51 protein-coding genes (1 of these 51 running past the window's edge) are annotated in these 57,671 nt (G+C 63.4%); 25 read left to right on the forward strand and 26 right to left on the reverse strand.

Annotation, left to right across the window (positions count from 1 at the left end):
* The 8 genes from NKH97_RS21145 to NKH97_RS21180 form a co-directional block, all read left to right on the forward strand.
* Window positions 1–890 (forward strand): ROK family protein (locus NKH97_RS21145; protein ID WP_352798717.1); only part of this gene is annotated, 890 nt, incomplete at its 5' end.
* A gap of 135 nt (window positions 891–1,025) precedes the next feature.
* Complete coding sequence (locus tag NKH97_RS21150; RefSeq protein ID WP_352798718.1) at window positions 1,026–1,718, forward strand: helix-turn-helix domain-containing protein; 693 nt, start codon at window positions 1,026–1,028, stop codon at window positions 1,716–1,718.
* A gap of 3 nt (window positions 1,719–1,721) precedes the next feature.
* Window positions 1,722–2,801, forward strand: coding sequence for an extracellular solute-binding protein (locus tag NKH97_RS21155; RefSeq protein ID WP_023809407.1), 1,080 nt, complete (start codon window positions 1,722–1,724; stop codon window positions 2,799–2,801).
* A 24-nt stretch (window positions 2,802–2,825) separates the two neighbouring features.
* Window positions 2,826–3,734 carry an ABC transporter permease gene (locus NKH97_RS21160; RefSeq protein ID WP_023809408.1) on the forward strand — a complete coding sequence of 303 codons (909 nt, stop codon included), beginning with the start codon at window positions 2,826–2,828 and terminating at the stop codon, window positions 3,732–3,734.
* Window positions 3,731–4,519, forward strand: a complete 789-nt coding sequence (locus tag NKH97_RS21165; RefSeq protein ID WP_023809409.1) for an ABC transporter permease — start codon at window positions 3,731–3,733, stop codon at window positions 4,517–4,519. Before NKH97_RS21160 ends, NKH97_RS21165 begins: the two co-directional genes overlap by 4 nt.
* Window position 4,520: 1 nt before the next feature.
* Complete coding sequence (locus tag NKH97_RS21170; protein WP_023809410.1) at window positions 4,521–5,630, forward strand: ABC transporter ATP-binding protein; 1,110 nt, start codon at window positions 4,521–4,523, stop codon at window positions 5,628–5,630.
* A 29-nt stretch (window positions 5,631–5,659) separates the two neighbouring features.
* The gene (locus NKH97_RS21175) at window positions 5,660–7,042 is read left to right on the forward strand and encodes an NAD(P)/FAD-dependent oxidoreductase (protein WP_023809411.1); all 1,383 of its coding nucleotides are present in this window, start codon (window positions 5,660–5,662) and stop codon (window positions 7,040–7,042) included.
* 9 nt (window positions 7,043–7,051) lie between these two features.
* The gene (locus NKH97_RS21180) at window positions 7,052–7,408 is read left to right on the forward strand and encodes a cupin domain-containing protein (RefSeq protein ID WP_023809412.1); all 357 of its coding nucleotides are present in this window, start codon (window positions 7,052–7,054) and stop codon (window positions 7,406–7,408) included.
* Window positions 7,409–7,425: 17 nt separating this feature from the next.
* On the opposite strand, the gene NKH97_RS21185 is transcribed toward NKH97_RS21180, so the two are convergent.
* From NKH97_RS21185 to NKH97_RS21230, 10 genes are all read right to left on the reverse strand, one after another.
* Complete coding sequence (locus tag NKH97_RS21185) at window positions 7,426–7,692, reverse strand: BrnA antitoxin family protein (RefSeq protein WP_023809413.1); 267 nt, start codon at window positions 7,690–7,692, stop codon at window positions 7,426–7,428.
* Window positions 7,693–7,791: 99 nt separating this feature from the next.
* A complete protein-coding gene (locus NKH97_RS21190; protein WP_023809414.1) occupies window positions 7,792–10,668 on the reverse strand; it encodes a nitrate reductase in 2,877 nt (958 codons plus the stop codon).
* 4 nt (window positions 10,669–10,672) lie between these two features.
* Window positions 10,673–11,002 carry a nitrite reductase small subunit NirD gene (gene nirD, locus NKH97_RS21195; protein WP_023809415.1) on the reverse strand — a complete coding sequence of 110 codons (330 nt, stop codon included), beginning with the start codon at window positions 11,000–11,002 and terminating at the stop codon, window positions 10,673–10,675.
* Window positions 11,003–11,064: 62 nt separating this feature from the next.
* On the reverse strand, window positions 11,065–13,515 hold the full coding sequence (gene nirB, locus NKH97_RS21200) for a nitrite reductase large subunit NirB (protein WP_023809416.1): 2,451 nt from the start codon (window positions 13,513–13,515) through the stop codon (window positions 11,065–11,067).
* 4 nt (window positions 13,516–13,519) lie between these two features.
* A complete protein-coding gene (locus tag NKH97_RS21205; protein ID WP_023809417.1) occupies window positions 13,520–14,317 on the reverse strand; it encodes an ABC transporter ATP-binding protein in 798 nt (265 codons plus the stop codon).
* Between the two features lie 10 nt (window positions 14,318–14,327).
* Window positions 14,328–15,218, reverse strand: coding sequence for a nitrate ABC transporter permease (gene ntrB / locus NKH97_RS21210; protein ID WP_023809418.1), 891 nt, complete (start codon window positions 15,216–15,218; stop codon window positions 14,328–14,330).
* A gap of 70 nt (window positions 15,219–15,288) precedes the next feature.
* Window positions 15,289–16,605 (reverse strand): CmpA/NrtA family ABC transporter substrate-binding protein, encoded by a 1,317-nt coding sequence (locus NKH97_RS21215; RefSeq protein ID WP_023809419.1) that lies wholly within the window; start codon window positions 16,603–16,605, stop codon window positions 15,289–15,291.
* A gap of 356 nt (window positions 16,606–16,961) precedes the next feature.
* Window positions 16,962–18,200 carry a CmpA/NrtA family ABC transporter substrate-binding protein gene (locus tag NKH97_RS21220; protein WP_031212563.1) on the reverse strand — a complete coding sequence of 413 codons (1,239 nt, stop codon included), beginning with the start codon at window positions 18,198–18,200 and terminating at the stop codon, window positions 16,962–16,964.
* Between the two features lie 2 nt (window positions 18,201–18,202).
* Window positions 18,203–18,805 carry an ANTAR domain-containing response regulator gene (locus tag NKH97_RS21225; protein ID WP_352798719.1) on the reverse strand — a complete coding sequence of 201 codons (603 nt, stop codon included), beginning with the start codon at window positions 18,803–18,805 and terminating at the stop codon, window positions 18,203–18,205.
* 82 nt (window positions 18,806–18,887) lie between these two features.
* Window positions 18,888–20,957: an oxidoreductase gene (locus NKH97_RS21230; protein ID WP_023809421.1), complete on the reverse strand. Its 2,070-nt coding sequence runs from the start codon at window positions 20,955–20,957 to the stop codon at window positions 18,888–18,890.
* Between the two features lie 279 nt (window positions 20,958–21,236).
* Between NKH97_RS21230 and argE the strand changes: the two genes are divergently transcribed.
* Window positions 21,237–22,397 (forward strand): acetylornithine deacetylase, encoded by a 1,161-nt coding sequence (gene argE, locus NKH97_RS21235; protein ID WP_023809422.1) that lies wholly within the window; start codon window positions 21,237–21,239, stop codon window positions 22,395–22,397.
* A 6-nt stretch (window positions 22,398–22,403) separates the two neighbouring features.
* Here the strand turns inward: argE and NKH97_RS21240 are convergent, their stop codons facing one another.
* The 9 genes from NKH97_RS21240 to NKH97_RS21280 all read right to left on the reverse strand — a co-directional run bounded on the left by NKH97_RS21240 (window position 22,404) and on the right by NKH97_RS21280 (window position 31,210).
* On the reverse strand, window positions 22,404–23,360 hold the full coding sequence (locus tag NKH97_RS21240) for a LysR family transcriptional regulator (protein ID WP_023809423.1): 957 nt from the start codon (window positions 23,358–23,360) through the stop codon (window positions 22,404–22,406).
* A 151-nt stretch (window positions 23,361–23,511) separates the two neighbouring features.
* Window positions 23,512–25,002 (reverse strand): aldehyde dehydrogenase, encoded by a 1,491-nt coding sequence (locus NKH97_RS21245; RefSeq protein ID WP_352773630.1) that lies wholly within the window; start codon window positions 25,000–25,002, stop codon window positions 23,512–23,514.
* A gap of 20 nt (window positions 25,003–25,022) precedes the next feature.
* Window positions 25,023–25,697: a DUF1028 domain-containing protein gene (locus NKH97_RS21250; protein ID WP_023809425.1), complete on the reverse strand. Its 675-nt coding sequence runs from the start codon at window positions 25,695–25,697 to the stop codon at window positions 25,023–25,025.
* Window positions 25,698–25,702: 5 nt separating this feature from the next.
* Window positions 25,703–26,119, reverse strand: coding sequence for a RidA family protein (locus NKH97_RS21255; RefSeq protein WP_023809426.1), 417 nt, complete (start codon window positions 26,117–26,119; stop codon window positions 25,703–25,705).
* Between the two features lie 42 nt (window positions 26,120–26,161).
* Complete coding sequence (locus NKH97_RS21260; RefSeq protein WP_352798720.1) at window positions 26,162–27,436, reverse strand: flavin-containing monooxygenase; 1,275 nt, start codon at window positions 27,434–27,436, stop codon at window positions 26,162–26,164.
* A 203-nt stretch (window positions 27,437–27,639) separates the two neighbouring features.
* Window positions 27,640–28,341, reverse strand: coding sequence for an ABC transporter ATP-binding protein (locus tag NKH97_RS21265; RefSeq protein ID WP_127292339.1), 702 nt, complete (start codon window positions 28,339–28,341; stop codon window positions 27,640–27,642).
* The gene (locus tag NKH97_RS21270; RefSeq protein WP_352610890.1) at window positions 28,334–29,119 is read right to left on the reverse strand and encodes an ABC transporter ATP-binding protein; all 786 of its coding nucleotides are present in this window, start codon (window positions 29,117–29,119) and stop codon (window positions 28,334–28,336) included. Before NKH97_RS21270 ends, NKH97_RS21265 begins: the two co-directional genes overlap by 8 nt.
* Window positions 29,116–30,291, reverse strand: coding sequence for a branched-chain amino acid ABC transporter permease (locus tag NKH97_RS21275; RefSeq protein WP_023809430.1), 1,176 nt, complete (start codon window positions 30,289–30,291; stop codon window positions 29,116–29,118). The genes NKH97_RS21270 and NKH97_RS21275 overlap by 4 nt, the downstream gene beginning before the upstream one ends.
* 1 nt (window position 30,292) lies before the next feature.
* Window positions 30,293–31,210, reverse strand: a complete 918-nt coding sequence (locus NKH97_RS21280; RefSeq protein WP_023809431.1) for a branched-chain amino acid ABC transporter permease — start codon at window positions 31,208–31,210, stop codon at window positions 30,293–30,295.
* A 193-nt stretch (window positions 31,211–31,403) separates the two neighbouring features.
* Here NKH97_RS21280 and NKH97_RS21285 point away from each other — a divergent pair, with 193 nt between their 5' ends.
* The 8 genes from NKH97_RS21285 (at window position 31,404) to NKH97_RS21320 (ending at window position 39,982) form a co-directional block, all read left to right on the forward strand.
* The gene (locus NKH97_RS21285; protein WP_127271535.1) at window positions 31,404–32,534 is read left to right on the forward strand and encodes a branched-chain amino acid ABC transporter substrate-binding protein; all 1,131 of its coding nucleotides are present in this window, start codon (window positions 31,404–31,406) and stop codon (window positions 32,532–32,534) included.
* A 93-nt stretch (window positions 32,535–32,627) separates the two neighbouring features.
* Window positions 32,628–33,722 (forward strand): ABC transporter ATP-binding protein, encoded by a 1,095-nt coding sequence (locus NKH97_RS21290; protein WP_352798721.1) that lies wholly within the window; start codon window positions 32,628–32,630, stop codon window positions 33,720–33,722.
* Window positions 33,719–34,618: an ABC transporter permease gene (locus NKH97_RS21295; RefSeq protein WP_352773635.1), complete on the forward strand. Its 900-nt coding sequence runs from the start codon at window positions 33,719–33,721 to the stop codon at window positions 34,616–34,618. The genes NKH97_RS21290 and NKH97_RS21295 overlap by 4 nt, the downstream gene beginning before the upstream one ends.
* Window positions 34,615–35,403, forward strand: a complete 789-nt coding sequence (locus tag NKH97_RS21300; protein ID WP_352798722.1) for an ABC transporter permease — start codon at window positions 34,615–34,617, stop codon at window positions 35,401–35,403. Before NKH97_RS21295 ends, NKH97_RS21300 begins: the two co-directional genes overlap by 4 nt.
* Before the next feature lie 104 nt (window positions 35,404–35,507).
* Entirely contained in the window at window positions 35,508–36,539 is a 1,032-nt protein-coding gene (locus tag NKH97_RS21305; RefSeq protein ID WP_023809436.1) for an extracellular solute-binding protein, read from the forward strand.
* A 56-nt stretch (window positions 36,540–36,595) separates the two neighbouring features.
* Entirely contained in the window at window positions 36,596–38,206 is a 1,611-nt protein-coding gene (locus NKH97_RS21310) for a GMC family oxidoreductase (RefSeq protein ID WP_352798723.1), read from the forward strand.
* Between the two features lie 155 nt (window positions 38,207–38,361).
* Entirely contained in the window at window positions 38,362–38,679 is a 318-nt protein-coding gene (locus NKH97_RS21315) for a hypothetical protein (protein ID WP_352798724.1), read from the forward strand.
* Window positions 38,680–38,854: 175 nt separating this feature from the next.
* Window positions 38,855–39,982, forward strand: a complete 1,128-nt coding sequence (locus NKH97_RS21320) for an NAD(P)/FAD-dependent oxidoreductase (protein WP_352798725.1) — start codon at window positions 38,855–38,857, stop codon at window positions 39,980–39,982.
* Here the strand turns inward: NKH97_RS21320 and NKH97_RS21325 are convergent.
* From NKH97_RS21325 to NKH97_RS21350, 6 genes are all read right to left on the reverse strand, one after another.
* Entirely contained in the window at window positions 39,972–40,793 is an 822-nt protein-coding gene (locus NKH97_RS21325) for a carbohydrate ABC transporter permease (protein WP_127321544.1), read from the reverse strand. The genes NKH97_RS21320 and NKH97_RS21325 overlap by 11 nt on opposite strands.
* A 2-nt stretch (window positions 40,794–40,795) precedes the next feature.
* On the reverse strand, window positions 40,796–41,662 hold the full coding sequence (locus NKH97_RS21330) for a carbohydrate ABC transporter permease (protein ID WP_352798726.1): 867 nt from the start codon (window positions 41,660–41,662) through the stop codon (window positions 40,796–40,798).
* Between the two features lie 56 nt (window positions 41,663–41,718).
* On the reverse strand, window positions 41,719–43,014 hold the full coding sequence (locus tag NKH97_RS21335) for an extracellular solute-binding protein (protein WP_352798727.1): 1,296 nt from the start codon (window positions 43,012–43,014) through the stop codon (window positions 41,719–41,721).
* A gap of 82 nt (window positions 43,015–43,096) precedes the next feature.
* Window positions 43,097–44,665 (reverse strand): putative N-acetylmannosamine-6-phosphate 2-epimerase, encoded by a 1,569-nt coding sequence (locus tag NKH97_RS21340; protein ID WP_031212571.1) that lies wholly within the window; start codon window positions 44,663–44,665, stop codon window positions 43,097–43,099.
* 46 nt (window positions 44,666–44,711) lie between these two features.
* Complete coding sequence (locus NKH97_RS21345; RefSeq protein ID WP_023809444.1) at window positions 44,712–45,461, reverse strand: GntR family transcriptional regulator; 750 nt, start codon at window positions 45,459–45,461, stop codon at window positions 44,712–44,714.
* Window positions 45,462–45,590: 129 nt separating this feature from the next.
* Window positions 45,591–46,376: an IclR family transcriptional regulator gene (locus NKH97_RS21350; RefSeq protein ID WP_023809445.1), complete on the reverse strand. Its 786-nt coding sequence runs from the start codon at window positions 46,374–46,376 to the stop codon at window positions 45,591–45,593.
* A 129-nt stretch (window positions 46,377–46,505) separates the two neighbouring features.
* Between NKH97_RS21350 and NKH97_RS21355 the strand changes: the two genes are divergently transcribed.
* The 8 genes from NKH97_RS21355 to NKH97_RS21390 all read left to right on the forward strand — a co-directional run bounded on the left by NKH97_RS21355 (window position 46,506) and on the right by NKH97_RS21390 (window position 56,688).
* Window positions 46,506–47,573: a succinylglutamate desuccinylase/aspartoacylase family protein gene (locus NKH97_RS21355; RefSeq protein WP_050592648.1), complete on the forward strand. Its 1,068-nt coding sequence runs from the start codon at window positions 46,506–46,508 to the stop codon at window positions 47,571–47,573.
* Complete coding sequence (locus NKH97_RS21360; RefSeq protein ID WP_023809447.1) at window positions 47,563–48,501, forward strand: threonine ammonia-lyase; 939 nt, start codon at window positions 47,563–47,565, stop codon at window positions 48,499–48,501. The genes NKH97_RS21355 and NKH97_RS21360 overlap by 11 nt, the downstream gene beginning before the upstream one ends.
* Before the next feature lie 159 nt (window positions 48,502–48,660).
* The gene (locus NKH97_RS21365; RefSeq protein WP_023809448.1) at window positions 48,661–49,680 is read left to right on the forward strand and encodes a sugar ABC transporter substrate-binding protein; all 1,020 of its coding nucleotides are present in this window, start codon (window positions 48,661–48,663) and stop codon (window positions 49,678–49,680) included.
* Window positions 49,681–49,796: 116 nt separating this feature from the next.
* A complete protein-coding gene (locus NKH97_RS21370) occupies window positions 49,797–52,340 on the forward strand; it encodes an ATP-binding cassette domain-containing protein (protein WP_352551557.1) in 2,544 nt (847 codons plus the stop codon).
* An 11-nt stretch (window positions 52,341–52,351) separates the two neighbouring features.
* On the forward strand, window positions 52,352–53,374 hold the full coding sequence (locus NKH97_RS21375) for a Gfo/Idh/MocA family protein (RefSeq protein ID WP_352551558.1): 1,023 nt from the start codon (window positions 52,352–52,354) through the stop codon (window positions 53,372–53,374).
* A 10-nt stretch (window positions 53,375–53,384) separates the two neighbouring features.
* Entirely contained in the window at window positions 53,385–54,359 is a 975-nt protein-coding gene (locus NKH97_RS21380) for an ABC transporter permease (protein WP_352798728.1), read from the forward strand.
* Entirely contained in the window at window positions 54,356–55,162 is an 807-nt protein-coding gene (locus tag NKH97_RS21385; RefSeq protein WP_352753518.1) for a creatininase family protein, read from the forward strand. Before NKH97_RS21380 ends, NKH97_RS21385 begins: the two co-directional genes overlap by 4 nt.
* Window positions 55,162–56,688 (forward strand): aldehyde dehydrogenase family protein, encoded by a 1,527-nt coding sequence (locus NKH97_RS21390; protein WP_031212579.1) that lies wholly within the window; start codon window positions 55,162–55,164, stop codon window positions 56,686–56,688. Before NKH97_RS21385 ends, NKH97_RS21390 begins: the two co-directional genes overlap by 1 nt.
* A gap of 67 nt (window positions 56,689–56,755) precedes the next feature.
* Here the strand turns inward: NKH97_RS21390 and NKH97_RS21395 are convergent, their stop codons facing one another.
* Window positions 56,756–57,671 carry the 3' portion of a GMC family oxidoreductase gene (locus NKH97_RS21395; protein WP_023809454.1) on the reverse strand. It continues 647 nt past the right edge of the window, so the window shows 916 of its 1,563 coding nt (coding positions 648–1,563); its start codon lies off the right edge, out of view; its stop codon occupies window positions 56,756–56,758.

Consider the following 57,671-nt stretch of genomic DNA (forward strand, 5'->3'; position numbering starts at 1 on the left):
GGGCCCCCCCCGGGGCGGCCCGGGGGGCCGGGGGGGGCCCCCCCCCCCCCCGCTGTCCCCAACCCCCGCGGGCCCCTTTGGGGGGGGGGGGGGGCCCCCCCCCCCCCCGGATCGACATCGCACTCATCGATTTCATCGGCACCGTGCGCTTCCACACGCAATTGCCGGCGGATGAAGCCAATCCCTTTCCGCAAAGCGGCGATCTGTTCGGCGCGATCAGGCAAGCCATGACCAGCCTGCCGGTCGAGGCGCGCAGCCGGGTTGCCGGCATCGGCCTGGCCGTTCCCGACGATGTCGACACGATGGCTGCAACCCGCAACGGATCGAGCACCTCGCTGAAAGCCTTGCAGGGGGAGATCGAGGAACAGATCAAGCTGCCGGTTTTCGTGCAGAACGACATCACCGCGGCAGCTGGCGGCGAGAGCATGTTCGGCGTCGCAAAGCCGCTCAACGACTATCTGTTCTTCTATCTGGGAGCACGGCTGCAGAGCAGGCTCATCCTCAACCACCAGATCTACAAGGGAAACTCCAGCGCCAGCTTCGATCATGGCCTGATGCGCCTGGAGAGCGAACTGGCCATGCGCGGGCGCCCGTCCGAAATCATCTGGAGCAGCAGCCCTGAGTGGCCTGACCTGGGCGAGGCCTACAGCGCATGGCTGGGCGAGTGTTCCGACCGCCTGAAAGCGTCGATCTCCGCGCTGACCCAGTTTGTCGAGTTCAGTTCGGTCGTCCTGTCCAGCTATGCGCCGCAAAAGATCGCCGAGGCCTTGTGCGACGACATCGGCCGGGAATTCCCCGGCATCGAAGCGCTGCCCGCGCGGGTCAGCATCAGCCCGAAGGCCGTCGGCGCGGCAAGCCTGCCGTTCAGTTCGCGCTTCATGATCCAGTGATCGAGCCGAACCGGCGTTGCCGGTCTGCCGATCATGCACCCTCTGCAGGTCCATCGATGATTTTCAGGTGACCAAGCGAATCTACTTGCCAGGACGCCTCACTTAATAGCATGTTAAGTGAACCCTGAGATCGCCATGAAAATCGCTGCGGATCACGCACTCAATGACAATGCCGCAACCAGCGCCGAAGCGCGCCGCTCGACGGTATTGGGCGATCGCATCAAGGCCTATCGCACCACGCGGCGCCTGACGCTGCGCCAGCTCGGCGGCATGATCGGCACCACCGCCAGCTTCCTGAGCCAGCTCGAGCGCGGCCTTTCCGGCGCCAACACCAGCACATTGATGCTGATCGCCAATGCGCTCGGCATCAGCCTCGCCGATCTTTTCGACGACTGCGAAGTGTCGCCGCACGCGGTGCTGACACGCGCCGAGCGGCCGGCGCTGCCGACCAGCGAAGGCTACCGCAAGACGCTGCTGTCGCGCCGGCCGATCCGCGAGATGGAAGTCTATTGCGGCGAGTTCGCCGTCGGCGGCTCCACCGGCGACGTGCCCTATACGCATGGCAACGCGAGCGAGATGATCCTCGTGCTGCGCGGACGCGTGCAACTGACGCTCGGCGACGAGAGCTTCACCCTCGAAGAGGGCGACAGCATCGAATATTCGACCTCGACGCCGCACCGGACGATCAATGTCGGCGATGCGGTGGCCGAGGTGCTGTGGATCATCGCGCCGCCGACAAGCGGCGCTGTCGACCTCGATCAATATGTAGCCCGGAAAACGCTCGCGCCCGGCCTGCCAAAATCAAACAGCGAGCCATCGGAGGGTTAGAAAATGGGAAGCAGATCAAGATTGGCCGGATTTGTCGGCGCCGCCGCACTGGCCTTGCTCGCAGCCGCCGCTCACGCGCAGAACGCGCCGCCGGCCGGAACCGTGGTCGACGGCTCGTTGAAGGGCAAGACGCTGACCTTCGTCTCCTATGGCGGCATCTACCAGGACGGCCAGGTTGCCGCGCTCAAGGAATTCGTCGACAAGAGCGGCGTCAAGCTTTTGAACGACGGACCGACCGAAATCGCCAAGCTTCAGGCGCAGGTCGAATCAGGCAATGTGACCTGGGATGTCGTCGACACAGACGATTTTCCGCCCTTCGTGCATTGCGGAAAACTGTTCCAGAAACTCGATCTGACCAAGCTCGACATCTCGCACATCCCGCCCGGACAGGTCGGCGAATGCAGCGTGCCGGCGATGAACTACGGCATGGTCCTGATGTACAAGAACGACACGTACAAGGACAATCCGCCAAAGGACTGGAAGGATTTCTTCGACACCGCGAAATTCCCCGGCACCCGTGCCATCGACGGCAGTGGCAGCCCGCTCGGCGGCCTGATCGAACAGGCCATCCTGGCCGACGGCGGCAAGGTCGACGCCATGACGCCTGCCGATATCGACAAGGGCATCGCCAAGATCAAGGCGATCGGCCCCGACACCATCTTCTGGAAGACCGGCGCAGAATCCCAGCAGCTTGCCGAATCCGGCGAGGCCGACATGATCATCATGTGGACTGGCCGCGCCATGACGGCGGTCAAGAATGGCGCTGCCTATACGCCGGTGTGGAAGGACTGGCTGGTCGTCATGGATCAGCTGACCATCCCGGTCGGCGCCAAGGACACCGATGCCTCCTACGCGCTGATCAACGCCTATCTCGGCAAGAAGTCGCAGGAGATCCTGACCGAGCAGACGTCCTACTCGCCGATCAACAACGAGGCGCAGCCCAAGGTCGACGCATCCGTCGCCGCCTTCCTGACCAACACGCCGGACCACGCGAAGCTCGGCTACCAGCAGAACATCAAGTTCTGGGTCGCCAATTTCGCCGCCGCGTCCGACAAGTGGACGGCGCTGATGGCCGGCAACTGAGCCGGCTATCACTGAGGTGACGGCGTGAGCCAGACATCGCATACGCCGACGGCCGGGGGTGATCATTCCCGGCCGTCAGGTGCCGTGCAGGGGCCGCAGCGGCGCCTGCGCCTTGCCGCCTATCCGTCCCTGCTGGCGATGCCGGCCCTGCTCCTGCTTATCGCGGCTATGGGCTATCCCTTGCTGACCGTCACGCTGCGCAGTTTTTCGGACCCGGCCTGGGGCCTGCAGAACTACGTCTGGTTCTTCTCCACGCCGGTGAACGTCACCGTCCTGTGGCGCACCTTTTCCATCGCCGCCTGGGTCACCATCGTCTGCGTCATCGCGGCCTACCCCTACGCCTATCTCATGACGGCCGTCGAGCCGCGCCTGCGACTCGTCCTCATCTTGTGCGTTTTGGTGCCGTTCTGGGTCAGCGGCGTGGTGCGCACCTTGGCCTGGGTCATCCTGCTGCAAGATTCCGGCATCATCAATTCGGTGATCAGGCTGCTCGGCTTTGACGGCGTGAAGCTGATCCGCACGCAGACCGGAGTCGTCATCGGCATGGCGCAGGTGTTGCTGCCGTTCATGATCCTGCCGCTCTATTCGGTCATGCGCGGCATCGATTTGCGCCTCGTGCAGGCGGCGCGCAGCCTTGGTGCGCGCCCGGCACGCGCCTTCCTGGAAATCTATCTGCCGTTGTCGCTGCCCGGCGTCTTCGCCGGCGCCATCATCGTCTTCATCCTGTCGCTCGGCTTCTACATCACGCCGGCCCTGCTCGGCGGCCCGCGCAGCACCATGCTGTCGACGCTGGTGCAGAGCCAGGTGCTCAGCCTGCTCAACTGGGGCCGAGGCGGCGCCATGGGCGTCGTCCTGCTGGTCGCGACCTTCGTGCTGCTGGCGCTCGCCGCACCGCTGATGCGCCAGCGCCACAAGCAGGCGTCCAGATCATGAGACAAACGCCGTTCCGCATTCTGCTCGGCCTGTTCTGCCTGCTGGTCGCCGTCTGGCTGGTGATGCCGACGCTGGTCATCATCCCGATGTCGTTCAACGAGAAGAAGTCGCTCGCTTTCCCGCCGTCCGGCTTCTCCTGGCAGTGGTACGCGAATTTCTTCACCAATCCCGATTGGCTGTCGAGCTTCTTCAATTCGCTCAGGGTCGCGGGCCTCGTCGCCGTTGCCGCCACGCTGATCGGCACGCTGGCGTCGCTTGGCCTCAGCCGCATGAAACATTCCGGCGCCGGCCTGCTGCGCGCCATCCTGATCACGCCGATGATCGTGCCCGGCGTGGTGCTGGCGATCGGCATCTATGCCGTTTACCTCGACTACCAGCTTGTCGGCACCACCACCGGCTTCGTCATCGCGCACACGATGCTGGCGATCCCCTTCGTCATCATCGCCGTATCGGCAAGCCTCGAAGTCTTCGACGTGCGGCTGGAAACGGCGGCGGCCAGCCTCGGCGCCAACCGCTTCACCACATTCCGCACCGTGACCTTGCCGCTGATCGCGCCCGGTATCCTGTCCGGGCTTTTGTTTGCCTTCGTCACCTCCTTCGATGAAATCATCGTCGCGCTGTTCATCACCAGTCCCTACCTCAAGACCTTGCCGGTGCAGATCTTCACCAGCATCACCCGCGACGCCGACCCGACGGTGACGGCCGTCGGAACCATCATCTTCATTGCCACGACGCTGATCATCAGCGCCGGGCTGATCATCAGCTCGAAATCGACGAGGAGTTGAGATGACTGCGAGGGAACGTGGCGCGGCCATCGACATCAAGGGCGCAACCAAGCGCTACGGCAATTTCACCGCGCTCGACGATGTCAGCCTGCATATCGAGCCCGGCGAGTTCATGACGCTGCTGGGGCCTAGCGGCTCGGGCAAGACGACCACGCTCAACGTCGTTGCGGGCTTCACCGACCTCACCGCAGGCGATCTTGCCGTCGGCGGCAACAGCATCGTCGCCCTGCCGGCGCACAAGCGCAACATCGGCGTCGTGTTCCAGCACTACGCGCTGTTTCCGCACATGACCGTCGGCAAGAACGTCGCCTATCCCCTCACCTTGCGCGGCATGGACAAGCAGGCGCGCGACCGTCTCGTCGTGCGAGCGCTGGACATGGTCAAGATGGCCGATTTCGCGCATCGCTATCCCTCAGAGCTTTCCGGCGGCCAGCAGCAGCGCGTGGCGCTGGCGCGCGCCATCGTCTTCGATCCGCCGCTGCTGTTGATGGACGAACCGCTCGGCGCGCTCGACAAGAAACTGCGCGAATGGCTGCAGCTGGAGATCAAGCGCATCCACCGCGAACTCGGCACCACCTTCGTCTATGTGACGCACGACCAGGAAGAAGCGCTGGTTCTGTCCGACCGCATCGCCGTGTTCAACCAGGGGCGCATCGAACAGGTCGGAACCGGCCGCCAGCTCTATGACGAGCCGACGACCTTGTTCGTGGCCAAGTTCATCGGCGAATCGACCAGTTTGCGTGGCACCGCCCAGACGTCAGGAAACGAGACCAGCCTGACGATCGCCGGCCAGAAGATCGTGGCCAACGGCAAGCTTGCCGGCGGAGGCAAACCGGTGGTCCTGCTGCGGCCGGAAAAGCTCTCGCTTGCCGGCACCAACACGCCTCCCGCCGCCGGGCAGAACAGCCTCACCGGTGAGGTCAGCGAGGCGATCTATCTGGGGTCGGGTTCGAAATACCAGGTGACGCTTCGCGATGGCTCGGTCGCCATCGTGCGCTCGTCGCTGGAAGCCACACCGTTCTCGATTGGTGACACGGTCGATCTGCGCTGGTCGGTAGTCGATGCAAAACTTCTTGCCGACGACGATCGCGCCGACATGACGATGACCTGATCGCTCTTTTCCCCGCAGGATTTTTAGACATGGACGCCAAAGTCAACGGCAACGTCTCGTTCTGGTATGCCGACATCGGGCTGCCGGCCTATCGCGCGCCGCTCCCGGGTGACCTCGAAGCCGATGTCTGCATCGTCGGCGCCGGCTACACCGGCTTGTGGACAGCTTACTATCTGAAGAAGGCCGATCCTTCGATCCGCATCGCCATCGTCGAAAGGGAGTTCGCCGGCTTCGGCGCGTCGGGCCGCAATGGCGGCTGGCTGTCCGGCGGCTTCAGCTGGTCGCGCGAGAAATATCTGCGGACCTCGACGCGCGGCGCCGTCATCGACATGGAAACCGCCATGCATGGCACGGTCGACGAAGTGATCGCGGTGACCGAGGCCGAAGGCATCGATGCCGACATCCGCCGCGTCGACAATCTGACGGTCGCCACCAACCCGCCGCAGCTCGAACGGATCAAGGCCGCCTATGCCGATGCGATCGGCTGGAGCGTGCCGCAGGACCGCGTCAGCCTGATTGGCCAGGCAGAGGCCAAGGCCCGCATCAACATCAAAAATGTGCTTGGCGGCTATGTCCACCACGGCACCGCGCGCGTGCAGCCGGCCAAGCTGGTGCGTGGGCTCTCCGAAGCCGTCGAGCGGCTTGGCGTGCCGATCTACGAGCAGACCACCGTGACCGGCATCGAGAAGGGCAAGGTCACGACGAACCGCGGCACCGTGCGCGCGCCGATCATCATCCGCGCCACGGAAGGGTTCACGGCCGGCATATCAGGCAATGAGCGGCTCTGGCTGCCGCTCAACAGCGCGCAGATCATCACCGAGCCGCTGCCGCAATCGCTATGGGACGAGATCGGCTGGGAGGGCCATGAGCTTCTCGGTGACGCCGCGCACGCCTATTGCTATGCGCAGCGCACCCGGGAAGGCCGCATCACCATGGGCGGGCGCGGCGTGCCCTATCGTTACGGCTCGCAAACGGATGTGCGCGGCCAGACGCAGCAGGCCACGATCGAAAGCCTGCACGCGATCCTCACCCGGCTTCTGCCGCAGACAGCCGGGCTTCGCATCGACCACGCCTGGTGCGGCGTTCTGGGCGTGCCGCGCGACTGGTGCACGACATCAGGCCTCGACCCTGAAACCGGCATCGGCTGGGCCGGCGGCTATGTCGGGCTCGGCGTCTCAAGTTCCAACCTTTCGGGCCGCACGCTGCGCGACCTTATCCTGCGCCGCGACACCGAACTGACCCGCCTGCCCTGGGTCAACCGCCAGGTGAGCAAATGGGAGCCCGAGCCGATGCGCTGGCTCGGCGTCCACTCGATGTATCAGCTCTATCGCGTCGCCGACGAGCGCGAGGAAGCCGGCCTCCAGCATACGTCGAAACTGGCCGCAATCGCCGACCGCATCACAGGACATTGAGAGACCGCCATGACCGACTTCCAGACCTTCGCCCATCTCGCTTCCATCGACCTCGGCGAGCCTGAGCCCAAGCCGACCTCGATCAGCGGCGATCAGCTCGAAGCAGCGAAGACGCTGTGGACCTCGCCTGACGGCACACTGGAAGTCGGCGTCTGGGAGTGCACGCCGGGCCGCTTCACCGCATCGCGCGAGAGCAATTCCGAAACCTGCCACATCGTGTCAGGTCGGGTCTCGCTGCATGGTCCCGATGGCCGCAGCGAGGACGTCGGTCCGGGCGAAATGCTGGTGCTGCCGAAAGGCTGGAAAGGCGAATGGACGATCCACGAGAAGACGCGCAAGCTCTATATCCTGCACTTCGAGGCGTGAGCTGACTGGAACAGCCGCTACTCGTCGTCTGAACGATCATCCTCGGCAACAACAGGCTTGCCTTCTATCGCCTGCCGCAAGGCGTCGTTGATGCGGTCCTGCCAGCCCGGCCCATCCTCCTGGAAGTGGTCCAGCACGGCGCGATCGATCCGGATCGAAACAAGCTCCCTGACGCCTGGAGCGGCGGAGGGCTCACGAACCGGCGCGGCCGGCTTCTTCACCGGCTTGAAAGCCGCCTCGGCGGCCGTCATCGGATTTGTCGGTCGACGCGGGGGATTTGCCATCGGATGACCCTGACTGAAGACGATTCGTGCACGACGTGGCACGCTTGCGCCACCATAGCCCAACCAGCGCCGTCGCGCAGGCCCCTTTGGTCGGGACAATCACTCGGCTGCTTGAAGACTCTGCGCGTCGATGATGACCCTGATCTCGGCGCGGCAGGAGCCGCAATTCGTGCCGGCATGCAGGGCCGTGCCGATCGCCGCAACGCTGCCGCAGCCGCCGCGCACCGCTTCCGCGATCTGGTTGGCGCCGACGCCGAAACAGGAGCAGACGATGGCGCCGCGGTCGACGTCGATCCCGCCCGGTCGTCCGGCTACGATCGCCAACCTGCCGCGCCGGTCGACATGATCGGCACTCAACTGTTCCGCCGCCCAGCCGCGCGACACGGCGACCGGGCCGGGTGCGACGAACAAGGCGGCTGACAGTTGATCGCCGTCGAAGGCGGCGATGCGATGCTGGCCGGCGTCGCGGTCATGATAGGCGAGCATTTCCGCACCCGGTGACACGCCGAACAGTGACCCGGCAAAGCCAGCCCAATCGATGTCGTCTTCGGCAAAGGCAAGCTCGACCCGCCAGCCGCCCTTGCATTTGGCCACGGCCCAGTAGGCCGCGGTATCAGGCTCAGGCCTGCGCCGCGTCACCGCAAAGCCAAAGGCCTTTGCGGCGAATTTCTCGATGCGGGCGGCGACATGTTTCAGCGCCGGCTGGCCGGAAATGGGATCGGTCAGCGGCGCGGTCAGCGTGTCGAGCCGGCCCCTTGCCGCAAACTGATCGGTCCAGTGCATCGGCGCAAACAGGCTGCCCTGGCGCTGGCGCGCCGTCACCAGCGCGCGCACCAGCACGTCGCCGCGCGGGCTGGAAACCCGCGCGATGTCGGCGTCGCCGATGCCGAAGCGCTGCGCATCCGCCGGGTGGATTTCTACGAAGGGCTCGGCGATGTGCTGCGACAAACGCGGGCTTTTGCCGGTTCGCGTCATGGTGTGCCAATGGTCGCGGATACGGCCGGTATTGAGGATCAGCGGATAGTCCGGGCTGGTGCGGACTTCCGTGGTGGGGCGGATGGCGATGAAGCGCGCTTTGCGGTCGGGCGTGTAGAAATTGCCGTCGGCGAAGAAGCGGGTGGTGTTACCTTCCAGCCTCTGCCCGGCCCGAAGATGCTCGTCCGACTGATGTCGAGCTTGAGCACCCCCCTCTGTCCTGCCGGACATCTCCCCCGCAAGGAGGGAGATTGGCAGCTTTGATGCTCGCATATCTCCTGCATTGTTTGTAATTGGCGAAGGCCGTGGTGGCAGCCGATCTCCCCCCTTGCGGGGGAGATGGCCGGCAGGCCAGAGGGGGGTGGCTGGGCTCGGCGCCGGCCATTGGAACGGCTCCAGCGCCTCATACTCCTCCGCATCAACCCCGGCATAAGCACCAATATCGAAATCCCGCGCGCCATCATTCTCGAATCCTGACAGCGCGGCATGCTCGGCAAACACCTCCCCTGGCGTCGCATAGGAAAACGCCTCGCCAAACCCCATCCGCTTGCCGACCTCAGCGACAATCCGCCAGTCGGGCCTTGCCTCGCCGGGCACGGGCAAAAACGCGCGCTGGCGCGACACACGGCGCTCTGAATTGGTGACGGTGCCATCCTTCTCGCCCCAGGCGGCGGCGGGCAGCCGGACATGGGCGTGGCGGACGGTGTCGGTCTGGGCCAGCACGTCCGACACCACCACGAACGGGCACGCCTTGATCGCCGCCTCGACGGCATCGGCGTCCGGCATCGAATCGACCGGGTTGGTGGCCATGATCCACAGCGCCTTGATCCGCCCGTCGGCCAGCGCCTGGAACATCTCGACTGCCTTCAGGCCGGGCTTTCCGGCAATGGCCGGCGCGTTCCAGAAGCGCTGCACGCGGTCGCGATGGTCGGGGTTTTCGATTTCCATATGCGCGGCGAGCATGTTGGCCATGCCGCCGACCTCGCGGCCGCCCATGGCGTTGGGCTGGCCGGTCACCGAAAACGGCCCTGCTCCGGGTTTGCCGATGCGGCCGGTGGCGAGATGGCAGTTGATGATGGCGTTGACCTTGTCGGTGCCGGATGACGACTGGTTCACACCCTGGCTGTAAACCGTCACCGTTTTCGCCGTTGCCGCAAACAGGCTGTAGAAACGGCCAAGCTCGTCCTCGCTCAGGCCCGTGCCGGCAGCGACGCCGGCCAGGTCGAGCGCGGAGGCCGCGAAAAGCGCTTGCCCGAAGCCGGTCGTGTGCGTCGTGATGTAGGCGCGGTCGAGCGCATTGTGCTGGCCGAGATAAGCGAGCAGCCCGGTGAACAAAGCGACGTCGCCATCCGGCGCGATCGCCAGATGCATGTCGGCGATGTCAGCGGTCATGGTGCGCCGCGGATCGACCAGGACGATCTTCATCTCCGGCCGCTTTTCCCGGGCAGCCGCGATGCGCTGGTAGAGCACCGGATGGCACCAGGCGAGATTGGAGCCGACCAGCACGATCAGGTCGGCCAATTCCAGATCCTCATAGGTTCCCGGCACGGTGTCGGAGCCGAAAGCGCGGCGGTGGCCGGCGACCGAGGAGGCCATGCACAGGCGCGAATTGGTGTCGATGTTGGCCGAGCCGACAAAACCCTTCATCAGCTTGTTGGCGACGTAATAGTCCTCGGTCAGCAACTGGCCCGAAACATAGAAGGCGACCGCATCCGGGCCATGCTCGGCGATGGTTTGCGAGAAGGTCGAGGCGACAAGGTCGAGCGCCTCGTCCCAGCCGGCGCGGCGGCCGTGGACCTCCGGATGCAGCAGCCTGCCGTCGAGGTCGATGGTCTCGGCGAGTGCCGAGCCCTTGGAGCAGAGCCGGCCGAAATTGGCCGGGTGGTCGGGGTCGCCGCGGACGGACACCTGCCCGTCCGCGGTGGCCTTCGCCAGCACGCCGCAGCCCACCCCGCAATAGGGGCAGGTGGTCCTCACCTCGCGCGCTTCGTCGATCTCCATGGGTTCAGGCCGCGCGGCTGGCCAGCGCTTCCAGCGCAATGAACAGACGCTCGCCTTCGACCCGCACCGGAATGGTGCGCACCGCGCCCTCGTCGGCGCCGAGCGCCTTGCCCGTCTCCAACGAAATCACCCAATTGTGCAAGGGACAGGTCACCGCCGCACCGTGCACGATGCCCTGGCTGAGCGGTCCGCCTCTGTGCGGGCAATGGTCGTCGATGGCATAGACCTGATCGTCCAGGGTGCGGAATACGGCGATTTTTCCCTCGGGCGTTGCGACGCAGCGCGCGCCGCGGCGAGGGATGTCGGAGATGGAGCCGATTGCTACCCAGTTCATCTAGATTTCCTCTTTGCGCGTGTTCTTGACCGAAAACCGGTTTCCACTTTTCGGGAACACGCTCACTCCGCCGCCTGCGCAAACCCGACCGAGGCCATCGGCCGGAATTCGTGCTTGTCCTTGCCGGAAACGCGTTCCGACCACGGGTCGACCTGGGCGAATTTCTGGCTGAAGACGAAACGGTCGTAATAGGCCTTGCGCTTGTCGCCATCGTCCATGATCTGACGCTTGATCTCGGGGATGCCGATGCGCTTGGCCCATTTGTAGATGCGCTCGAGATAGCGGCCCTGCTCGCGATACATCTGCGTCAGCGCCACGATATGCTCCAGCGCCTCGTCCTCGGTCCTGACCAGGCCGAGCACCTCGGTGCCCTTGATGTCGAGGCCGGCCGCCCCGGCAAAATGGATCTCATAACCACTGTCGACGCAGATCACGCCGACATCCTTGCAGGTCGCCTCGGCGCAGTTGCGCGGACAGCCCGACACCGCCATCTTGACCTTGGCCGGCGTCCACGAGCCCCACATGAATTTTTCGATGCGGACGCCGAAGCCCGTAGAATCCTGCGTGCCGAACCGGCACCAGTCTGAGCCGACGCAGGTCTTCACCGTGCGCAACCCCTTGGCATAGGCGTGGCCGGAGACGAAGCCGGCCTGACCGAGATCGGCCCACACTGCCGGCAGGTCCTCCTTGCGGATGCCGAGCATGTCGATGCGCTGGCCGCCGGTGACCTTGACCATCGGAATTTCGAACTTGTCGACGACGTCGGCGATGGCGCGCAGTTCGGCGGCATTGGTCACCCCACCCCACATGCGCGGCACCACCGAATAGGTCCCATCCTTCTGGATGTTGGCGTGGACGCGCTCGTTGATGAAGCGCGACTGGTAATCGTCGGCGTAGTCATCCGGCCAGTCGCAGACGAGGTAGTAGTTGAGCGCCGGCCGGCATTTGGCGCAGCCGCAGGAGGTCGTCCATTCCAGTTCCTGCATGACGGCGGGAATGGTCTTCAGGCTCTTGGCCTTGATCAGCCGGCGCACCTCGTCATGGCCGAGGGTGGTGCAGGAGCACATCGGCTGCACGGCGGCGGGGTTGTACGTGTCGCCGAGGGTCAGCACCATCAGCTTTTCAACCAGCCCGGTGCAGGAGCCGCAGGAGGCCGACGCCTTGGTGTGGGCGCGCACGTCGTCAAGCGAGGTCAGGCCCTTGGCCGTGATCGCGCCGGTGATCTTTCCCTTGCAAACGCCGTTGCAGCCGCAGATTTCCGCATCATCCGGCAAGGCTGCAACGGCCGCCATAGGGTCCAGCGGGGCACCCCCCTGGTAGGACTGGCCGAAGATGAGCGTGTCGCGCATTTCGGAAATGTCGGTCTGCTTCTTCTTGAGGTCGTTGAACCAGGCGCCGTCAGCCGTCTCGCCATAGAGCACGGTGCCGATGATGCGGTCATCCTTCAGCACCAGGCGCTTGTAGACGCCTGCGGCGGCGTCGCGCAGCACGATCTCCTGGCGATCCTCGCCCTCGGCGAAGTCGCCGAGCGAGAACAGCTCGATGCCGGTGACCTTGAGCTTGGTCGGCGTGTCCATATGGACGAAGGCCGCCGCCGCGTCGCCGGCAAGCTGGCTGGCGGTCACGCGCGCCATCTCGTAGAGCGGTGCGACGAGGCCGTAGACTTGGCCGTTGACCTCGGCACATTCGCCGAGCGCGTAGATGTCGGGATCGTTGCTGCGCATGCCGGCGTCGACGACGATGCCCCTGTTGACGGCGATGCCGGCCTGTTTCGCCAGCGCCGAATTCGGCCTGATGCCGACGGCCATCACCACAAGCGTTGCTGGGATAATGGTGCCGTCAGCGAGCTCCACCTGCCCGACCTTGCCGTTGCCTGTGATCGCCTGTGTGTTGGCCTTGGTGATGACCTTGATGCCGCGCTGTTCCACCGCACGCTGCAAGAGATAGCCGGCCGCGGGATCGAGCTGGCGCTCCATCAGCGTCGGCATGACATGCAGCACGGTGACGTCCATGCCTTGCGCGTTCAGCCCTGCTGCCGCCTCCAGCCCGAGCAGGCCGCCGCCGATGACCACCGCCTTGGCCCGCGACTGGGCGGCAAGCATCATCGCCTGCACGTCGTCGAGATCGCGATAGGTCAGCACGCCCGGCAGGTCATGGCCGGGCACCGGAATGATGAACGGCACCGAGCCGGTGGCGATGACGAGCTTGTCATAGGGTTCGGTGACGCCATGATCGGAGGTGACGGTCTTCGCCGCTCGGTCGATGGCGACGATCTTGTGGCCCTTGTAGAGGGTGATGTTGTTGGCGATGTACCAGCCGTCGCCGTGGATGATGATCTCCTCATAGGCTTTCTCGCCCGACAGCACCGGCGACAGCATGATGCGGTCGTAATTAACGCGCGGCTCGGCGTTGAAGATGGTGACGGTGTAGCGGCCCGGAGCCTGTTCCAGCAGGTGCTCCAGCATGCGCCCCGGGGCCATGCCATTGCCGATGATGACAAGTCTTTCGCTCATGGTGCTACTCCGCGGCTTCGACGAAGCGGTGGCGTTCGTAGAGGAACTTCAGCACCGCCTCGCGGCAGCGCAGGAAGGTCCGGTCGGAAGAGAGTTCGACGCGCCGGCGCGGCCGCGCCAGCGGCACGGCAAGCACTTCGCCGATGGTTGCCGCCGGGCCATTGGTCATCATGACGATGCGGTCGGACAGCAGCACCGCCTCGTCGACATCATGGGTGATCATGATCGTCGTCGAGCCGAGCCTGGAATGGATGTCCATCACCGCGTCCTGCAGATGCGCGCGCGTCAGCGCGTCGAGCGCGCCGAACGGCTCGTCGAGCAGCAGGATCTTCGGCTCCATGGCCAGCGCCCGGGCGATGCCGACGCGCTGCTTCATGCCGCCCGATATCTCGGCCGGGCGCTTGTCCTTGGCATGCGCCATCTGCACGAGGTCGAGATTGCGCATGATCCAGTCATGCCGCTCGGCCTTGCTTTTCGAGCGACCGAAAACCTTCGACACCGCCAGGTTGATGTTTTCATAGACGGTCAGCCACGGCAGCAGCGAGTGGTTCTGGAACACCACGGCGCGTTCGGGACCGGGGCTGTCGACCTCTTTGTCCTCGAGCAGCACGGCGCCGGCGGACACCTTGGTCAGCCCGGCGATCAGATTGAGCAGGGTCGACTTGCCGCAGCCGGAATGGCCGATGATGGAGACGAATTCGCCCTTGTCGATGGTCAGCCTGATGTCCTTCAACACCTCGCTGACCTGGGCACCACGCGAGAAGGATTTGTCGATATGGTCGAGCTTCAGATAGGCCGTCATCGCCCTCTCCTCACTTTGCCGTTGTGCCGCGGGTGACGAAGGCGCCGACCGCCGCGACCAGACGGTCGAGGCAGAAGCCGGTGACGCCGATATAGGCGAGCGCCACGATGATGTCGGGCAGCCGCGACGAGTTCCACGCGTCCCAGATGAAGAAGCCGATGCCGACGCCGCCGGTCAGCATTTCGGCGGCGACGATGGCGAGCCAGGACAGGCCGATGCCGATCCTCAGGCCGGTGAAGATGTAGGGCGCGGCGGCCGGTACCATGATCTTGACGAAGAATTCGAACTGGTTGAGCCGCAGGATGCGCGAGACGTTGCGGTAATCCTCGGGGATGTTGCGCACGCCGACGGCGGTGTTGATGATGATTGGCCAGATCGACGTGATGAAGATGACGAAGATCGCCGACGGGCTGGAATCGCGGAACGCCGCCAGCGACAGCGGCAGCCAGGCCAGCGGCGGCACCGTGCGCAGGATCTGGAACACCGGGTCGAGGCCGCGCATCGCCCAGATCGACTGGCCGACCAGCGCGCCGAGCGCGACGCCGACCACCGCCGCCAGGCCGAAACCGATGGCGACACGCTGCAGCGAGATCAGCACGCGCCATGCCAGGCCGATATCCTGCGGGCCATTGTCGAAGAACGGATGCGCGATCAAATCGTAGGCCTCGTTCCACACCTGGGTCGGCGGCGGCAGGCTTGATGTGGGCGACGAACAGGCGATCTGCCAGACGACCAGCATGACGGCGATGACTACGATCGGCGGTAGCAGCGCGCTAGCCAGTTTGCCGGCAATCGCCAGCGGATCGAAGCGACGTCGTGCCTTTGCGGTGAAGGCGATGACCTCCGCCGGCTTCGCAGGAAAGGCCTTCACCTTGGTGTCCTCGATAGTCTGGATCGACATGTCTGGGGAAAACTCCGTGGGGCAGATAATTCGAGCGACAAACGGCGCAATGCGCCGTTTGCGCAGAGGTTCAAGCCGATGCCTTGATCTTCAGGCTGTCGAGATAGGCCGACGGGTTGGCCGGATCGAAGATCTTGCCGTCGAAGAAGGTCTCGACGCCGCGCGACGACGACGCCGGAACGTCGGCTGCCGCGACGCCGAGATCCTTGGCCGCCTCGCGCCACAGATCCTCGCGGTTGACCTGATCGACCAGCGCCTTGATGTCGGTGGTCGGCGCGAATTTGCCCCAGCGGATGTTCTCGGCGAGGAACCACGCATCATGGCTCTTGAACGGATAGGAGACGCCACCTTTCCAGAACTTCATGTAGAGATCGGTGCCGTTGGCGACGCGGCCATTGCCGTAGTTGATGTCGCCCTTGAGGCGGCCGATGATGTCGGCGACAGGCACGTTCATCCATTGCCGCTTGCCGATGATGGCGGCCATCTCGTCCTTGTTGTCGCTGGCCTCGCACCATTGCTGGGCTTCCATGACGGCCATCAGGATCGCCTTGGTGGCGTTCGGGTATTTCTCGATGAATTCGGCACGCAGGCCGAGCGCCTTTTCCGGATGGCCCTTCCACAATTCGCCCGTCGTGGCGGCGGTGAAGCCGACGCCCTGATGGACGAGCTGCTCGTTCCACGGCTCGCCGACGCAGAACACGTCCATGTTGCCAACCTTCATGTTGGCCACCATCTGCGGCGGCGGCACGACGATGGTCGAAACGTCCTTGTCGGGATCGATGCCGCCGGCGGCCAGCCAGTAGCGCAGCCAGAGATCATGGGTGCCGCCCGGGAAGGTCATGGCGGCCTTGATTTCCTTGCCGGCCGCCTTCTTGGCGGCAAAGGCGTCTTTCAGCTTCGAGGCATCGAGGCCGACGCCGGTGCCGGCATATTCCTGGGCGACCGAAATGCCTTGGCAGTCGTAGTTGAGCCGCGCCACGATCGCCATCGGCATCGGCTGGTTGTTCTGTGTCACCTTGCCGGTGTGCATGAGGTAAGGCAGCGGCGTCAGAATATGGGCACCGTCGATGCCGTTGGCGGCGCCGCCGAGCATCAGATTGTCGCGCGTCGCGCCCCAGGAGGCCTGCTTGAGCACCTCGACATCGGGCATGCCGAACTTGGCGAACAGCCCCTTCTCCTTGGCGATCATCAGCGGTGCCGCATCGGTGAGGGCAATGAAGCCGAGCTTGGCGCCGGTGACCTCCGGAGTGGCGGTCGCAGCATAGGCGCCGGAAGGGAAGAGCTTGCGGGCCGCCACGAACAGGCCGGCCGTCATTGCACTGCTGACCAGAAAATCGCGGCGCGTCATGTCTTTGAGGGTCGTTCCAGTCCTGATCCGTTTCGTCATCGTCGTCTCCGGTTGGGCGCGGCTTGGGATCCGCGTCGTCGATTGTGTGTTGATCAAAACAAAAAAGCCGCCAGCCAGGTCTTCGCGTCCGGGTGACCGGGAGCGCGTATTAACCTGAGCGGCAGCTTTGCCTGTGGCGCCCGCCATTGGGCGCCTGTTCCGTGACCCGCGAAGGGCCTGTCTATTTCAAAGCAGGAACCGTGCCAGTTTTGAGAGAGGCGAAAAAGATCAATTAAATCAGTAACCAGCGCCGATCGCGGACGCGCCGGGTCCTATGGCCGGAAGGTCAAAGATTGCTCATTCGGGCAATCGCGCGCACAATTTTTGTGCAATGCACAAGAATGACGCGGAAATGATCAGGCTTCCGCGCGAGCCGATTTCTGGCCGGTAATGTACGCGTCGACCTCGTCCGGATCGAAGATCTGGCCGTCGAAGAAACCGTCCGGACCGAGCACAAGGCCGGCGCCTGTCGCGCCGACCGCGGTTGCAACTTGGAGCGCGCCCTCGACCTTCGAATTGGCGCCGGGAAGTGCGATGCCGAGCGGCTTCAGCGCCGAACGATAGAGATCGGGACGATAGCAATCCCGCGCGATGGCGAGGTTTTCAGGCGTATGCGCCACATGCCCCCAACGCACCATCTGCGTGTAGAACCACAGCGCATGGCTCTTCCACGGAAAGTTCGCCGCCTTGTCGAAGGGGAGGAAGAAGTCGTCGATGCTCCGCTCCGCGCCGCCGCCCAGTCGGAGATGGCCGGTCAGGATCGGCATCTGCACGGCCGGCGGCAGGCCGAGAAAGCCGGCCTGCGCCATGACGGCAGCCAATTCGCCATGGTTGGCCGGATCCTGGCACCAGCGTGCCGAGTGATGCAGCGCGCGCAGCAGCGCCGCCAAGGCCTCGGGGTTTTCGTCTGCCCAGGCCTTGCGCACGCCGATCACCTTCTCCGGGCTGTTACGCCATATCCGCGCCTTGACGGTGACGATATGCCCGGTGCCGGCGGCAACCGCAGCACTGTTCCAGGGTTCGCCTACGCAGTAGCCGTCGATGCGGCCGGCGGCCAGTGCATCGGCCATGAAGGGCGGCGGCACGATGACGATCTCGATTTCGCGCGTCGGATCGATGCCGCAGGCGGCGAGCCAATAGCGCAATTCGTAATTGTGCCCGGAATGCGGATGCACCACGGCGAAGCGCAGCGGGTCGCCACCGGCCGCAGCGCGCTCGCGAATGAGCGCGCGCAGCGCCGCACCGGCGCGCGCGGGGTCGAGATCGGCTTCGGCGCTGTGCGCCACCATTCCGGCCCACACAGTGTTGGAGACGGTGACGCAATTGCCTCCGAGTCCGAGCGAGAACGGCACGATGGTTTCCGAAGCGAGCGGCGTCAGCCCGAGATTGCAGGCGAGCGGCATCGGTCCCAGCATATGCGCCAGATGGAAGTGACCGATGGCGATGCGGTCGCGGATGTTAGCCCAGGACGTCTCGCGGTGCAGGGTGAGGTCGATGCCTTCTCGTGCGGCAAAGCCAAGCTCACCGGCCGCGACCAGCACGGCGCTGTCGAAAAGCGGCATGAAGCCAGCGGTGATCTGGTGCGCGGCGTCCATGCTCATTCGTCCTCCGCCGGTCCCAGCAACCCGGCGGCAGTCACCAGGCTCTGGGCGATGTCGCCGATCTTGCGGTTCTGGTTCATCGCCGTCTTGCGCAGCAGCGTGTAGGCGGCCTCTTCGGAGAGGGCGCGGGACTTCATCAATATGCCCTTGGCACGATCGATCACCTTACGGCTCTCGAGCTCGCCGCGAACCTCTTCCAGTTCGCGCGCCATGCGCGAAAAAGCGTTGAAGCGGCTGACCGCCATGTCGAGAATGGGTTTGACGCGCTCTTGCCGCAGACCGTCGACGACATAGGCCGAAACGCCGGCATCGACCGCCGCCTCGATCGAGGCCTGGTCCGAGCGGTCGACGAACATGGCGATCGGCCGTTTTACGGCACGCGAAAGCTGGAACATGTTTTCCAGCATGTCGCGATTCGGGTTTTCGAGATCGATGACGATGACATCGGGCTCGATCTCGGCGATCCGCCGCGCAATGCCGGTCACATCATGGATGACGGTGACCCGCTCATGGCCGGCCTCGCGCAACCCCGCCTCGATGATCGCGGCGCGGATGCGGTTTTCGTCGATCACCAGGACGGCGAGTGCGGTTCGAACCATGCCTGCATTGTGACCAAGCGAAGGAATTGTGCAATGCGGTATGGTTGAACAACCCAAGATTCGCTAACCGCGCCGCAGGCGCCTAATCCGCCGCCAGCGCCGTGACCTCGCGGCGGAAGGGCAGTGCGTCGCCGATATCGGCTTCGTCCAGCTCGCGCGCGAAGCGGTGGCCGGCGTAGGTTGCCCAGGCGATCGGACCCGGCGCCTCGGCATCGCCGATGATTTTGATCGAGCGGATGCCGCTGTCGGCCCACTCGTCGCGCCGCGCCTTCAGCTCGTGCCAGACGCTATCGTCCTGCTGGCGCGATGTCACCAGCACTACTGCGTCCACGGCGATGTCAAATTGGCTGCCCGTATAGGCGCAGGCCGTGGCAACACCGCCCGGTACGATGCGCGTCACGATCCGGTTCAACACGATCTCGACGCCGAGTTCGGCCAGCCGGCGGTGGATGGCGCCCTGCTCCAGCGTGTTGCGGGTCCAGTCGGACACATAGGCGGACGGCGTCACCAGCGTCACCTTCGCGCCCTGGCGCGCCATCAGCTCGGCCAAAACGCCGCCCATGTAATAGTGATCGTCATCGAACAGCACGACAGTGCCGGTCGGCACATTGCCGCCCATCAGATCGTCCGGCGTATAGACCGGCATGGCCGGGTCCGCCGGCATCGGCACGACATGCGCGCGCGCCACGCCGTCACGGCGCCATGTCGAGCCGGTGGCAAGCGCAATGTTCTGAAAGCCGAAGTCCAGTATCTCCTGCGCCGACAATCGGCTTTCGAAATAGACATCGACATTGGACATCTGGCTGATCTGGTACTGGCGGTAGTCGCGCACGCGTCCCCATGCCGAGAGACCGGGCAAGCGGCATTCGCGCGCCACGCGGCCGCCGAGCTCGGTGCCGGCTTCGGCGATGGCCACCTGATAGCCGCGCAGGCCGAGCGCACGCGCCGCCTCCAGCCCGGCCGGGCCGGCGCCGACGATCAGCACGCTGTCGCTATCGCCCTTGGCCTGCATGCGTTCGGGATGCCAGCCCTTGCGCCATTCCTCCATGAAGGTCGGGTTCTGCGTGCAGCGCGAGATCGACATGGTCATGTCGCCGGTGATGCAGATGTTGCAGCCGATGCATTCGCGAATGTCCTCGATTCGCCCCTCCTCCACCTTCTTCGGCAGGAAGGGATCGGCGATCGATGGCCGCGCGCAGCCGATGAAATCCAGCGTGCCGGACTTGATCATCTTCACCATCACATCCGGCGAGGTGAAGCGACCGACGCCGACGACCGGCTTCGAGGTCAGTTTCTTGATGCCGGACACCAGGCTCTCCTGCGCGCCCTCCTCCTTGAACCGCGACGGCCCCGAACAATCCTCCCAGGCGCCATGTGCCAGGTCCCAGAGGTCTGGCAGGTCGGCGTGCATCTCGATCATGTCGCGCACTTCGGAGTTGGCGAAGCCAAGCTCGCCGATCATCTCGTCCAGCGACAGCCGCAGCGTCAGGCCGCAAGTGCCGCCGATGGCATCCCTGCCCTCTTCGATCAACTCACGCATCAACCGCGAGCGGTTTTCCAGCGAGCCGCCATATTCGTCGCTGCGCTGGTTGGTGGCGGTGGACAGGAAGTGCTGGATGATGCCGAAGCCATGCGCGCCGTAGAGGCAGACCAGGTCGAAGCCCGCAAGCCTGGCACGCTTGAATGCATTGCGGTGCCAGCGGCGCAGGTCGCGTATATCTTGCTTGTCCATGGCGCGCGCCTGAACCGGATCGTTGGTGAAGGTACGGATCGGCAAGGCCGACGGCCCGCGCGGCACTTCCTTGGTGTAGAGGTTGGGACCGTTGATGCCTGAATAGGCCAGCTGGATACCGGCCAGCGCGCCATGCTGGTGCATGGCCTTGGCCATCTTCGCCAGTGCCGGGATATCGGCATCGTCCCACAGCCTGAGCTCGATGAAGGGCGTGATCTCCGAAGTATGGTGCATCTCGGTCTGCTCGGTGAAGATGACGCCCCAGCCGCCTTCCGACTTGATGCGGCGCATCTCGGCTGCGGCCGAAGGGTCGCGGTAGCCGCCGCCATTGCAATGCGGAACCTGGTAGAAGCGGTTCTTGGCGGTCACCGGACCGATCTTCACGGGCTCGAACAGAATGTCGTAGCGCGGATCGCGCATGGAACGTGCCTTCCTGCCAGCGTCGCCTTGCACATGCCCGATCATGGTTTCGAGCCAAGGTGCAAGCCGGCCAGCCCAGTGGGTTGATGCCGTGAGACCATTCATAAATTGCGACAAGCGCCGGGAAACAACAGATTTCTTCTGTGCCGGTTAGGACGCGCCTAATCGATCAGCACTGCCTGGATTAGCATCCGCTGAATCCCGGCTGAGCCAAATGCGACTTCAAGGCCGCGGCCGCGCGATGCTAGAAGTGCCGACGGCCAATGAGACACAAGACGCATGGACAGCATCCAGATCCTTGAAAAACTGATCGCGTTCCCGACGGTGAGCCGCGATTCGAACCTCGCCCTCGTCGGCTACGTGGCGGAGCTGCTGGACGCGCATGGCATTGCCAGCCAGATCATCCACAGCGAGGACGGCCACAAGGCCAACCTCTTTGCCACCATCGGACCGGCCGACGCTTCCGGCATCATGCTGTCCGGTCACACCGACGTCGTCCCCGTCGACGGCCAAGCCTGGACGCTGCCGCCCTTCGAGATGACGAGCCGAGACGGCAAGCTTTACGGACGTGGCACAGCCGACATGAAGGGTTTTGTGGCCTGCGCGCTCGCGGCGTGCCTGAAAGCCTCGAAAATGACGCTGCGCACGCCGCTGCATTTGGCACTCTCCTACGACGAGGAGATCGGCTGCATTGGTGTGCGCAGCCTGATCGACATGCTGCAAGCAGCCCCGCAGCGGCCCTTGCTGTGCATCGTCGGCGAGCCCACCGATATGCAGGTGGCGACGGGCCACAAGGGCAAGCTTGCCGCACGCGCGCTCTGCAAAGGCCGCGAAGGCCATTCGGCGCTGGCCCCGTTGGCGCTCAATGCCATCCATCTCGGCTGCGACTTCGTCGCCGCCTTGCGCCGCGAGCAGGATCGGCTGGTGCGCGATGGCGCCCGCGACGGCGACTACGACATTGCCTACACGACCGTCCATGTCGGCAAGATCAACGCCGGCGTGGCGCTGAACATCGTGCCGAACCTCTGCCAGGTCGACTTCGAGATCCGCAATGTCGCGGCCGACGATCCGCACGAGATTCTCGACCGTCTGCGCAAGGAGGCTGCTCATATTGCATCCGAAGCCTCGGCCACCGCCCCCGAGGCGGCGATCGACATAGACATCACCAACACCTATCCCGGCCTGGACACGCCGGCCAGTTCGCAAGCCGTCGCTTTCATCAAATCGCTGACCGGCGCCAACAACACCATCAAGGTTGCCTACGGTACGGAGGGCGGCCTGTTCAGCCGCGATCTCGGCACGCCGACGGTCGTGTGCGGACCGGGATCGATGGCGCAGGGACACAAGCCGGATGAGTTCGTCAGCGTCGAGCAGATGCGCCGCTGCGACGGCATGCTGGAAAAATTGCTGCAGCGGCTTGCCGACCAGCAGTTGGCTTAACCGGGGCTACTTCTGTGGAAGTGCTGCCTGGCCGACAGCCCGCTCGGCGCCGAACACGCCTTGCTCGACGACGAAATGCCGGCAGTGGTCGATGAACGCCTGGACGGTTTGCGTGCGGTGTTCGGAACTGGGCAAGGCGACGCCCATGGTCAGCGGCCGCAGATCGCCGTCCAACGGCACGAAGACCAGCGGCTTGCCGTCCGGCGCCAGCGTGTTGAGCGGCCGCATATTGGCGATGCCGTAGCCGAAGCCGTTGGCCACCATGGAACGCATGACGGCGATGTCGCCGGTGCGCTCGGCAATGTTGGGGCGGATCCCGCGCTGGTGGAATGCAGAAAGGAAATATTCGCGGCTGAACGGCAGGTCGAGCAGCACCATCGGCTCATCGGCCAATTCCTCCGTCGTGATCGACGCCTTTGCCGCGAAGCGATGCCCCGCCGGCAGCATGACATAGGCCGGCACCAGCATCAGCGGCTCGAAGGTCATGTCCTGCGACAGTTCGAGATCGTAGGTCAGTGCAAGATCGATTTCACCGCGCTGCAGCATCTCGAGCAATTGCCCCTGATTGCGCTCGAACTGGCGCACGCGCACATCGGGATAGGCGCGCTCGAACCGCATGCGCAGCGCCGGCAGCACGATCTGCGCAAACGTCAGCAGGCATCCTACCGCCAGCGGACCACGCACCTTTTCGGCAAAGTCGCCGGCGACGTCGTGCAAGGCGTCGGCATCGTTGAGCAGCCGGGCGGCTTCCTTGAGGAAGACGCGGCCGCCGGCCGTGAGCGAGAGACCGTGCGAATGCTTGCGGACAAAAAGCTGGACGCCGAACTCGGTTTCCAGTTGGGCGATGGAAGCCGAAATCGACGGCGGCGAGACATTGACCTGTTCGGCCGCCTTGGCGATGGAGCCGGCTTCGCCCACGGCGACGAAATATTCCAGCTGTCTGAGCGTGAAGCGTAGCGGCATGGCTGGCTATGTTGCCGGTTTGAGGGCTTCGATCAAGCCTAATGCATGTCGCGCAAAAGTGGCCCCGGTTTTGCGCAAACGACATGCATAGAGCAAAGGCCTAAAGCGCATCGCGTGAATCCGTTCAATCGCGATGCGCTTTAGGCGCCCATCAGTACTTGATCCATGTCGTTTTGAGCGCGGTGTATTTGTCGAGCGCATGCAGCGACAGGTCGCGGCCGAAGCCGGATTGCTTGAAACCGCCGAACGGCGTCATCGGGCTCAGCGCGTCGACCGTGTTGACGGAAACCGTGCCGGCATGCAGCCGGCCCGCGATACGATGCGCGCGCGACAGGCTGTCGGTCCACAGCGATGCGGCCAGCCCATAAGGGCTGTCATTGGCGATGCGGATCGCGTCGGCCTCGTCGTCGAAGGCGATGACCGAAAGCACCGGCCCGAAGATCTCGTCGCGGGCAATCGGATCGGCAGGCGCGACATCGTCGAAGATGGTCGGCTGGACAAAGCTGCCGCGCCCGTTGACCGTGACCAGGTCGCCGCCCGCGACCAGGCGCGCGGTTTTCTTGCCGGCCTCGACGAAGCGCATGACGTTGGCGGCGTGGCGACTATCGACCATCGCGCCCATTTTCGAAGCCGGATCGAGCGGATCGCCGGGCTGCGTGACCGCCGCACGTTGCACCAGTTTCTCCACCAGAGCATCCTTGATGCCGCGCTGGACGAGCAGGCGTGAATTGGCGGAACAGACCTCGCCCTGGTTGAAGAAGATGCCGAAGGCCGCCATGTCGGCTGCCGCGTCGAGATCGCCGCAATCGGCAAAAATGAGGTTCGGGCTCTTGCCACCGGTCTCCAGCCAGACCTGCTTCATGTTCGACTGGCCGGAATACTGCAGGAACATCTTGCCCACGGCGGTCGAACCGGTGAAGGCGAGGCAATCCACATCCATATGGCGGCCAAGCGCCTGGCCGGCGGTTTCGCCAAGGCCGGGCACGACATTGAGCACGCCTGCAGGCAGGCCCGCTTCCATTGCCAGTTCCGCCAGAAGCAGGGCCGACAAAGGCGACTGCTCGGCGGGTTTGAGCACCACCGAATTGCCTGCCGCCAGTGCCGGCGCGCATTTCCACGTCGCCATGTCGAGTGGGAAATTCCAAGGCACCACCGCGCCGACCACGCCAAGCGGTTCGCGCCGCACCAGCACCAGATCACCTTCGCCGGCCGGCGCCACTTCGCCATAGATCTTGTCGATGGCCTCGCCATACCATTGAAAGATCGCTGCCGAGCCGGGGACGTCGACCGCGGCCGCATCCCTGACCAGTTTGCCCATGTCGAGCGATTCCAGCAGGGCCAGTTCATGCAGGTTTTCGCGCAGCAATTGCGCCAGCCGCAGCAGAACCTCCTTACGGTGCGCCGGGCTGGTCCGCGACCAGACGCCGGTATTGAAGCTGCGCCGCGCTGCGGCAACCGCCAGATCGATGTCTTCCTCACCGCAGGACGCCACTTCGGCCAGCACCTCGCCAGTTGCCGGATTGACGCTGGCGAAGGTCCGGCCCGAACGCGCCGCAACCGTCTTGCCGTCGATGAACGCCTTGTCGCGAAAACGGATCGCGGACGCCTTGCCGATCCAGTCCTTGTGGCTGAGCTCGCTCATCGCAGGTGACCCTGTCTTGACTATTCGTCTCCCGGCACGCCGTAGCTCGGCGCATCGGATGGGTTTATGGCGCGGGTCACATAGGCATCGAGCTGCGGCTTGTAGAGTTCCCACAGCGTCGCCAGCTGCTCGATCGGGCAGTCATCGGTCCAGTCACAGCGCAAATCGGCGACCGGCCACGCAACCTCGCGCACCAGCTTCATGCCGGCGGAATGGACAGGACCAGCCTCGCCGCCCGCTTTGAGCGCGGCGCGCATGGTCCCGATGAGGCGGTCGCCGAGATGCCCCTCGGACGCCAGGAAGGCCTCGACCATGGCTTGCGGAACGCCGTCATGGGCCAGCATGTTGCCGCCGCAGGCGACATTTTCCGCACGCGCCTCCGCCCAGATGCCAAGAGCTTTGGGACCCGAATGGATCGCGGTCGTCCCGGCGGCGTCGACAGCCAGCACCTGCCGGTATTCGGGATAGGCGCCGGTGCGCTTCAATATGGCAATCGCCTCGGCGGCCGAAGCGCCGCGCGCCAGCAATTCGAGACCTCGCAGCCCCAGCGTCGGATCGGTGACGTTCTGGCTGGCAATGGCGCCGGCACCAGCCTGCGCATAGGCGCAGCGCGCGGCGACAGCAGGCGACGAGGAGGATACTGCGACTCCGAACATGCCGGTGTGGCTGCACCGCGCGACAATGGAAAAGGTCATCGCCGTCAGTCCGGGATAACTGCGGTGCCGTCGATCTCGACCAGCCAGTCCGGCCGCGCCAAGGCCTGCACGACAAGGCCGGTCGAAACCGGATGCACGCCTTTGATGTACTCGCCCATGGTGCGGTAGACGGCCTCGCGATGGCGCACATCGGTGATGTAGACCACCACCTTGACCAGGTGCTCCATGGTGCCGCCGCACTCCTCGATCAGCTGGCGGATGTTCTGCATGACCTTGTGCGTCTGCTCGACCGGATCATGGCTGTCGATATTCTTGGCCGTGTCGAGATCCTGCGGACACTGGCCGCGCAGGTAGACGGTCCTGCCGCCCCGCGTAACGACCGCCTGGCACAGATCATTGTCGAGTTTCTGCTCGGGATAGGTGTCCTTGGTGTTGAACTTGCGAATTCTTGTATGCGCCATCTTGGTCTCCGTCAGTCAGGCTCGAGGTCGGGACGTCCGTTTCTATGCTACCCTGGTCTCGCGCTTTGCGGACGCATGGTAGGCCAGGTACTTGCGCTGCGTGGAGATATGGTCTGCCACATGCTGTGCGTCGTGCCAGACGCCCCAGATGAAGCTCGACCCCCGCCGCGATTGCCACGGCAGGCCCAGGAAATAGATCCCCGGCTCGGTCGACACGCCGCGCTGGTGCTTCGGCTTGCCCTTTTCGTCAAACACATCGACTTTCAGCCAGTTGTAATCGACGGTGAATCCCGTTGCCCAGATGATCGAACCTATCCCGGCTTCCGCCAGGTTCAGCTCGAGAATGGGATCGGTCATGCATTGCGGGTCCGGTCCGATCTCGCGGGCCGCGGGCTCCTCGGGAAGGTCGAGGCCGTTGCGAGCGACATAGGCGTCGGCCTCGTCCAGCACCGACATGTAGTTCGCATCACCGCGCGCGATATTTTTAGCCAAATCCGGAGCGAAGGTCATGACCCCTTCCTTGTAGGATTCCGTCCGGCCAACCAGCGTCATCCCTTGCGCGGCAAGACGCCGGAAGTCGATTGTCTGGCCGCCCCGCGCGCCGCTCACCGCGATGGTGACGTGTTCGGTGCCAAGCGCCGGCGCCTGGGCGTCCCATTTGCCCAAAACCCCCAGCCACCAGCAGAAGTCACGCTCGCGATAGGCCCGCGGAGGCCGATCATGGGGACCGACAGAGAGATAGACGCGCCTTCCCGCGCGATGGAGTTCGTCGGCGATCTGCACTCCTGAAGATCCTGAGCCGACCACCAGAACCGCCCCTTCGGGCATCTGATCCGGATTGCGATAGGCGCTGGAATGTATCTGCATCGCTCCGGCATCCCCGGGGACAACCGCCGGAATGACCGGATGCTGGAAAGCCCCGGTAGCGGCAACCACGCTCCTGGCCTCGATCACGCCATCCGAGGTTTCGACCCGGAAGCCGGGACGGCCGACGAGTCTTTGTACTTTCCTGACCTCCACGCCGCAGCGGATGGGGGCAGCAATCATGTCGGCGTAAGCGACAAAATAATCCGCGACCTTCTCCTTGCCGACAAAGGCGTCGGGACCGGCATCCGGAAATTCCATGCCGGGAAAACGATCATGCCAGGCGGGACCATTGGCAACCAGGGAGTCCCATCTTTCGGAGCGCCAGCGTTCGGCAATGCGGCTCCGCTCTAGCACGAGATGCGGCACCCCGCACTTGCTCAGATGCTCGCTCATGGCCAGCCCCGCCTGGCCGCCGCCAACAACAAGCGTGTCTACCGTTTCGACTGGCATTTCAGCGGCCCTTTCTGGCTCTCCCCGGGAGTGTCTGCGCATGCGGCGGAGATCTGATCGTTGGTTTACTGGAGGCACCGGGCAGCGAAAATTATGATTTCATGTGGCAGTGGTTAGCTTGTCCCTAAATGCCGGGAAGCATGGCCGAAGATGTGGAGCGCGGGGCGTGGATCATCACCGTCGAGACAGAAGAAACGGACGGCTCAGAGATAAAGGCTTCTGGCCGCCTTGGACGATAGCAACTCCTTTGCCGGCCCCTCCTGGGCGACCTTACCCTTGACCAGCACATAGCCGCGATCGGCGATGCCCAGCCCCATTTCGGCATTCTGTTCGATCAACAGGATGGTCGTGCCTTGGCGATGGATCTCCCTTGTGATCTCGAAATACTCGCCGATGAGTTTTGGCGAGAGACCGAGCGACGGCTCGTCCATGATCACCAGTCTGGGTTCGCCGATCAGGGCGCGCGCCAGCGCCACCATCGCCTGTTCGCCGCCGGACAGCGTGCCGGCGACTTGGCGCAAACGCTCATGGATGCGCGGAAACAGCTTGCACATCTTGTCCAGTTGCACCGCGAAATTGGGTCCCCTGCCCGATACCGCGTCATAGCCCAGGCGCAAATTCTCCATCACGGTCAGGCCGGGGAACAGCCGGCGCCCTTCGGGAACGAGGCCGACGCCGAGCGACGCGAGGTTTTCCGTGCCGAGCGTCGCCATGTCCCTGCCCATCACCTCGACCTTGCCGCGCTGCGCCCGCACGACGCCGCAGACGGTCATGAAGGTTGTCGTCTTGCCGGCGCCGTTCGGCCCCAGCAGGCAGACCAGTTCGCCGGGACGCACGCTCATCGCCACGCCGCGCAGCATCGGCACCGCGCCATAGGAAGTATCGACATCCCTGAGCTCAAGCATGGGCGACCGCCTTCCCGAGATAGGCCTCCTGGACGCGCGGGTCAGCGCGCACCGCCGCGAAGTCGCCCTCGGCGATCTTGCTGCCATAGTCGATGCAGGTGACATGCTGCGGGAACGCTTCGACCACCCGCATGTCGTGCTCGATCAGGATCACCGACAGAGCAGGGTTTTGTACGCGCAGCCGCGTGATGTCGGCCACCAGTGCGTCGGTTTCCGTGTCGTCCATGCCGACCGAAGGTTCGTCGAGCAGCAAGAGCTTGGGCTGTGATGCGAGCGCGCGGGCAATTTCCAGCCGCCGCCTGTCGGCTTGGGCCAGCGTGCCCGCTGGCCGGTAGCGTTGTTCGAACAGGTCGCCGGAGCCGAGCTTGAGCAGGGTTTCGGCCTTTTCCACGCAGGCCGCCATCTCACGGCGCGACGCGCCGGGCCGAAACAGCGCGGTCAGCACGCCGGTCCTGGTGCGGGTGTGCATGCCGATGATCACGTTGTCGAGGACGCTGAGGTCGGAGAACAGACGCGACGACTGGAATGTGCGGGCGATGCCGCGGTCGACAACTTCGTAGGACGGGCGGCCGGTGATCTCGGCGCCGTCGAAGGTCACGCGACCGGAGGTTGGCCGGTAGACGCCGGTCACGACATTGAACAGCGTCGACTTGCCGGCGCCGTTCGGGCCGATGACGGCGAGCACCGCGCCCTTGTCGATCGACAGGCTGACATCGTTGAGCGCGACCAGGCCGCCGAAGCGCATCGTCAAATTCTCGACCTTGAGAAGCGCGCTCACGGCTCGCCTCCGTAGCGCCGCATGCGTTGCGGGAACAGGCCTTGCGGCCGGATCATCAGGAAGCCGATGATGACGACGCCGAAGAACAGCAGGCGGTAGTCGGCGAACGCGCGCAATTTCTCCGGCAGGATGGTCAGCAGGAACGCACCGACGATGACACCGAAAATATTGTCCATGCCGCCGACGATGACCATGGTCATGATGGTGACGGAGACCAGGAAGGTGAAATTGTCGGGAGAAATGTAGGACACGTAGAAGGCGTAGATCGTGCCGGCAAAAGCGGCGAGAAAGGCATCGACCGCGAAGGCCAGCACCTTGAACCACGCCACGTTGATGCCTTGCGCCTTGGCGGCGATCTCGTCAGCGCGCAGCGCGTTCCAGGCCAACCCGATGCGCGAGCCGTGCAGCCGGTGCGCGGTGACGATGGCGACGACGACCAATGCAGCCGACAGATAATAGAAGTTCGCCTGGCTCGGCAGCTTCCAGCCGAAGATCACCAGCGGATCGGCAAAGGAATGGCCGAACAGGCTGGGCGCCGGAATGCCGACCAGTCCGTTCGGTCCGCCGGTCCAACTGAAATTGTTTAGCAATTGCTGGACCACGACACCGAAGGCGATGGTGACAAGCGCCAGATAAGTGTCGCGCGTGCGCATCGACGGGATGCCGATGATGAAACCGAACAAGGTCGCGGCCAGCGCCGCGACCGGCAGCGTCAGCCAGAAGCTGACGCCGAAATTGATCGCCAGCAGCGCCGACACGTAGGCGCCGATGCCGTAGGAAGCGCCGGTGGCGAAGTTCGGGATGTTGGCGCTGCCGAGCTGGAAATTGAGCGCCAGCGCCAGCACGGCATAGAGCTCGGCGACGATCAGCAGATGAAGGATATAGGTGTTCGAACCGACGAAGAACGGAAAGGCCAGGACGATGACCGCCGCAGTGATCATCGCCACGAGCGGAACCCGGGCAAAGCTCGCCAACGCATAGTCGGCGATCCACGGCAGCCTCTCCAGCAGATAGAAACCGAGGCCGAGCAAGGCCAGCAGGCCGACCACCTGCCAGCCGCCGTCGACTCTGAGGATGAGGTACAGGAACGCTGCCCCGATGATTTGCGAGGCGATGGCGAAGACCGTGGCCGCGGCTATGCCCGGCACGTCGGGTGAAGCACGACCCTGCATGCTAGACTTTCTCCATGACGGTGCGCCCAAGCAGGCCGGCGGGGCGGAAGATGAGCACGGCGATGACCAGCAGGAAGACGAAGACCAGCCGGTAGGAAGCGCCGTCCGGCACGAATGTCTGCGCCAGCACTTCGATGCCGGCAATGATCAGTCCGCCCAATATGGCGCCCGGCATCGAGCCGAGGCCGCCGATCACCGCGGCGGAAAAGCCGAGCAGGCCGGCCATGACGCCGAAGTCGAACCGTGTCACGCCGGCATAGCTTGCGAACAGAAGTCCGGCGATGGCGCCGATAGCCGAGGCAATGAAGAATGTCGCACGGAAGACGCGTGCATCGCGGATGCCCATCATGCGCGCTACGACCCGGTCCTCCGAGGCCGCCCGGATGCGCAGTCCGAGCGGGGTCATGCGCAGGAAGACAAACAGCATGGCAACCAGCGCGACGGTCAGCACCACCACCAGCAGCGCGAACCAACTGATGGCAACGCCGGAGATTTCGAAAGCCATGCCCGACACCAGGCGCGGGAAGGCATGCGGGTTCGATCCCTGCGGATAGAGATGGCGGATCAGCTCGCGGATGACGATGCCGAGCGCCACCGTCGCCACCAGCGCCATCATGGCGGGCGCATCGCGGAAGCGCCTGATGACCACCTTGTCGAGCAGGACGCCGATCAAACCGACGGCGAGCACGGCGACCGGAACCGCAAGCACCAGCCAGGCGGGCCCCGAGGCGCCAAGAGCGGTCGCCAACGCCTGGGCAAGCGCCAGCGTGATGAACGGCGCCGTCATCGCGACATCGCCATGCGAGAAATGAATGACGTTCAAGACACCGAAGATCAGGCTGAATCCGATCGCCAGCAAGGCATAGATGCAGCCAAGGGTTATCCAGTTCACCAGTTGCTGGACAAGCAGTTCCGCCATGCGGTCCGTCTCTCGATTGAAGCCGACAGGTATCAACCGCCATCCCGGGCGGACAGAACGAATCTCCGAACTCACGAGTCACAATTTCCGAATTTCGTCACTGAATACACGCCCGTACACTGATGATCAGCCGACGATCACGATCGGCCGGGTCGCTACGACGGCGGCAGATAATTCTGTTTGAGGTGGAACCATGCAAAACAGGCGCAGTGCGCTTATCCGCGTATCGTCAATTCTGGCCGGCTCTCTGTTTGCCATCGCCCTGGGCGCCGCCCAGGCGCAGGCCGACCAGATCAAGCTCGGCTTCATCGGGCCGCTCTCCGGCGGCAACGCCCAGCAGGGCCTCGGCGCCCGCAACGGCTTCCTGCTCGCCATCGAGCAGGCCAATGCCAGCGGCTATCCGCACCAGGTGGAAGGCGTCGTGCTCGATGACGCCTCCGATCCGGCCGTCGGCGTTTCGGCGGCGCAGAAGCTGGTCAACGATCCCGCGGTGGTCGCGGCAACGGGGCATTGGAACAGCTCGGTCGCGCTGGCGACGATCCCGGTCTTCAACCGCTCGCAGATGCCGTTCATCGTCTGGGGCGCGGTCAGCCCGAAGATCACCGAACAGAACTTCCCGAACGTGACCCGCGTGACGCCGACGCTGGTCAACGAGAACAAGCCGCTGGCCGAAGCCATCGCCAAGCAAGGCAAGATCAAGAAGATCGCCATCATCTCCGACACGACCGACTACGGTGCGGCCAACACCAAATGGTTCGGCGATTTCTTCAAGGCGGCCGGCGGCGAGGTCGTTTCTTCGGATGCCGCGGCTGTCGGCACGACCGATTTCCGCGCCATGCTGACTACCGCGAAGGCAGCGTCGCCCGACGCGGTCTATTTCGGCGGCGTCGTCACCGAAGCAGCGCTGGTGCGCAGCCAGATGGCCGACCTCGGCATGGGCAATCTGCCGATGTACGGAATTTCAGGCATCTACGACCCTAAATTCATCGAGATCGCGGGAGCTGCCGCCGAGGGCACTATCGCCGGAACTCCGGCCGTCCAGTCGAACCCCAAGCTCGAGGAATTCAACAAGGCCTATGAAACCAAGGCTTATCCCGATCCTGCCGGCTCCTATGCGAAATATGCCTACGAGGCGACGCAGATCCTGCTTCAGGTCATCAAGGAAAAAGGCCTCGACGACAAGGAAGCGCTGAGCAAGGCCATTCGTGACATCCACCACGACGGCATTCTGGGAGACGTCTCGTTCGATGCCAACGGACAGACCAACATGGCCATCGACATCGACATGTTCGTCGTCCGCAGCGGCAAATGGGAGAAGATGTAACTACCTGATCGACGCCGCGCCCGTTCTCCGTGGCGCGGCGTCGATCACCTTCATCGCCGAGCTCGCAAAAAGTCCTGACCGGAGCGCCTGACCATGAATGACGAGGCCGGCCACGGCGCACCTCGAAAGGCCGTCGAGATCAAGGGCGTCTCCAAGGTGTTCGGCACCTATCAGGCGCTGAAGCCTGTTTCCTTCGACATCTACGACAACGAGTTCTTCACGCTGCTCGGCCCGAGCGGCTGCGGCAAGACCACCCTGCTGCGCATGATCGCCGGTTTCGAGCAGCCGACGGCGGGGCAGATTTTCCTGCACGGCTCGGACATACAGGGACTTCCCCCTCATAAGCGGCGGGTCAACACCGTCTTCCAGAGCTACGCCCTGTTTCCGCATATGAGCGTCGAACAGAACATCGGCTTCGGGCTCGAAAACCTCGGCTGGTCAAAGGACCGCCGCGATACGCGCGTCGCCGATATGCTTCGTCTCGTCCATATGGAGGCCTTTGCCGGGCGCAAGCCGCAGCAATTGTCGGGCGGCCAGCGCCAGCGCGTCGCGCTCGCCCGCGCCCTGGCGCCGGAACCGGAAGTGCTGCTGCTCGACGAACCGCTCTCGGCACTCGACCTGAAGCTGCGCCAGGCCATGCGCGACGAACTGCGCATCCTGCAGCGCAAGACCGGCATCACCTTCGTCTTCGTCACCCACGACCAGGAAGAAGCGCTCGACATGTCGGATCGCATCTGCGTTCTCGGCGATGGCGAGATCCAGCAGCTTGGCACACCCGCGGCGATCTACGAGGAGCCGTCGAACCGCTTCGTCGCCGATTTCATCGGCGAGACCAACTTCCTCGATGCTGACGTGATTGCCGTGGACGGCGAGCAGGCAACCGTGAAAACGCAGCTCGGCATGACCTTGACGGCCTCTCACAAGAAAGCGGTCGCCGGCCAGAAGGCCTTCGTCTCGATACGTCCGGAGAAAATCAGCCTGCCCGCCCAGGACAACCCGATCGCTATCGACGGCACGATCATGAGCACCAACTACCTCGGCGGCTACACATACTATCTGATTGAAGCGGGCGGCACCAAGCTGCGCATCTCCAAGCGCAACAGCGTCAGCCGCGGCCAGATGTTCGAAATCGGGCAATCGGTAAAAGTTGGCTTTGCCGCCGAATCCGTGCGGATCCTCGGCGCATGAAGGCACCCACAAAAACTCCTGACTGGAATGTCCTCGGCCTGCTACCGGCCCATCTCATCATGCTGCTGACGCTGATCATCCCGATCGGTATCATCATCGTGGTGTCGTTCTCGACGCGCGGACCTTACGGCGGGTTCGAATATGTGTTCACCACCGCGCCCTACAAGCAGCTGCTGTTCAACGAAGGCTGGACCGGCGAGCTGGAGTTCAATCCGCAATATCTCATCGTCGTTGCCAGGACGCTGGTCCTGTCGGCCGTGACAACATCGATCTGCCTGCTTCTGAGCTTCCCGGTCGCCTATTTCATCGCGCTGCAGCGGCCGGCGATCAAAGTGCTGCTGATCTATCTCGTCACGCTGCCATTCTGGGTTTCGATGATCGTGCGCGTCTATTCCTGGATCATCATCCTTGGCAAGGATGGTGTCGTCGAAAAGACCCTTCGCGGTCTCGGCCTCGTCGACAACATGGACTCGCTGCTGTTCGGCAACACCGCCATGCTGCTCGGTCTCGTCTACAGCTACATTCCGCTGATGATCCTGCCGATCTTCGCATCGATCGAAAAGCTCGACCCTGCGCTCTTCGAGGCGTCGCATGATCTCTATGGCAACCGCCTCACCACATTGCGCCGCGTTATCCTACCCCTCACCCGGCCCGGCATGATCGCCGGCGCGATCCTGGTGTTCGTTCCAAGCCTCGGCGCGGTCCTGGAGCCGACCCTGCTCGGCGGCGGCAAGACCATGATGATGGGCAATCTCATCCAGCTGCAGTTCGGTGGCGCCCGCAACTGGCCGCTCGGCGCCGCCATCGCCATCGTGCTGATGGCCGCGGTCATGGTCTTCCTGATTTTCCAGGGTCTGCGCTCGATGCGCACCGAAGGCCTGGAGCGTGCGGCATGAACGCGGACGATGATGTCAGGCGCTATCCGGGCTTCGGTCTCTTCAGCGCGATCTTCTTCGCCTACCTCTATTTGCCCATCGCCGTCGTGGTGTTCTACTCTTTCAATGCGAACCGGATCGTCTCCAATTGGGGCGGCTTCTCATTGCACTGGTACGCCACCGCTTTGTCCAACGCGAACCTGATGACGGCGGTGAAGACCTCCCTGCTCGTTGCCGCGGTCGCCACAGTCGCCTCGACGCTTGTCGCGTTGACGGCGGCATTGGTGCTGGTGCGCGGCCGCGATGTCCGGTTCCGCCGGATCTCCGAAGCGGTGGTGAACCTGCCGCTGCTCCTGCCCGAAATCGTCGTTGCTGTCGCCGTCCTGATCCTCTTCTCCGAGATCGGGCTCGCCAACGGAATGGTGAAGCTGATGATCGCCCACACCACCTTCTGCATCCCGTTCGCCTTCCTGCCGATACGCGCCCGCCTGCAGGGGATGGACCTCGATCTGGAGGAAGCGGCCCGCGATCTCTATGCCACCGGTTGGGTCGCCTTTCGTCGCGTCACGCTGCCGCTCATCCTGCCGGGTGTGTTCGCCGGCGCCATGCTCGCCTTCGTCATCTCGATGGATGATTTCATCACCAGCAACCTGTTGAATTCCGGCGGCGCCACCACGCTGCCGGTCTACATTTTCTCGCTGATCAAGCAGGGCGTGTCGCCGCAGCTCAACGCAATCTCGACCTTGATCATGATTGTCTCGGTGGTGCTGGCGACCGTGGCCTTCCTGCTTCAGCGACGGCAGTAGCAGCGGCGTAGTTTTTCCTAATCAAGGCATCGGGCAAATCGAATTTATCGAACCCTACGGTTTGTTATCGTCGCCCCTGGGAGAACAACAAACAGGGGAATGACATGACGACCAAAATTGCAGCGCTCGCCATGGCCGGCGCCATGAGCCTCGCCTTTAGCGTGCCCGCTCTCGCCGAGGGCAGCCTGGCCATCTACGCATGGGCGGATTCCATCTCGCCCGAGATGGTCACGAAATTCGAGAAGGAAACCGGCATAAAGGTCACGGTCGACGCCTTCTCATCCAACGAGGACCTGCTGACCAAGCTGCAGGCCGGCTCGTCGGGCTACGACATCGTCACGCCTTCGCAGCACTTCGTGAAGATCATGATCGATAGCGGGCTGCTCGAGGATTTCGGCGCCAGCTCCATGGCTGCCTACAGCCAAGTCCTGCCGGATTGGCAGAAACCGTGGTGGGATGCGACAGGCAATCATTCGATCCCGCTCGCCTTCGGCAATGCCGGCTACACCGTCAACCGCGACCTCTACAAAGGCCCGGTCGACAGCTGGAAGACCTATTTCGAGCCACCGGCGGAGCTGCGCGGCAAGATCGCCAGCCTGGCGCAGCCCGACGAAGTCATTCCGGCAGCGGAAAACTATCTCGGCATCAAATATTGCAGCGAAGATCCGCAGGAGATGAAGCGCGTGCTCGACCTCTTGCTGGCGCAGAAGCCATTCGTGGCGGCCTATTCCAGCGACAACATCGAAAACCGCATCGGCAGCGGCGAGGTTGCCGCCCATTTCTGGTGGGACGGCAACACCATGAGGCTTCGCCGCAACGACAAGGCCAATGTCGAATACGCGATGCCGAAAGAAGGTCTGGTCGGCTGGCTGGATTCCTATGTCGTGCCGAAGGGCGCGGCCAATATCGAGAACGCCAAGAAGTTCATCGATTTCATGACCCAGATCGACAACGCGACGGCGCAGTACAATTATTACGGCCACTCTTCGCCGGTGAAGATCGACGAGAGCAAGGCGCTCTACAACAAGGAGAACGCTCCGGAGCTGTTCCCGACCGTTCCCGTCAAGATGGGCCAGGCCTGCTCGCCGGCGGCGCAGGAACTCGTCACCAAGGTCTGGACGCAGCTTCTGCAGTGAGCCGCTCAGCCGGGGCGCGCGCCGCCCCGGCATCTCCATTCTCAAAGGGGCTGGCCATGCAGACCGAAAATCTTGACTACGACTACATCGTCATCGGCGCAGGCTCGGCTGGTTGCGTCCTTGCCAATCGCCTGAGCGCCAACCCGTCCCACAAAGTGTGCCTGATCGAAGCCGGCGGCAGCGACAGCGGCCTGCGGGTCAAGGTGCCTGCCGGCATCCTCTCGCTCTACGGCAATCCGAACTATGACTACTGCTATGTCGGCGTGCCTCAGCCCAACCTCAAGGGCCGCAGGATTCCGGTCAATCGCGGCAAGGCATTGGGCGGCTCCAGTTCGATCAACTCGATGGTCTACATCAGGGGCGCCGCGCAGGACTATGACGAGTGGTCGCGACTCGGCTGCGCAGGCTGGGCATTCAGCGACGTGCTTCCCGTCTTCAAGAAGCTCGAGCGCAACCTGCTTGGCCAAGACCCGCACTACCACGGTACAGGCGGGGAACTGCTGGTCGACAAGCCGCGCGATCCGAATGTGCTGTCGTCGATGTTCGTCAAGGCCGGCAACAATGCCGGTCTTCCGGCCAACAGCGACTTCAATGCCGAAAGCCAGTTCGGCCTCGGCATCTACAATGTCACCCAGGATCGCGGCCAGCGCTTCAGCAGTTTCACCGCCTTCATGCGCCCGGTGCTCGATCGCAAGAATCTCACAATCCTCAGCGAATGCGAAGTGATCGACCTCGATATAGCCGAGGGGCGCGCGACAGGGGTACGGGTGCGGCACAAGGGCGAGCAGAAGACGCTGTCGGCCCGCCGCGAAATCGTGCTTTCGGCCGGGGCCATCAATTCACCGAAGATCTTGCTGGCGTCCGGCATCGGCGCAGCCGCCGAGCTGCAGGCGATCGGCATAAAGCCGGTTGTCGATCTGCCGGGCGTGGGCAAGAACCTTCAGGACCATATCGACGGCATGATCACGGTCCGCTCCTCGAGCACGAAGACGCTCGGCCTGTCGCTGCCCAACTTGCCCCGCGTGCTGGCTGCGCCTTTCCGGTACTTTGCCGGCCGCAAGGGCATGCTCACCACCAACTATGTCGAAGCCGGCGGCTTTGCCCGGACGAAGTATGCGAACGGCATTCCCGACATCCAGTTCCACTTCGTGCCCGGCTATCGCAGCCATCGCGGCAGGCTGGTGGAATACGGCCATGGCTACGCAATCCACACCTGCGTGCTCAGGCCCAAAAGCGTCGGCGAACTCAAACTGTCAGGCCAGGCATCGAACCGGGATGTGCTGATCGATCATCGCTTCTTCTCGAACGACGAGGACGCCAGGGTGTTGGTCGAAGGCATCAAGATCGCGCGTCAAATCTTTGCCGCATCCGAGTTCGACCCGATCAGGGGGACGGAGATGCTGCCGGGCAAGGATGTTCGCAGCGATGACGAGATCCTCGCCTATTTGCGTGCCGAAGCGCTCACCGTCTATCATCCGGTGGGGACGTGCAAGATGGGGACCGACGCGATGGCCGTCGTCAACCCAGCAACGCTCAAGGTGCGCGGCATCGGTGGCTTGCGGGTCGCGGATGCGTCCGTGATGCCGAAGCTGATCGGCGGCAACACCAATGCCCCCAGCATGATGATCGGGCAGCGGGCAGCGGAGATGATCCTGGGCCGGGGATAGTTTCTGTAGTGCAACTCCAGGAAAGGCGTACAGCGGCCTTCCTTCAGTAGCCGCGCAAAAACAATGAGTTGGAACGGTTCAGTGAATCAAACAATGAACCGCTACCTTTTGCAGCTGGGCTGCGACGGGCACGCGCGCCGTCGAACTCAAGCGGCTTGATCGTCCCGCTCATCCGCCTCGCCGTTGATCTCGCGCAGCAGCCTTTCGATGTCGGCCTTCGCGAACCGCTGGCGAAACCGACGGTCGAAGGTCGTGAAGATGCCGACGAAGGAGTTGGCGCAGTGCTCCAGCATCGTGTCCGCCTCCTGCGCGGAGATGCCGAGTTGCCCTTGCAGAAAGACGATGAACTTTCGCCGTGCGTCTGGATTTTGGAGCACGACCTTGGCAAGGCCGCCGAGATCGCGGTCGGCATCAATGCAACGGGACGCAAACAAATTGCGCTGCGTGCGCCACACAACGCAAGTTTGAACTGAACCCATCAGCCGATGAACGGCATCGGTCTGGACATCTCGTTCTATTTGCTCGGCGATGGAGTGACATGTCATGCTTGTGGTGACATCTCATGCTGGCGCTCCTTCGGTGGGGCCGCAATTCTGGTGAGGCCTGCTTGCACGTCCTGCATTGTTCCCTAGGGTCTGGCGACTGACGATGGAGGTCCCCGACGAGAAAGTCGATTGCATCGTCATCGGCGCCGGCGTCGTCGGCCTGGCGATTGCGCGGCAGCTGGCGCTCGATGGACGCGAAGTTCTTGTCGTGGAGGCCGAGGACAGCCCCGGGCTGGGCACGTCGAGCCGCAACAGCGAGGTCATCCATGCCGGCATCTACTATCCGAAGGGCAGCCTGAAAGCGCAGCTATGCGTCGAAGGAAAGAACGCGCTTTACCGCTATTGCGAAGCGCGCGGGATTCCGCACAAACGAATCGGCAAGCTGATCGTCGCCGCCAGCGACGCGGAATTGCCGATTCTGGAGGGGATCCGGACCAAGGCCGCGGACAATGGTGTTGCGGACCTGGAGATGCTCAGCCGCTCGGATGTGGAACGCCTTGAGCCTGAACTGGATGTTGCCGGCGCGCTTTTGTCCCCAAGCACGGGGATCGTCGACAGCCGCGCGCTGATGCTGGGGCTACAGGGCGATGCCGAGAATGCCGGTGCCACCTTTGCGTTTCGCGCACCGGTTCTCGGCGGCAGCGTCGACGAAACGGGCTGCGAGCTCCAGGTTGGCGGCGATATGGAAGGCTATAGGATCGCCGCCAATCTCGTCATCAACGCGGCCGGATTGTCAGCCCATCTCATTGCCCGGAGCCTCGCGGGCGGGCATGGCGGCAAAATCCCAGATGTCACCTACGTCAAAGGCAATTATTTTGCGCTTGGACGCCGCCCGTCCTTCAACCATCTTGTTTATCCGGTTCCGGAACCAGGCGGCCTCGGAGTTCACCTGACGCTGGATATGGGCGGATCAGTTCGTTTCGGGCCGGACGTCGAGCCCGTCGATGAGGTCGGCTACGCGGTCGACCCAACCCGGGCCACGCCATTTTACGCGGCCATCCGACGCTATTGGCCGGGGCTGAGGGACGGGGAACTGGAGCCGAGCTATTGCGGGCTGCGGCCTAAAACGAACGGGTTGCAGTTCGGCGATTTCGACATTCTGGCAGATTCGTCCGGACGGCTGATCAGTCTTTTCGGAATCGAGTCACCTGGCCTGACAAGTGCGCTCGCCCTGTCGGATAGGGTTGTCCAACTAGTCAGAACGACGAACTCGTCTTGCCTTAGCCTTTGACCGCTCCAGCGGTCATGGATCCTGATATCTGCCGATACATCACAAGACCCAGCAAGGCGGGCGGCAAGGCGCCCAGCATCATGACCGCGGAAGCGGTTCCCCATTTTACGCCGCCGCCGCTTGCGGCGAAGAAGAAGGACGCGCCGACCGTCATCGGCACGGCACGGCTGGTTGTCAGCATGAGGCCGAAGAGGAACTCGTTCCAGGCAGTGATGAAGCCGAAAATGAAGGTTGTGACGAGCGCCGGTCGGATGACGGGCCGGACAATCATCATCATCACCTGCAAGGAACTTGCGCCATCGACTTTCGCCGCCTCGTCGAGTTCGACCGGTACATCTGAAATCGCGTTCACCAGGATGACGAGCGCAAGCGGCGCGTTGACGATGGTCAGGATGAGCCCGAGCCCGATCCGCGTATCGAGCAGGCCCAGCCACTGGTACATCATGTAAAGTGGGATCGCGAAGATGATCAGCGGCACGGCGCGAAGATTGATGACGATCGGCAGGACCAAGCGCTTTCCCGCCTCGCTACGCGCGATCGCATAGGCAGCCGGGAACGCGAGCACGATCGCAAGGCCGGTTCCGATCAGCGCCGCCACGGTGCTGTTCAGCAGGTAGGCATAGATGTTGAAGCGGCTGGTCTGCGTCAGGACCTCCAGATAGTTGTCGAGCGTCGGCTGGCTGATCCACAAACCGGGGTTCGTCGAAAGCTCGCGCTGGCTTTTGAGCGATGTGATCAGCGTCACGATAATGGGGAAATTCATCGCCAGCACGGCGATGGCAAAAACGATCCAGCGCAGTGCCCTGACCATCGTCAACGCTTCCTGCGGCCGGCAAGCCGGTTAAGGCCGTGGAGAACGATGAACGACGCCAGGAACAGGATAACCGAAGCGGCGACCGCCTTGCCGATAGCCCCTTCCTTGAAGAAGGCCTGGTAGATGTAGATCGACAAGGACGTCGTTGAACCGCCAGCGCCACTGCCGGTCAGCGCATAGACATTGTCGAACACTCGGAAACCGTCGATGAAACGGATGAAAAACGCGATGACCAGCGTCGGCTTCATCAGCGGCAGGTCGATCCACCGAACGATCTCAAACGGTGATGCGCCATCGAGCGAGGAGGCTTCGCGCACGTCGAGCGGTATGGCCGAATAGGCCATGTAGAAGAGCAGGAAGGCGAAAGGCGTCCATTGCAGCGTCTCCACGACGACAAGGGTGCGGAAGGCATTGTCGATGTCGAGGAAGGCCGGGCTGTCGCCGAACCATTCGAAGAGATAGTAGGGGACGGGGCCCGCGAATTCATGCAGCACCAGCCGGTACATGAGACCGACCATGGCCGGCGCGACCATCAGCGGCAGCATCAACGGCGCCATCAGGACTGGACGCTTGCTCAGAAGCGGCGCCAGGAAGATGGCAAGGAAAAGGCCGATCAGACATTCCGCCGATGCGGTAAGAATACCGAAGCACAGAGAGAACCAGGCCGAGCTCCAGAATTCGCGGTCGTTCAACACCGCGACATAGTTACCGAAACCGCTCAACACCGGACTGCGCAACGTCTCGAATGTGACGGTCGAAACGGAATAGATCAGATTGACGATCGCCGGAAAGCCGAGAAACAGAAGCAGGAAGCCGACCAGCGGCGTCAGATACATCCTGCCTTCGGCACGTGTCACAAGGGCCATGTCGATCCGCCAAACGCGCCGGATACCGGGCCTCGGCCCGGCATCCGGCCAATAATTCATTTCTTCAGAAGGTCCTGCATGCCCGCCTTGGTGTGGGCGAGCGCATCCTCGAGGCTCTGCTGGCCGGACCAATAGCCGGTGAACTCCTTTGCCTGCAGCTCATAGACCGGGAGCGCACTCGCGGACGTCGCTCCGGTCATGACATAGCCGTACTTGCTGGCGAATTCGCCGAGCTTGACGAGGTCGGGACGTTCCTTCGCAACCTTGCCGACGACATCGGGAGACAATGCCGGCGAGCCGCCGCTGCGCGCATAGAGCAAGGCCGCATCCTCGGTGGCGAGCCACTTCAGGAACTTGACGGCGCCTTCCTTGTTCTTGGCGTTCTTGTTGAGGCCCAAACCAAGGCCGTGGATATGATCGGCGCGTCCGTCGGGACCTGTTGGCGGCGCGACGATCCCGGTCATCTCGGCGACGGCCGGGGATTTTTCGGTGCTGGTCAGATCCGCCGCCGCGGCATTCCACTGCAGCGCTGTTGCGGCCTGGCCGGATGCGAAGGCCGCGTTGGTTTCAGCATATTCGTAGCTAAGCGAATCCTTGGGCGAAGACCCGGCATCATAGAGCTTCTTGTAGAGCTCGAGGCCTGTCCTGTAGGCATCGGAATCCACCGTGACATTGCCGTCCTTGTCCATCCAGTCGCCGCCGTAGGAGCGCGGCAGCGACTGGAAGACCATCATGTTGAACAGCAGGTTCTTCATCTGCAGGACCGTGCCGTAGCGCACCGGGCTGTCGGGGTTCACCCGCTTGGTGAAATAGAGGGCGGTGGCCCCCCAGTCGTCCCAGGTCCAGCTGTCCGGGTCTTTCGGCTGCAGCGGCTTGCCGAGATACTTCTGGGCGATTTCACCATAGGTCTTCCTGGCGGCGTCATCCCTGATCAAGGCGTCGATGAGATCCTTGCGGTAGTACATGAAGTGCAACGAAAGGTCTGTCGGCACGCCGTATTGCTTGCCGTCGAACTGCATCGTCTTGAGAACGGATTCGCCGAAAACCTTGGCCGCGTCCGCGCCAAGATCGATCGGCTCCATATAGGGCGCGTAGCGACCGAGCGAGTAGGTGGCGACGAGGTTCACGTCGAAGGCACTGGATCCGGCCGCCATGTCGGCCTGCAGCTTGTCGTAAAAGCCTTCGCGGTTGAAGAACAGCAACTCCACCTTGTCGGCATCACTGGCCTGCGTGTTGTAGGTTTCCACGGTTGCCCGCAGTGCGGTTTCCTCGGAGCCGCCAGGCCAGCCGAGCACGGTCACGGTTGCGTTGGCAGAGGTCGGCAAAGCCGTCCCCGCAAGGAGGGTGGCCATAAGCGCAAAAGACGTCCTGCTCAATTTCATGATCGTTCCCTTCTTTTTTGATGATTTTTGCATGACATGATCGGGCGCGCCGTTACCTTGCCCATTCGGCAAGATCGGCAACACCGATGACGCCGGCGTGGCCTCCGAGCTTCGCCGCTACGAGATCGGGGGAAAGGCGCGGCGGGACCTCGCTCAGATGTGCGCGCACCCGGTCGAGATAGCCTTCTGCAAGACCGATGCTGCCGCCGATGACGATCAATTTGGGATCGAACATCATCTGAATGTCCCGGCACAGCGTCGCGACCCGCGAGGCGCTCTGCGAGACGATGGCGCCGGCCCAGGCCTCGCCCTTCAGCGCACGCCTGAACACATCGACGGCATCGGCCTTGAAGCCGGCCTTGAGGGCTTGCGAAGCGATCCAGCGGCCGGAGGTGCCGTCCTCGAGCGGAGCCCGGTCTTCAGACAGACTACGGATCAGACCGAAGTGACCGGCAAGACCGGACAGCAATCGGCCGTTGCAAACGATGCCGCCGCCAATTCCGGTCGAGATGGTTAGAAAGACGATGTCGCGACCTTGCCCGGCGCCGAATTTGTATTCGCCCCAGGCAGCTGCCTGGGCATCGTTGACCGCACAGACCGGCTTGCCGAAAACAGAGGACGCCCTTTCGACCAGCGGGTAGCCGTCGGGAATGCCGAGGGTTGCCGGATTCAACGCCGACCAGCGTCCATCCTCTACCAATCCGGTCACCGCAATGCCGATACGACTGAAGCGGCTCGACCAGGCCGACGTGCTTTGCGCCAAGGATGCAAGCCAGGCGTCGGGTCCAGCCTCTCGCGCGGTCGGCACGATCATGTCCTCGATCACCTTGCCGCCGCTGACCAGCGCGGCCATGGTCTTGGTTCCCCCGATGTCGATGCCCAGAACGGTTGGGCCCAGGACACTTGTGCCAAGGGCGGTTTGCGCGCCCCTCGCCACATAGGCGTCGGAAAGCGCCTGATGGAACCATGAGGTGACGTGCTCGGTACGGGTGATCGCCGAGCCGACAACCACGGCACAGGCGCCGGCGCGCGCGGCGGCAGCCGCCTGCTCAGGCGACCGGATACGCCCTTCAGCAATGACGTAGGGGGTCAGGGTTCGCATTTGAGCAATGAGGGCGATGTCCGGATCCTCCGGCTCCGGCCCACCGACATAGCCGGAAAGCGTCGTGCCGACGAAATCGACACCCGCGGCAAGGGCCCGGCGCGCATCGTCAAGGCAAGAGCAATCGGCCATGGTCAGCTTGTTCCTGGCCTTGACGGCTTTCACAAGCGCTTCGACAGGAACGGGACGGACACGGTCCGTCGCATCGAAAGCGATGATATCGGCGCCCGCCTCTGCCAAGGCCTCGATATCGGCCAGATAGGGTGTGATGCGCACCGGGCTGTCGGTGAGATCCCGCTTGACGATACCGATGATCGGCACGCGGACGGCCAGGCGTGCGGCCGCGACATAGAACACGGATTCGATGCGCAGGGCCTTGGCTCCGGCTTCAACAGCGGCCCTGGCAAAGCCTGTCACGAATTGCGCACTATCCATCGGGCCGCCGGGAACCGGCTGGCAGGACACGATGAGACTGTTGGTGATGTCTTCCCGCTGCACGTCGGCACTCCCTGTCGCCATCACGATAAATGGAAAATACCAGATTACAACCAGTTCATAACTGGTATTATCTTTGCAGCTCGAAGACGAAATCGTAGACGTCGCCCTTGTATCGTGTCTCGCAGTATTCGACGATTTGTCCGTCGGCGAGAAAGCAGCGGCGCTCGGTCATCAGCAGCGGTGCGCCCGGCTCGCAATGAAGATGTTTCGCATCCTCCAGCGACGCGCCGCGCGAGCGCATGCGCTGGACTGCCCTCTGAGGCAGGAAGCCGCGTGCATCAAGCGCTTCATAAAGGGAATCCTGAACCATCTCGGGCGAAGGAAGGAAGCGAACCGGCACGGCCGAGACCTCGACGGCGATCGGCGCGCCATCGGCCGTCCTCACACGACGCATGCGAACTACATTGGTATTGCCTGCAATACCCAAGGCCATCATTTCGGCTGGGGATGGGCGGCTTATCTGCTTGGAAAGCCATAGACATCCAGGCTTCAGGCCGCGCGCCAGAATGTCCTCCGAAAAGCTCGTCAGCGTCGAAAGCGATTTCTCGACCCGCGACCCGATCTCGGTTTTGGAACCGTGCCGGCGATTGAGCTGCCCTTCCTCTTCGAGCAGCGCCAGGGCCTTTCTCACAGTGACTCGCGAGATCGACAGGGCTTCCGCCAGAACCCGCTCGCCTGGCAGAACCGCGCCGGCCTTCAATGCATTGGAGCGGATCGCTGCCTCGATCGCCGATTTCAACCGCCTGTAAAGCGGCACATCGGACGCTGTCGCTTCCATTTCCCGACTGACAAGCCCGATCAGGTTCACGGTTGTCATTGCCTTTCCTCCGCGCGAGAAGCACCCTGGATCGGAACATTCCTGACTGGACCTATACTGGTATTACCAATCCGGTGCAAACGGCCAGCGGACGGTGCTTCGTCCGCGCCCCCGGCCCACCACGATCCCTCAGCGAACCCGCGGTGACAACTTCATGGAGATGCGATCGCAGGCCGCGCGCAGGACCTCCAGAGTAAAGGCATGGCGGCTTTCACGCGTATGGCGATTGATATAGGCGACGATAATGGAGGCGACGGCGCTGCCGTCCGGTCCGATGACCGGACAGCAGATATCGGTGATGCCGACGAAGTCGCGGCTTTCGCGCATCCAGTAGCCGTCCGCGCGGATGATCCGAAGCTGCTTTTCCAGCGCGTCACGATCCAGCGGCGCCGGGGAGTGCGCCTCACTTTCATCGATCATCCGCGCCGCGACCTTTGACGGCTGGAAGGCAAGTATCACATGGCCGGAGGTCGCGTCGGTGGCCAGGCGGCCGTATCCAAGACGTAGCGTGAACGCCATGTCCTCGCCCCCGGGAACGGCCGCGGTTACGACGGTCAAGCCGTGATTGAAGACGACCAGGTGCGGCGACTGATTTGAGTCCCCCGCAATCCGCGTCAGTTCGGGCATGGCGGCGGACATGAGATCCTGAGCGCTCGGCGTGTGCAGCCCCAGCTTGAAAAGCTTGTCGGTCAACGAATAGGCGTCGGTCTCGGCGTTGCGCTCGATGTATTGACGTTCCTGCAGCGCGATCAGCATTCGGAATATCTCATTCTTCGAACGGCCGAGGCCTTCCGCGATCTCCTTCATCGTCAAGGGTGCCCGCGCTTCCGCCAGCAGTTCCAGAACATCCAGGCCCTTGCTCAGCGCCGGGGCCGAATAGGTCGGTTTGCCACTCTCTTTTGCGTCATCTGACATTCGAAGAATCCCCGGTGGTCCGCGCACGATAGAGATAAGAAATCGGAATTGCCATTGGTTTTATATCCAAACTTGACACCATATATAAAACTGACATGATGGCCGGACAATGAATTCGAGGCCGACCCGATGACCGTACCGAGACCTGCAAACACTGTGCGCGCAACCATCGCTCCCCGGAACAACAGTGTTTACACGTCGGTCGATTTCGATCGCGAGGGCAAGCAGATCGGCTTCTTCCATGTGCCCCAATCGCCGCACGACGATGCCTGGGGCACGGTCCGCGTTCCGCTCGCCGTCATCAAGAACGGAGACGGTCCGACGGTCCTGATCGAGGGCGGCAACCACGGCGATGAATATGAGGGGCCGATCGCGCTCGGCGAGCTTCTGCGCGAGATCGATTCACGGGATATTGCCGGTCGCATCATTGCGATTCCGGCCATCAACATTCGGGCTGTCGAGGCCGGCACCCGCACCTCCCCGGTCGACGGGTTGAATTTCAACCGCAGTTTCCCGGGCGATTTCAACGGCACGCTGACAAGCCAGATCGCGGCCTATGTGCATGACATCCTGTTTCCGAAGGCCGACTACTTCCTGGATCTCCATTCCGGCGGTTCGTCCCTGATGATCTTGCCGAGCGCAATCATTGAGCCATCCCCGACCGCGCAAGGGCATCGCAAGAACATCAGGGCGACGCTCGCCTTCGGGGCGCCGACCGTTGTCATGGTCGACAATCTCGGTGAAACCCGGACTTCGACCGCGTCCGCCAACCACCAAGGGCTGATCGTTATCGGCAGTGAGATGGCCGGCGGCGGCCTTGTCAGTCCGGATGCGCTGGCCATCTGCCGCAGGGGCATCCGCAATGTGCTGAAACATGCAGGCGTCCTGAAAGGCGCGCCTGACATCGCCCCTGGCGCCAACGCGCGCGTGCTCAAGGTGCCCGGAAGCGAAGGCTATCTGCTTTCCGAGGAGGACGGTGTCTTCGAGCCCTTGAGCCCGCTCGGCAGTGCCGTCAGCAAAGGCGACCTTGCCGGACGCATTCACTTCCTCCACACGCCGTCACGCGCGCCCATCGATCTCCTTCACCCCATCGACGGCATCGTTTTCGCCAAGCGTCAGCCCGGCCGCGTGCGTCCGGGGAATTGCTGCTTCGTGCTTGCCAACGAATATCCGGAGGCACTGACCGATGAGCCATGAGGACATCATTGCGGCTGCCCGGCGCATTGCCCCCTTCATACGGCGCACCCCGGTCGTCAAGCTCGACCATGCCACGGGCGCAAACCTTCAAAATGATGTCTATCTGAAACTGGAATGCCTCCAGGTAAGCGGCTCCTTCAAGATTCGGGGCGCCACGAACCGGGTTAAAACGCTCGAGCCAAGCCGGATCGAAAACGGACTGATCGCCGCATCCGGTGGCAATCACGGCCTGGCCACCGCCTATGTGGCTGCCCAGGCCGGCGTTCCCGCCACCATTTACCTGCCGAACAATGCAAGCCCGCTGAAGGCGGAAAAGCTGCGCAAATGGGGCGCTGACGTTCGCTTCGCAGGCAATGTCTGGGATGAAGCGCATGAGGCGGCATCGGCCGAGGCAAAGGCGCGCGGCGCCTTCTACATGCATCCATTCGCCGATGCGCAGATCGTGTCCGGTCAGGGAACCGTGGCGCTGGAGATGGTCGAACAGATTCCCGATGCCGACATCTATATCGTCGCGATCGGCGGTGGCGGCCTTATCAGTGGCATGTCCGAAGTCCTGAAGCACGTCAAACCTGAAGCCAGGATCATCGGTGTCGAGCCGACCGGTTCACCGACCCTTCACGCCTCCCTGGCTGCCGGCCGTGTCGTTCGCTTGCCCGAGATAACGACGAAGGTGGCGACCATGGCCTGCGGCCGCACGGATGAAAGCATCTACGCGATCGTCGCCAAGCACGTCGACGATATCGTCCTTGTCGAGGATGCGGACATGCAGAAGGCCGCTGAATTGCTCTGGTTCGAATTCGGCATCGCCGCCGACCTCAGCGGCGCGGCATCGCTGGCCGCGTTGACGAGCGGAGCTTTCAAGCCACCGCGCGGCGCCCGCATCGCCGGACTTGTCTGCGGCGCCGGTGTCGAGGGCCTGAATGGCTGAGGTCGAGCAAGGCCGGTCCACGCAGGGCGCGGCCCTGACATGGATACGGCACGAGTGCCGCGGAATACCGCCGGAATGCCTGTCGCTGGGACGGTCGTCGTGCGGGACATGAAAAAGAGGCGAAGAATCGCCCTGTCGCAACAAGAGGAGAACTGAAACATGCGCCTTTCCTTGAAAGCATCCATTGCTCTGCTCGCACTCGCCACCGCGACGCCCTCGCTTGCCGCGGAAAAGGTTCTTGGGCTTGCGGCAATCGACCTGCAGAATTCCTTCTTTGTCCGCATGAAGGAAGCGGGCGACGTGGCTGCCGCCGACTATGGGGTGAAATCCACCTGGCAGAGCGCCGAGGGCAGTCTGGAAAAACAGGTCAGCATCATCGAGAATTTCATCAATCAGGGCGTCAGCGCGATCCTGATCGATCCGATCGACAAGAACGCGGTCATTCCGGTCATCCAGAAAGCCACCGCCGCCGGCATTCCGGTGATCACCATGGGCAACAAGGTCGAGGCCGGCTCGAACTACTCGACGCTCTATCCGGACTACGACAACATGTCGATGGTTGCCCGCGCGCTCGGCAAGTCGCTTGGCGGCAAGGGCGAAGTCGCCCTGCTCGTCGGTTCGCGTGGTAACTTCGTGTCCGACACGCGCGAAAAAGGCTTTGTCGAAACCCTGAAAAAGGAGTTTCCGGATATCAAGGTTGTCGGCATCGAGCCGACCGGCTGGGACGCAGCCAAGGCAACCAATGCCGCCCAGACCTGGCTCACCACCTATCCGGATCTGAAGGCCATCGGCTGCATCTCCGACAGCCTTTGCCTGGCCGCCGATTCCGTTGCCAGCTCGATGGGAACCCAGCTGCTCTACGGCGGCTATGACGGCGACGCCGAGATGAAGCCGCTGATCGACGACGGCAAGATGGTGATGGACGTGCTGACCGGCGCCTATCGTGTCGGCTACTGGAACATCGCCGTTGCCGCTCGCCTGGCCAACGGCGAAAAGCTGCCGCAGGATCTCTACATGCCGACCTATTTCGTGACCTCGGATGCGACGGCGGCAAAGCTCAAGGCGGATGGCCTCACCTTCGAATACATCAACACCGACAAGGAGGCGGTGGAAGCCAAGAACTATACCGAGCAACTCGGTCCCAAGGTTCCGGCGACCGCCATGACCCTGGCAAAGTAACAGCCTAAAGCGGCTCAAGCGCCGGATGACATATCATCCGGCGTCCCCTTTTCCTGACGATCGCCGTCGCCGCTTCCGTGGTGACCGCGCATGATGCTCGATAAGAGGACCGCCCCATGTTCCAGTCCTGGACCTCTCCGTTACTGCGGCGCAACGAACCGGTTCTCATCGCGGTGCTGCTGGTCGCCATCGCCGTCTTCGGCTGGATCGATCCGCGTTTTCTGTCGACCGGCAATCTTGTCAGTATCGCGCAGCAGAGTGCGGTCATCGCCCTCATCTCTTTTGCCATGACGGCCGTGATCATAGCGCGCGGCATTGATATTTCCGTCGGCAGCAATCTTGCCTGTTCCGGCATCGCCGCGGGCCTTGCCTACACGGCAACCGGCTCGGCGAGCTTGAGCCTTCTCGCCGCGATCGGTGGCGGTGCCGCAATCGGTCTGCTCAATGGAGCGCTGATCGGCTTTGCCGGCATCTCCCCATTCATCGCAACGCTCGCCACCATGGCGTTTGCGCGCGGCCTGGCGCTCAGTCTCTCCGGCGCATCGAGCATCGCGGTCGCCGATCCGGTCCTGCTTTTCGCGGGACGCGAGACGATCGGCCTCCTGCCGGTCTCCGTCATCATCGCCGCCATCTGCCTGGGCCTCTGGTGGTTCGTGCTCAATCGCACGGTGTACGGGCGCTGGATCTATGCGGTCGGCGGCAATGCGGGAGCAGCGCGGGCCTCACTGGTTCCCGTCGACCTCGTGCGCATCTCCGTCTACCTGATTGCCGGCGCAACGGCCGGGCTCGGCGCGATCCTCACCATCGGCCGCCTTGGTTCGGCACAGCCGCTTGCCGGCACCGGGCTTGAATTTACAGCCATCACAGCCGCCATCATCGGCGGCACGAAACTGTCCGGCGGCCAGGGCTCCATCTGGGGAACGGCGATCGGGGCGCTGCTGCTGGGCGTCATCAACACCGGCCTGTCCTTCCTGCAGGTACCACAGATCCTGATCTACTTCGTGACCGCGAGCCTCATTCTGGTGGCCGTTCTCACCAGCCAGCCGGAGAGTGTCGCCGCCCTGTTCAAAACCAGTGGCCGCAAGTCCACCCCGTCGCCCCGCAACACCGCCGCAACACCGGTCGGCAAACACAGCATCGCCTTGCGCGGGCTTGGCAAGTCTTTTCCGGGCGTCAAGGCACTCGACGGTGTCAGCTTTGCCGTCTCGGCCGGCGAGGTGGTAGGACTTGCCGGCGAGAACGGGGCCGGAAAATCGACGCTGGTGAAGTGCATTTCCGGTCTGCATCGTCCGGACGAGGGTGAGATCGTCATCGACGGCAACGCCGTCCAGTTCCACTCCCCCAGCGACGCCAAGGGCATCAGCGTCATCCATCAGCATTTCAGCCTTTCGCCGGACCTGACGGTGGCGGAGAATCTCTTCATCGGCCGCGAACCGCATACCCGCCTGGGATTTCTCGACCGGGCCCGGATGCGGCGCGATGCGAAATCCATCATGGACGAGCTGTCGCTCGATATCGACATTGGCGCGGAGCTGCGAACGCTTTCCGTCGGGCACCGGCAGATGGTGGAAATTGCCCGTGCCGTTCTGTCCGATGCCTGGTTCTTCATCATGGACGAGCCGACCAGCGCGCTCTCCAACCGCGAGCGCGACCAGCTCTACGACCTGATCGACAGGCTGAGAGCTCGCGGCGCCGGCATCCTCTACATCTCGCACAAGATGGAAGAGATCTTCAGCCAGTGCGACCGCGTCGTCGTTCTGCGTGACGGACGGTTCATCGGCGAGCGCCAGACCCGCCAGACCAACGAGGCCGAGATCGTCTCCATGATGGTCGGGCGCGATGTCGGCGACATCTTCCCCTATCTCGAAGCGCAAGTCGGCGAAACCGCGATCGAGATCAGCAACATCTCCGATGGCAAGCTCTTGAAGTCGGCCACGCTCAGCGTGTGCAGGGGCGAAATCGTCGCGCTCGCCGGCCTGATGGGAAGCGGCCGCTCCGAGGTGCTCAGGCTGATTGCCGGCCTCGAGACCATGCATGGCGGCACGCTCAGAATTTTCGGCGGGCAGCAGACCGGCGGCGACACCAAGGCCGCCAATCGCGCCGGCATCGTCTACATACCCGAAGACCGGCATCTGGAAGGCTTCGTCGGCACGATGTCGATCAGGGACAATCTGTCCCTCGCCTGGATTCGCGATAACAGTCACTTCGGCCTGCTGAGACCTCGCCGCATCCTGGCACTCGCCCGCGATCTCATCGGCTCACTCGGCGTGCGGCCGGCCCAGCCCGACAAGATGACCATCGAGCTTTCGGGCGGCAATCAGCAGAAGGTCGTCATCGGCAAATGGCTTGCCACTAAGCCGAAGATCATCCTGCTCGACGAGCCGACACGCGGCGTCGACGTCGGCGCAAAATCCGAACTCCATCACCTAATCGCAAGATTGAAGGCCGAGGGCGCGGCGATCCTCATGGTGTCGAGCGAGTTGCCCGAGGTTCTCGGCGTTGCCGACCGCATCGTCGTCATGCGCGAAGGCCACTCTGTCGGCACGCTGGCTCGTGGGGCGACGGAAGAAGACGTGATGACGCTGGCCTTCGGTGATCGCACGATCACACCACAAGCTTGCGCACCCCGGCCAGCATCCAACCTTGCACCATGCCTGTAAGGAGAAACCCTTTGAGCAAGCTGAAAATCGCCATCGTCGGTGCCGGCTACATGGGTCTCCTGCATGCGCAGGTGGTTGCCGCGAGTCCTGTCGCCGAACTGTCGGCATTCGTTGATCCGAATGCTGCCACGGGGAGCAAGGCCGCGTCGGATTTCGGTGCCCGGTATTTCCGCGATGCCACCACCGCGCTGACCGCCAATGCCGCCGACGCCTATATCGTGGCGGCACCCGACACGCTGCATGAAGACGTCTGCCGCATTCTGCTCGATGCCGGCAAGCCGGTGCTGCTCGAAAAGCCGATGGCTCATGATCTGTCCCCTGCCAAGGCGATCGCGAAAGCAGCGGAGAGAAGCGGCGCACGCCTGTTGGTCGGCCACATCCTGCGGTTCGACCCTCGCTATTGCGAGGCCGCGGCAGCGGTAAGATCCGGGCGGATCGGCGAGCCGATCCACGGCAGCAGCGGCCGTTTCACCAGTCGCGAAGTCGGTCTTCGCATGAACGGAAATTCGAGCGTCTGCTTCTACCTCGGCGTGCATGACGTGGATGCGCTGCAATGGATCTCGGGTTCGGACATCATCGCCGTCTACTCCCGGCCCGTCGCCAAGCTCATGCCTTCGCTCGGAGTTAGATCCGAAGATGCGATCTTCTCCACCGTCGAGTTGTCGAACGGAATGAGCGGACAGCTCTATTTCGGCTGGACGCTGCCACCGACCGTTCCGACCGGCATCTGGGCACGCACGGAAATCATCGGCACCGAAGGCATGATCGACCTCGACGTGCGCGACCACGGTCTACGCATCCTGTCGCATGGACAGTGGTCGCAACCCGACGCCCTGCACTGGCCGACCGTCAATGGCCGTATCACCGGGGATCTCTTCGAGGAGGTCCACCATTTCATTTCGGCGGTTCGCGACGATACCCCTTTCGTGATGCCGGTTGGCGACGCCCTGCGCGCCGTCGCCGTCAATGATGCAATCCTGCGCAGCGTCAAATCAGGCCTGCGCGAACCGGTCGAAGACTGGCACATCCGATGAGAGAACCCTCATGACCCGCCAACAGAACATCTGGTGCAGGCGCTTTCTCGACCTCTCGCCGTTGATCCTGCTGGTCATCCTGCTGGCGATCTTCGCGCTCATCGACGCCCGCATCGTTTCAACCGCCAGCCTCATCAACATCGTCGCCCAGGCGACCCCGATCGCCATCCTGGCGCTTGGGGCTCTGATCGTTCTGCTGACGGCGGGCATCGACCTGTCCGCCGGCGTCGGCGTCGCCTTCTGCGCCGTCTTCATCGCCAGCCTGATCGACGGCGGCGCCGGCCTGCCGCTTGCCTTGCTCGTCGGCTTTGCCGTGATGGTGGTGATCGGCCTCGCGAACGGCGCCGTTATCGCACTGTTGAAGATACCGCCCTTCGTGACGACACTGGCCACAATGGTCGCGCTGCAGGGCTCAACGCTTGCCGTTGCCTCCAAAGGCGTCCTGATGCTGAAGGATCCGACGCTTCGCGCGGTCGGCATTGAGCGCAGCTTTGGCATTCCCAATGTCATCTTCGCAACGCTCCTGATCGTTGCCGTAGCAGCAATCCTGATGCGGCACAGCCGTTTCGGGCTGCGTACCTATGCGCTCGGGTCGGATGCCGGAGCCGCGGAACTTGCCGGCATCCCGGTGACGAAACACACGATCCTCGTCTATTGCGCCTCCAGCATCTTCGTCTTCCTGACGGCCGTGATCATGATCAGCCGGGTGCCTGTCGTGACGCCCAATATCGGCGGTACCTCGCTGCTTCTGGACGCGATCGCCGCTGCCGTGCTTGGAGGCACCAGTATCTTCGGCGGACGGGGAACGGTGTGGGGGGCGGTCGTCGGCGCCCTGATCGTCAGTCTGCTGACAACTGCGCTTCGGGTGTTCGGCACGGATCCTTCCAGCCTCGAACTCTACAAGGGTGCAATCATCATGGTCGCTCTCCTGGCCGATTCCGGCATGACTTACGCCAAGGCGCGGCTCGTCGAGGCAGCACGATGAGCGAGCCAGTTCCGGCCTTGCCGATCCCGCCCAGGTCCAGCTTTGCGCTGATGACCTCGCCGGATACGGAAAGACACGCGACAGCCGGCGTGCATAAACCCGTCGTCATTCTGCCGCTCGGGGCTGTCGAGCAACATGGCCCGCATCTGCCTCTCGGCGTCGATTGCTGGCTTGCGGAAGCAGTCGCTCTCGCCGCGGCGGAAGGACAGGCTTCCATGCGTGTCGCCGAACCTTTCGCCTATGGCTCGTCCGAGCATCATCGCTCCTTCTCCGGCACGATGAGCCTCAGTCCGCGGACCTTCATCGCCGTGCTCGTCGATCTCTGCACCTGCCTTGCCGAAGACGGCTTCCTGCCGGTCATGCTGAACGGCCATGGCGGAAACCGCGCCGCCATCCAGGTGGCGATCACCACCCTTGGCCAGCGTGGCATCGTCACCGCGGGTTTCTCGTATTTCGATCTCATCGCCGACGTGGCGGCGGAGGCCCTGCCCGATGCCGCCACGGGCACCGGTCACGCTTGCGCGCTTGAAACCTCGTTGATGATGCATGTGCTTGGCGACGGCGTTCGCCGCGATCTCATCCCACCAGGAGGCACCCCGCCATCCTGGCCGGATCCTCACCTTTACGCGGCGCCGGCCGTCACCGTCTGGCGCCGTTTCGAAGCCATCCGCGACAACGGCGTCATCGGCACGCCATCGCAGGCGAGCGCTTCGGCCGGCAGCAGACTTTTCATCGCAGCCGTGGAACGCAGCCGCGCCGCCATTTTGAACATCCAATCCGAATTCGGCCAAAGGAACGCATGATGACAGTCCATTTCAAATCTTCTCTCGAAGGCCCCAACCTGCGCGGCATGGCGATCGTCTCGGAGCCGGAAGCAGCCGCCCGCATCGGCATCAACCGCATCGGCGGCGAGTGGATTGCCGGCAGCTCGGGCAAATTCCTGAAAATCGACAGTCCTTCGACGGGCGAGCATCTCGGCTATCTCTCCCTTTCCACCCGCGCCGATGTCGGTCGCGCGGTGAAAGCCGCCGAAGGCGCACGCGAGACCATGCGCAAGATGGGAACCTTCGCGCGCGCTCAACTATGCATGCGCATTGCCGACGCGATCGACAGGCGCGCCGAGGAGCTTGCGCGCCTGCTCTGCCTGGAACAGGGTAAGCCGTTCCACAGCGAAGCAAAGGCCGAAGCGTCGGCGGCGGCTCTCGGCTTCCGCAATGCGGCAGAACAGATGAAGTGGCTGGAGACGGCGGCGTTTCCGCTTGCCGATGCCAACAAGCGCGCCTTCAGCTTCCTGCAGCCGAAGGGCGTCTTTGCCATCATCACACCCTGGAATTTCCCGCTCGCCCTGCCCTGCCTCTACTATCTCGGACCGGCCGTCGCAACGGGCAACACCGTCGTCTGGGTGCCCGCGCCGACGACGTCGCTGATTGCCACTGCACTTGTCGAATGCTTCATCGAGGCGGGCCTGCCGGACGGCGCCATCAATCTCGTTCTGGGTGACGGTGCGGAGGTGGGCGACGAGGCGGTCGTTCATCCGGGCACCCATGCCATCGGCTTCACCGGCAGTTCCGCCACCGGCGCGACGATCGCCCGGCGTGGCGCGGGCAAGCCGCTTCTGCTCGAAATGGGCGGCAACGGTCCGACCATCGTGCTGGCCGATGCCGATATCGACATGGCTGCCGCCCAGGTCGGGGCCGGCTGCTTTGCCAATGCCGGGCAGATCTGCACGGCCACCGAACGCGTGCTGGTGCATAAATCCGTCCATGACCGTTTCATCGAAGGTCTCGTGAAAGCGGCCGCGAAGGTGAAAATGGGCGACCCTTTCGATCCCGCGACGACGATGGGTCCGATCAACAATGCGGTGGCCGTCGACAAGGTGCTCAGCCACATCGCGGACGCCCGCGCGCGCGGCGCCGAGATCGTCACCGGCGGCAATGTGGCAGCGGGCTTTGCCACCAATCTCTATTTCGAGCCGTCGATCGTCACAGGACTGACCCGGGAAAGCCTGCTCAATGTCGAGGAATCCTTCGGGCCGATCGCACCCGTGTTGACCTTCGAGACCGACGGGGAGGCGATGGAACTTGCGGCGTCCAGCCCCTACGGCCTGTCGGCCGCGGTCTTCACCAGCACCATCAAGAACGCCTTTGCCTTTGCTGAAAGCCTGAAGGTCGGCATCGTCAACATCAACGAGATGAGCTGCTATTGGGAGCCGCATATTCCTGCCGGCGGCGCCGCCGGGACGCAGAGCGGCCTCGGTCGCACCGGTGGGCGGCACACGCTGATGGAAATGTGCGACCTGAAGACGATTACCGTGGATGTCACTCGCTGACATTCAAGGCCCGCGCCTTTTTGCGCGGGCCTGCCCTCGCGACCATATGCAGTTCGGCAGAGAGCTGTCAGGTGGACCGGCGCAGGCTGTCGGCCATTTTCTCGCCAATCATGATCGAGGTGAGATTGGTGTTTGCCTGGCAATCGAGCGGCATGATCGACGCATCGATAACCCGCAATCCTTCCAAACCGTAGACCCGGCATTCCGGATCGACCACGGCCTCGCCGGGCCCCCCCATGCAACAGCCTCCGATCCCATGCTGCGCATCGGAAGACTGCGCCAGCAGGAAATTGTCGACCTCCTCGTCGCTTGCCGTTTCGAGCCATGACAAAGGCAGATCGGAATCCCCCAGCAGGACGCGCTCGGCGATCGCCTGGATCGGCGCCTGCCGGGCAATCTCGCCAAGGTGGCGATAGGCGATACGCATGCGCTGGAGATCCATTGGATCGTCCAGCATGTTCTCTTCCACGATCGGCTGGTCGAAAGGGTTGGCGGAACGCAGTTGCACGGTGCCGCGGCTCTTGGCCTCCATCAGGATCAGATTGACCATGGCCTCGCCGAACTGGGCGCTGTCGGACTCCACGCCGATACCGCCATGGTTCATGGCGACGTAGAGAATGTCGTCGCGCTCGGCACCCGGCACGCCGGAACTCATCCGCACACAGCAGTTGGTATGCCGCGCGTCGACATCGGTCGCCTTGAATTCCGGCTTCAGCTTCAGTTCGATGCGGCAATAAGGATGGTCGAAGAAACCTTCGCCGACCGGCAGGTCGGCAAGCACCTCGATGTCCTTTCGTTTCAAGAGAGCCGCCGGACCGATGCCCGAGCGCTGCAGGATGGCCGGAGAGTGGATGGCGCCGGCCGAGACGATAACCAGCGGCGTCTCGAATTTGCGAACCTGACCGGCCACGATGGCCAAAACGCCGATCGCTTTCTTGCCATCGAAAAGCACCTTGTCCACCGTCGCCTGCCCGATGATGGTG

Source organism: Mesorhizobium sp. M0870 (assembly GCF_040319775.1).
Lineage (GTDB): Bacteria > Pseudomonadota > Alphaproteobacteria > Rhizobiales > Rhizobiaceae > Mesorhizobium.

Coding starts and splice junctions, on each gene's coding strand:
- NKH97_RS21150 (WP_352798718.1), top strand. CDS start 1,026: ATGAAAATCGCTGCGGATCACGCACTCAATGACAATGCCGCAACCAGC.
- NKH97_RS21155 (WP_023809407.1), top strand. CDS start 1,722: ATGGGAAGCAGATCAAGATTGGCCGGATTTGTCGGCGCCGCCGCACTG.
- NKH97_RS21165 (WP_023809409.1), top strand. CDS start 3,731: ATGAGACAAACGCCGTTCCGCATTCTGCTCGGCCTGTTCTGCCTGCTG.
- NKH97_RS21170 (WP_023809410.1), top strand. CDS start 4,521: ATGACTGCGAGGGAACGTGGCGCGGCCATCGACATCAAGGGCGCAACC.
- NKH97_RS21175 (WP_023809411.1), top strand. CDS start 5,660: ATGGACGCCAAAGTCAACGGCAACGTCTCGTTCTGGTATGCCGACATC.
- NKH97_RS21180 (WP_023809412.1), top strand. CDS start 7,052: ATGACCGACTTCCAGACCTTCGCCCATCTCGCTTCCATCGACCTCGGC.
- NKH97_RS21185 (WP_023809413.1), bottom strand. CDS start 7,692: ATGGCAAATCCCCCGCGTCGACCGACAAATCCGATGACGGCCGCCGAG.
- NKH97_RS21190 (WP_023809414.1), bottom strand. CDS start 10,668: ATGGAGATCGACGAAGCGCGCGAGGTGAGGACCACCTGCCCCTATTGC.
- nirD (WP_023809415.1), bottom strand. CDS start 11,002: ATGAACTGGGTAGCAATCGGCTCCATCTCCGACATCCCTCGCCGCGGC.
- nirB (WP_023809416.1), bottom strand. CDS start 13,515: ATGAGCGAAAGACTTGTCATCATCGGCAATGGCATGGCCCCGGGGCGC.
- NKH97_RS21205 (WP_023809417.1), bottom strand. CDS start 14,317: ATGACGGCCTATCTGAAGCTCGACCATATCGACAAATCCTTCTCGCGT.
- ntrB (WP_023809418.1), bottom strand. CDS start 15,218: ATGTCGATCCAGACTATCGAGGACACCAAGGTGAAGGCCTTTCCTGCG.
- NKH97_RS21215 (WP_023809419.1), bottom strand. CDS start 16,605: ATGACGAAACGGATCAGGACTGGAACGACCCTCAAAGACATGACGCGC.
- NKH97_RS21220 (WP_031212563.1), bottom strand. CDS start 18,200: ATGGACGCCGCGCACCAGATCACCGCTGGCTTCATGCCGCTTTTCGAC.
- NKH97_RS21225 (WP_352798719.1), bottom strand. CDS start 18,805: ATGGTTCGAACCGCACTCGCCGTCCTGGTGATCGACGAAAACCGCATC.
- NKH97_RS21230 (WP_023809421.1), bottom strand. CDS start 20,957: ATGCGCGATCCGCGCTACGACATTCTGTTCGAGCCCGTGAAGATCGGT.
- argE (WP_023809422.1), top strand. CDS start 21,237: ATGGACAGCATCCAGATCCTTGAAAAACTGATCGCGTTCCCGACGGTG.
- NKH97_RS21240 (WP_023809423.1), bottom strand. CDS start 23,360: ATGCCGCTACGCTTCACGCTCAGACAGCTGGAATATTTCGTCGCCGTG.
- NKH97_RS21245 (WP_352773630.1), bottom strand. CDS start 25,002: ATGAGCGAGCTCAGCCACAAGGACTGGATCGGCAAGGCGTCCGCGATC.
- NKH97_RS21250 (WP_023809425.1), bottom strand. CDS start 25,697: ATGACCTTTTCCATTGTCGCGCGGTGCAGCCACACCGGCATGTTCGGA.
- NKH97_RS21255 (WP_023809426.1), bottom strand. CDS start 26,119: ATGGCGCATACAAGAATTCGCAAGTTCAACACCAAGGACACCTATCCC.
- NKH97_RS21260 (WP_352798720.1), bottom strand. CDS start 27,436: ATGCCAGTCGAAACGGTAGACACGCTTGTTGTTGGCGGCGGCCAGGCG.
- NKH97_RS21265 (WP_127292339.1), bottom strand. CDS start 28,341: ATGCTTGAGCTCAGGGATGTCGATACTTCCTATGGCGCGGTGCCGATG.
- NKH97_RS21275 (WP_023809430.1), bottom strand. CDS start 30,291: ATGCAGGGTCGTGCTTCACCCGACGTGCCGGGCATAGCCGCGGCCACG.
- NKH97_RS21280 (WP_023809431.1), bottom strand. CDS start 31,210: ATGGCGGAACTGCTTGTCCAGCAACTGGTGAACTGGATAACCCTTGGC.
- NKH97_RS21285 (WP_127271535.1), top strand. CDS start 31,404: ATGCAAAACAGGCGCAGTGCGCTTATCCGCGTATCGTCAATTCTGGCC.
- NKH97_RS21290 (WP_352798721.1), top strand. CDS start 32,628: ATGAATGACGAGGCCGGCCACGGCGCACCTCGAAAGGCCGTCGAGATC.
- NKH97_RS21295 (WP_352773635.1), top strand. CDS start 33,719: ATGAAGGCACCCACAAAAACTCCTGACTGGAATGTCCTCGGCCTGCTA.
- NKH97_RS21300 (WP_352798722.1), top strand. CDS start 34,615: ATGAACGCGGACGATGATGTCAGGCGCTATCCGGGCTTCGGTCTCTTC.
- NKH97_RS21305 (WP_023809436.1), top strand. CDS start 35,508: ATGACGACCAAAATTGCAGCGCTCGCCATGGCCGGCGCCATGAGCCTC.
- NKH97_RS21310 (WP_352798723.1), top strand. CDS start 36,596: ATGCAGACCGAAAATCTTGACTACGACTACATCGTCATCGGCGCAGGC.
- NKH97_RS21320 (WP_352798725.1), top strand. CDS start 38,855: ATGGAGGTCCCCGACGAGAAAGTCGATTGCATCGTCATCGGCGCCGGC.
- NKH97_RS21325 (WP_127321544.1), bottom strand. CDS start 40,793: ATGGTCAGGGCACTGCGCTGGATCGTTTTTGCCATCGCCGTGCTGGCG.
- NKH97_RS21330 (WP_352798726.1), bottom strand. CDS start 41,662: ATGGCCCTTGTGACACGTGCCGAAGGCAGGATGTATCTGACGCCGCTG.
- NKH97_RS21335 (WP_352798727.1), bottom strand. CDS start 43,014: ATGGCCACCCTCCTTGCGGGGACGGCTTTGCCGACCTCTGCCAACGCA.
- NKH97_RS21340 (WP_031212571.1), bottom strand. CDS start 44,665: ATGGCGACAGGGAGTGCCGACGTGCAGCGGGAAGACATCACCAACAGT.
- NKH97_RS21345 (WP_023809444.1), bottom strand. CDS start 45,461: ATGACAACCGTGAACCTGATCGGGCTTGTCAGTCGGGAAATGGAAGCG.
- NKH97_RS21350 (WP_023809445.1), bottom strand. CDS start 46,376: ATGTCAGATGACGCAAAAGAGAGTGGCAAACCGACCTATTCGGCCCCG.
- NKH97_RS21355 (WP_050592648.1), top strand. CDS start 46,506: ATGACCGTACCGAGACCTGCAAACACTGTGCGCGCAACCATCGCTCCC.
- NKH97_RS21360 (WP_023809447.1), top strand. CDS start 47,563: ATGAGCCATGAGGACATCATTGCGGCTGCCCGGCGCATTGCCCCCTTC.
- NKH97_RS21365 (WP_023809448.1), top strand. CDS start 48,661: ATGCGCCTTTCCTTGAAAGCATCCATTGCTCTGCTCGCACTCGCCACC.
- NKH97_RS21370 (WP_352551557.1), top strand. CDS start 49,797: ATGTTCCAGTCCTGGACCTCTCCGTTACTGCGGCGCAACGAACCGGTT.
- NKH97_RS21380 (WP_352798728.1), top strand. CDS start 53,385: ATGACCCGCCAACAGAACATCTGGTGCAGGCGCTTTCTCGACCTCTCG.
- NKH97_RS21385 (WP_352753518.1), top strand. CDS start 54,356: ATGAGCGAGCCAGTTCCGGCCTTGCCGATCCCGCCCAGGTCCAGCTTT.
- NKH97_RS21390 (WP_031212579.1), top strand. CDS start 55,162: ATGACAGTCCATTTCAAATCTTCTCTCGAAGGCCCCAACCTGCGCGGC.